Source organism: Hamadaea tsunoensis DSM 44101 (genome assembly GCF_000428945.1).
Taxonomy (GTDB): domain Bacteria; phylum Actinomycetota; class Actinomycetes; order Mycobacteriales; family Micromonosporaceae; genus Hamadaea; species Hamadaea tsunoensis.
On the sequence record NZ_AUAX01000016.1, the window covers coordinates 1 to 56,825 of the forward strand.

Here is a 56,825-nt window from a genome sequence, read left to right on the forward strand (position 1 = left end):
TACGGCAGCCGAAGATCGTTTTTTGTTCGCCCGGTCGATGGTCACGGGTTGGCAAAGTCGGTGTGTGGCAGGGGAAGTAGGCACGGTCGCCGCTAGATCATGTCTGTTGTGGACATACATGAGGTCGCGGCGACCGTTGCCGCCAGGATAGACCCTGCCGGGTGGCGGGAGGAGTTCGACTCGCTGTTCGCGCGCGTGGCGCCGGCGTTCGCCCGGGTCGAGCCCCGCCGTCGAGCCCGGCTGTTCGTCCAGGCCCTGCTCGGCCCGATCGAGGTGCGTACCTGCTGGCAGATCGCGGAGTACGCCGGTGAGAGTGATCCCGGTGGGATGCAACGGCTCCTGGCGTCGGCGTCGTGGGATGACGCGTTCGTGCGGGCGCAGATCCGTGACTACGTGGTGGCCGGGCTCGGCCCCGGCGGGGTGCTGATCGTGGACGAGACCGGCGACGCCAAGAAGGGGATCAAGACCGTCGGCGTGCAGCAGCAATACACCGGCACCCTCGGGAAGGTCGACAACGCGCAGGTCAGTGTGCATCTGGCCTACGCCACCCGCGCCGGCGGCCGGGCCTTGGTCGACTTCCGGCTCTACCTGCCCGCCGGCTGGACCGACGATCCGCAACGGTGCACCGCCGCGAACGTGCCCGACGACATCGGCTTTTCGACCAAGCCACAGCTGGCTTGGCAGATGATCGAAGACGCCCTCGACGCCGGTGTCGAAGCCGGATGGGTGACCGGCGACGAGGTCTACGGCAACGACACGAAGCTGCGCGCCCACCTACGGGCCCGGCAGGTCGGCTACGTCCTGGCGATCCGCTGCGACACCGCCCTGACCCGCTGGGACCATCCGAGCCTGACCATCACCGCCGCCCAGCTGGCCGCCTCACTACCCGCCGAAGTGTGGGGCCGCTACCTGGCCGGCTGGGGCTCGAAAGGACCCCGCTACTACCAGTGGACGTGGGTGAACATCATCGAGACCGAAAGCGACGCAACCCACCACGGCCACCACTGGCTACTGCTGCGCCGCAACGAAACCACCGGCGAAACCGCCTACTACCGGTGCTGGTCACCGACCCCCGTCAGCCTGCCCACCCTGACCTGGACCGCCGGGCTGCGCTGGCCGATCGAGTCCTGCTTCCAGGACACCAAAGGCCAGACCGGCCTGGACCAACATCAGGTCCGCACCTGGCTCTCCTGGCATCGCTACACCACCCTGGTCCTACTCGCCGCGGCGTTCCTGGCCGTGCTCGCCGCCCAACAGCCCCGACCCCAGCCCTCCGCCGTCCCGCCCGCCGACGAGATCGGACCACTGAGCGCGGCCGAGATCCGCCGCCTCCTCACCTTCGTATTCGCCAAGCCCGATATGACGATGCGGCATGCGCTGTCCTGGCTCGCCTGGCGCCTCGTCCACCAAGCCAGAGCCCGCCACTACCACCACAAACGCCGAACCCTCGTCGACATCAGTCGATGATCAGAATCTTCGGCTGCCGTATTAATCCGCGGGTTCGGGGTTCAAGTCTCTGGCGGCGCACAGTGCAATTCCCCATCTGACCTGGTCAGATGGGGAATTTTTTCAATCAAGACCATTGTTTGGTCTCAATTGATGCAATTCGCCGCCATGCTTGGGCTGGCGGCCGTTGGTGCCCGGCACCCGTGGTGGGACAGGCAGTCGTAGCACCCGGTCGGCGCGGATCCGGCCGGTGACTTCGACGGGCAGATCTTGCAGGACCCATGCGAGGCGGGTCACGTCGTAGCTGGCGTCGCACCCGACCCGGATCATCCGGGCTGCTGCTGGCCGCTGTCGATCAGGCGTTGCACGACGTCGCGTAACGGGGTGGCGGTGATCGCGGTGGCGTCGTCCGCCGGGCCCAGCCGCACGTTGTCGAGAATCGCGGTCCACGAGGTACGTCCGGGGTCGAGGGCGGCGACGAACGAGTACGGCCCGCCGGGGATGAGCTACTGCTCGCGCTGCCAGGCGTGGGCGTCGACACCGCCGGCCAACTCCTTGTCACCACGGGCGATAACCCCGACCGACTACGCTCTGAGGCGGCCTTCGCCCGGTTGTGCGGGGCAGCGCCGATCCCGGTCTCGTCCGGCCGCACCGACCGCCATCGACTCCACCGCGGCGGTGACCGACTAGCCAACAACGCGTTATGGCGCATCGCGTTGGTGCGCATGCGCTGCCACCAACCCACCAAGGATTGCGTTGCCCGGCGCACCACCGAGGGCAAGACGAAGCCCGAAATTATGCGCTGCCTCAAACGGTACGTTGCCCGCGAAACGTACCCACTGCCGACAAGCATCGCATAGCACACCAGGGCCTCGACATAGGCGTCGCAGCCAGGCAAGCTGCACCCGTGATCGACTCAAATGGCCGGTTCTGGCGCGGAGAGAACTTCGATGACCTTGTCGAGTACCTACGCGAGTTCCAGCCAGGCGGCTATCCCGTCGAGCACGTCAACGAACTGACCTGCCCGGAATGCGCAGGTGGGACCTTCTACGTCGAAGCCGACGACACCGAAGGCGCTGCTCTCGCACGCTGCGCTGCATGCCAGACCATCCAGTACATTGCGGACAGCGTCGACTACGCCGACGAAGCTGACCTCGTCGAGTGCGCCTGCCCGTGCGCGAACGAAACATTCGCCATCGCAGTCGGCTACGCCTTGCGCCATGATCAGGAAATTCGGTGGATCAGCGTCGGCCTACGCTGCATCCAGGATGGCATCCTCGGTGTCTACGCAGACTGGAAGATCGACTACTCGCCATCTCGACACCTGCTCACTACCGCCGTCTGACCCGCCTTCTTGACAGAAGTAGGAGCGTCAGACCTAATTTCGCGACCCGCGTTGATGATCTTATGCGATCGGACTACCATCAACGATATGACTGCTCCTGATCGATCTCGTCGCCTGAGCATCACCCTGCCCGAGGACGTCGCCAAGGTCCTCGACGATCAGCCCAACGCTTCGGCCTACATAGCGGAGTCGCTGCGTATGCGTACCCGCCGCGAGACCGCTCTGCGGGTCGTCCGGGATGCGGGCTACGAAATCACGCAGGAAGGTGTCGACCGTATGCGCGCCCGCCTCGACGAGATGGCCGTTCGCCGTCGTGACCGGGAACAGCGGCACGCCGCATGACGGTCCGCGTGGTCCTCGACACCAGCGCGCTCCTCGCCTACTCGCGCATGGAAGGTCTCGCCGTCGGCGAACTGGTCAACTCCGTAGCCGAGGATCCCGGAAGCATCGTCGGCATCCCGGCCGCCAGCTACCTCGCCGCACACGCACAACTGTCCGGCGACGAACGTGGCCTCCTCGTTCGCCTCGTGACTGCAATCGACGGCGTCACCGCCATCTTGCCGCTCCTTGGCACCGATACCGTCGAAGTCGCCGACCTCGACGCGAGATCGGCGAAGCACGCCGGCCTCGGGCACGCGATCGTCGAAACCCGCAAACACGGTGCCGCGCTAGCTACCTATCTCGGGCAGCAAGCCCGAGGCGATCTCGACGAAGACGACGTCCTCGATCTCGTCTGACGCTGGGGACGAGCCGGGACGCCTTGACACGACTTGAGCAACGAACCTGTCCGTAGCGGGCCATCTCAGAATCTGCATAGGCTCCCCCACGTGTCGGAACTGGTCCAGCGGGCTTTCGATCTCGCTCAACACGCCTTGGCAGACCGTCTGCCAAGGCGGTGGCGTCATGTACAAGGTGTAGCGGCGAAAGCCCGCGAGATGAACCGCGCTGTCTCCCCCGAGGATCGCGACTTGCTCATTGCAGCGGCATGGCTTCACGACATCGGCTACGCCCCGGGCGTGGCGGACACTGGCCTTCATGCTCTGGACGGTGGCCGTTGGCTCCGCGATCGCGGCCAACCGCTTCGCCTTGCCTCGCTGGTCGCGCACCACTCGTGCGCGCTTTTCGAGGCAGCGGAACGGGGACTCGCCGACATGCTCACACAGGAGTTCGAGCAAGAGCACTCCCTAACCTCCGACGCGCTCTGGTACGCGGATATGACCACGACACCCGATGGCGGGCCGACCGACGTCAAGGCACGGTTGGCAGAGGTCCGCGAACGCTACGGCGCCGACCACCCCGTCACCCGGTTTTGGGCTCGTGCCGAACCAACACTCCTAGAGGCGATTGGCAGGGTCGAGCTGGCCTCTCAGCCGATGTAGGGCTTGGCTCGATTCTCGTACCCGTGGTCGATACACAATTGCATCGATTGATTGATATCAAGCGAGTTCCAATCCTCATGCGGAACCCATCGGACCTGTGACGATTCGGCACGAAAGCAGATCGAGAACTGCTGGCGTACCTCGCCGTCGCTGAACTCGACCACTTGGTGCGGCCACGTCGGTCACCCACCTAGTCACTCAGCTATAAAGAGAGGGCACATCCATCACTGGAATGTGCCCTCTGAGCTGGGTCGGGCTGGCCGGATTTGAACCGACGACCCCTTGACCCCAGGCAAGATCATCTAGCGTTTCTGCACGTCACGTGCAGCTCGTGCGGCGGCGTGCCTGCCGTATGGTCCCCGACGGGTCCCCAAAGCGCCTTCAGCCATCGTGCAGGCCGGAGGCCCACGGATGCCTGCTCGCTCACTCGAATGAAGTCGCGGGATCGCCCTGGCGAGGGACCTTCAACCCGAACGTGACCACCGTCCCTGTGACGTCTCCCGCGTCGGCTGCACCTTTTCGCTGACGGGGTACCAGATCAGACTTGTCCACCTGCCGCCGGCCCAAGTCCGGCTACCCGGTGGCGGCAGTGGGTTCGGCCGTCACCAATGCTGCTGCCGTGTTCGCCAATCCGGCTCGCCGCTGGCCATGGACCCGGGCGTAGAACCGCAGCAAGGTAGCGGCGACGTGCAGGATCATCGCGGCGACCTCGGCAGCTGCCGAAACAACACGCTCTACCGGACCGCGGCCCGACCGTGCCGCCACAAGGCGCGCGTCAAGCGTAGATGAACCAGAGGCCCGCGGAGCCGTTGCCGGTCGAGGTCCAGACGCACTGGAGCGGACCGGTCCAGCCGTAGTTCTGCATGCCGTAGTTGCCGATCCGGATGCACTCCGAGTAGTCGTAGACGACGCCGCGAAGGCTGGGTGTGGCGTGCGCGGGCAGGGCCCCGACGAACAGTGAGGAGCCGACCAGGACCGTTGCCGCGACCGCCATCTTGAGTCTGCGCATGTGACCTCCAGCGAGAGAATTGACGAACGTTAACATGCCGGATCGTCAATGCATAGAATCGCCCGCGTGCGTTCGTCCCACTGCGACACTGACCCGGCCTCCGGGACGCGGAGGCCGGGTCGGCTCTGCCTCGATCGGCCGGCGGCTGGTGCCTACCGGACGCCGGTCGGCCCCTCGACGCGGACGGGCTGCCCGTAGCCGGAAAGTTCCACGATGAACGATGCCGTCGACGTGACCGCCCCGCCCTGTTTGACCCCCTGGTCGGTACGGCCATAGGCGACCTTGGATATCCTGTTGTCGGCGTCGACGGTGATCAGCTTCTTGGGCATGTGCGTGACGCCGAGGAACCGATCCGCCACGTCGGTGCACGCTCGGCCGATGTCGGTCAGCGCAGCGCTATCGGTGGGCAGGTGCGCCGGGCCGGCGACCGCGATGGATCCGGCGTACTCCACGTCGTGCGGACTACCGCAGTCGAGGTCCTCGAGTTCTTTGGAGGACCGCAGGTAGCAGCCCAACCGCAGGCGCTCCCGCACTGTGTTGTTCGCCAGCGATCCGACCTACACCACAGGCACACCTTCCGGAAGCGGATCGACGGTCACCAAATCGCGGCGAAACCAGCGGGCACCGCCCTTCCAGTCCGCGACAGTCGGCACGATCAGCTTCAGATCGATCCTCAGATCGCGCCAATCCGTGATGAGGAAGTCTGCCGCCTTCCTGTCGCAGATCTCGAACGCCGGCGCCGCCTTCTCCGACGACGGAGGCACGGCCGCCTTCGCGTCATCACCAGTGAACCGGCCGACGTACGCCGTCTCACCGAAGTGCTCGTCCGCGCAGTCGATCAGCACGAAAGCCTTGGATCACTCGGTGATATCAGGGTCGACCTCATGGCACGCACTCGGACCTCCCGCCGACGGCGGCACGACGAGCACCACGAACGCGCCCATATTGAGACCAGGTCGCCAGGCCACCGACCCAGTGCGCCAGCAGGAGCCCCAGCGGGATCAACAGCGCGGCGTACGCGATGATGCACAGCCAGTCGACGGCGAAGGCAGCGATCCGGCGTAGAGTCATGCGGCGTTTGTCGCCTTGGAGGCGGTCTTGAAAGAAGTCGCCTGCTCACCATCCGCTCTGCTACAACCTGCCGCGGGCGACGCGGCCGCGCTGTCACGACGGCCGGACCGAGGGCACCAACAACAAGATCAAAATGATCAGCGGCAGCCTTCCGAAGAGTGACTAAATGGACATACGGGACGGCTGTGCATAGGCTCGATACGGCCGAGGGGAACGTCGAAACATCGAGGCCGTAGCGAGGAGTCGTCATGGAAAGCGCTGAACACGCTTGGATCGGCGATCAACTGACGCTGGAGTTCGAAGCCGGCAAGCGGAAGGCCGCCGGTTTCGGCTTGCACATCAGGCTGGGTGAATCGTTCGAGTACGGTCCGAAGATCACGTACGGCCAGGGCATCGCGTTGGGCGGTGATTTCTACGGCGTGGTGGATCAGCCGATCTGCACCGCTGCGGATCCGGTGGGCGTGTTCCGCCAGGGCTGGTTTCAGCTGGCGACGCCGTACATCCCGCACGAGCGCAGTCGCATTCTGGGCATCATGGAGGTGGAGATCAGACGGGTGATGGCGGCGTTCGACGCCGGCGAGGACCCGTCGAAGGTGTACGAGGAGATCGGCGACCGGTACTCGGTCGATTGGGCGTTCGAGACCGTCTTCCGTTATCCGCGGCTGTCCATGACGAACTTCGACCACTTCGGAGCGAACGCGGTGAAGGCGTACTCGGTCGGGCACGGTGTCGCCCTCGACGAGGCGCGGCTGGCCGCGAAGGAGCCCAAGGACTCAGTGATGCGGCTGACTCGACTCGAGCGGGCGTATGCGATGAACGCGTTCGCCGACCACTTCTTGACCGACCTGTTCTCCACCGGGCATCTTCGCGTGCCACGCGTGGAGCTGTACGACACCATCGATGACAAGCTTGTCGCCGGCAAACTGGCCCGGACGATGCACAACGAGGACTCGAAGTTCGGCCTCCAAGTGCGCGATCACAAGGGCGCGCAGTGGGTCGCCTACGGTGACAAACGGTTGCTGGACAAGGTGAGCGAGGTCAACCGGCAGCATGTCACCGCAGCCGCGCAAACGTCAGCCGACGAGGTGTGGAAGGCCTTCAGTGGAGGTTCGGTGTCGGATTACGAGGCACTCAAGCTGACCCCCGATTTCGAATCTCTGCTGCGCAACCCGGGCCAGAACTTCCGTGCGCTCTTCAAGCTGAACGACCCGAAGAGCAAGCGTCCGCAGCGCCGCAAGGAGTTGCACGACCGCAATTGTCAGGACTACATCGACGACTGGAATCCCCGGCGGACGCTGAGCGACCTCGCGAAGGGTGCTCCTTTGGTCTACCAGCCGGTACGCTGCCTCGACTTCGAGTCCGGCAAGTTCCTCGGCTGGATGAGCGTTTCCAGCGCGGTCGATCCCTACGTGGCCATCGTTCCCAAAGAAGCCGACGCGCATCCGTGCTTGTGGTACTTCTACGGTGACGATTTGTATTTGCGGAAGGACACTTCGGGCGGTGATCGCTACCTCGGCCTTTCCGGCGGGGGCCGTGCGGGCTGGGGCCTGTGGACGGGCCAGTGTAATCCGGTCGTCATCAACAAGGACATGACGATCTCGCTGGCGAAGAACCCGGAACGACTGCTATGCGTCGACCGCATGGTCAACGGCAACTGGGGCGGCGCGTGGACCGACGGGACGCCGAACCGGTTCGTGATCCAGATCGACCTGCCGCTGCCGGTACGCATACCTTGACGTGACCGACTCTCGCATCGCGGGCGGGCATCAGAAGGCCAAGGCGAAGGCCTCCGACGAGGCGGCCTCGTCCACGGTACGCGACAAGACTGGCACGGCCAGGCTCAAGTATCGGCCGTCGAGTTCGAGCATGAGGCGGGCGTCGCAGAACCGGGCGAGCATCGAGCGCAGGTCTTCCTCGGCCAGGGCGTTGTCGGTCTGTGCGAAAGGGGAACTCAGCCGACGTTGTTCTATCCCGCCCACGGCCTCACCGAGAGCTGGACCGAGCGCGGTACGCAAGCCAGCGCCGCCCTGACCGCTCTCCTCGGGGAAGGCCGGGCGCGCGTACTGATGTCCCTGAACGGCCGCTGTCCACTTCGGAGACGGCGTCGAGCTGTGGCCTGGCACTGTCGACCGCGTCGCACCATCTCGGTGTACTGCGGGAGGCCGGCCTGATTCACAGCCGGCGCGACGGAGGCGCCGTCCGGCACACTCAAACCGTGCTCGGCGAGGCGCTGACCCAGCGCCGCTGAGGCCGTAGTGGCCGCCGCGGCGAAGAACCCGCCGAAAGCGGTTCATAGCCCTGCTTCACCGGGCTGGGCGGCCGGTGCTCTCGCCTAGCGACTCGGGCGGGGCCTGGCCCAGCGGCTTGATCTTGCTTGTTCGCCGGCCGGGCTCATCGTGAGGTGTGCCCGGCCGGCGGCGCATTCAGTTCGACTCGAGCGGTACCCAGCCGCTCAGCGGTCCCCCGACCGACGTCTGCCAGGCGTGGTACGGCTGCCCATTGCGGTTGGCGAACAGCTCCCAGCGGCCGTCTCCGTTGGCGACGATCGACACGCTGGCGTCGTAACCGGACGCACTTCGCTGGGTGAAGCCGCTCCAGGATCCGTTCGGCGCGGTCTGCTCGATGGTGTACAGGGTGCCGTGGGTGTCGCGGGCGAGTACCACCAACCGGTCGGACGCCTGCGTCCAGGCGAATCCCCCCATCGTGTCCAGGCTTGTTCCACCGAGCTCGGCCCAGCCGCTCCAGCCGCCGGAGAAGGTCGGCCATTGCCATCGGTGGCACAGGCTCGCATTGTTTTCGTTGTAGATCGGCGACATGATGAACAATTCCAGCCGGCCGTCCTGGTTGGGCATCAGGTGGGGGCTCCGGGCGGCGGCGGGCCGGCAGCCACCTCCCATCGATGTCCAGCCACTCCACGCGCCGCCGGATGACAGCTGGTAGATACGCATCACGATGTTGTAGGTGTCCAGGGCGACGAGTTCGAGGCGACCGTCTGAGTTGACTCCGACGCTGATGGCGCCGCTGCCCAGCGTGTGCCCGTCGACGGTCATTCCCAGATTGGCCAGCCCGCTCCAATTGCGCGACAGATCCTGCCATGCGTGCCAGATACCCTGGGCGTTACCGACGAAGACCTCGAGCCGGCCGTCCAGGTTCTTGACGGCAGTCGGGGCGGAGGGGCTCGACAGGTCGGCGATCTTCGCCCAACCGCTCCAGCCGCCGGTGATGTGCGAATCCTGCCACGCGTGGTAGAGGGCGCCCAGGCTGGTCGCGAAGACTTCCAGCCGGCCGTCGGAGTTCTTGGCCACCGAAGGGCCGTTCCACAATCCGCCCGACGGTTGTCCCAGGCTGATCCAGCCGCTCCAGCCGCCGCCGGGCGACGTCTGGAAGTTGTGATACAGCACTGTCCCGCTGGCGGCGAAGACTTCCAGCCGGCCGTCGTCGTTGAGTATCGAGGTCGTGTTCCCCAGAGGTGGCGCGGCCGCGTATGTGGGGGACGCTACGCCAACGACGACGGCCGTGCTGGTGATCGTGATGGCGGCGATGAACAGCAGGTAGAGACTCCTGACGACGCCATGTACGCCTTCTCGGGCCATGTCATGCCGCGATTTCGAACGCATATCGGCTCCCTTCCGGTCGATTACCTCGTCGAGGTGCCGTCACTCAACCTTTTGGACCGGGTGCGGTGGGCCGATGTCCTCAAACACCGGAACGGGAACGGATATGTGCTGCTGGGGCGGCGTAGACAGCGGCTGAGTACCGGACGGCACCGGAAGGCGTCTGCCGATGGGTGGTGCTCAGGACGGTCCGGTCTCCGGCGTCAGTAGGGCGAGCTTGCGGGCAACGTCGTTCGCTGCCGGATGGCCTGCGTCGGAAAGCAATCCGCAGGCGTGGGCCCACCGGTCGCGAGCGGTGGCGTGGTCGCCGAGCGCCTGGAACGCATCGCCAGCGTGGTTGGTCAAATGCGCGTCGAGTACCGGATCGGCGATCTGGCGCGCCAGATCGAGGGCGATGTCGTACTGTTCGAGGGCGGCGGCGTACGCGCCGAGGTCGTGGTGGGCGCGACCGAGGTTGTCGCGGGTGACGGCCTCGTTGGCGTGGTCGTCGGCGAGGTGAAAGTCGGCGAGGGCGCGTTGGAAGAACGGAATCGCGGCCGCCGGGTCTCCGCGTTGGGCGTGGTACCAGCCGACGGCGGTGGCGGCCCGAGCCGTCCAGCGGAGGTCGGACAGGCCGGACCACAGCGCCAGGGAACGCTCGGCGTGGGCCAGGGCCGTGGCATGTCTGCCCTGGAGGAAACTCACATAGGACAGGACGAACTCGGTCTCGGCTTCGCCGGGCTGGTCGCGGGCGGCGCGGCACAGCCGCATCGATTCGCTCATGTGAGCGTAGGCGTCCGCGAAGTTGTCCAGGCGCCCGGCGACCGCGCCGAGGAACCGGTGGGCGTGAGCGGCGGCAGCCCGGTCCATCAACGACGTCGCCGCCCGCAGGGCTATCGACCAGACCGCGCCTTCATCCTTCCAGCGGTGGTGTTCGTAGAGGAAGGTGTCCAGGGCCCAGCCCAGCTGCCAGGCATACCTGTCGAGACCGTCGTTGCAGGCCTTGCGCAGGGTTGCCAGCAGCACTGCGCGTTCGCGCTCCAGCCAGGCCGTCGCGGTCTGGTAGTCCGGCCGCCGGCTACCTTCAGCCGGTGGCAGCGGGATCGGGATTGGCGGCCGTATGGGATTCAGGGTGCGGTCGGCCTCATGGGCGGTACGCGTGTAGTAGTCGAGAAGGCGGGTGAGGGCGGCGCGGCGTTCGTCGTCGGTGTCGACGGCTCGGCTGCGCTCGTCGGCGTAATCGCGCGTCAGATCGTGCATGAGATAGCGGCCGGGACGGTGCTCGACGAGAAGACCCGATTCGATCAAATCATCGAGTTCGGCTCGGGCGTCGTGGACTCCGGCCAGGGCAGCGACCGCCTCCGCGGCGATGTCTGGTCCAGCGGTGAGGCCCAGCAGGCGAAACAGCCGCGCGGTGGGCGGGCTGACCGCTCCATAGGAGCCTGCGAAGACGGTCTGCAACTCCGCATGGGCTCGCGTTCCGGCCCGGCGTAGTTCGGCGGCCACCGTCGCCATGGGGAATCCGGTCTGGCGTACACGGGCAGCTGTCAGCGTCAGCGCGAGCGGCAGACGTCCACACGCTGCTACGGCCTCCGCTATGGAGCTGTCGCTTTCCGAATGGGCGAGGCGCGATCGGAAGAGGTCTTGGGCTTCGGCTTTGGTCGGCAGGTCCACAGCGATCGGCGCGGCGGCGTAGTCGACGACGAGGGGCGTCAGCGGGCCGCGGCTGGTCACCACCACGCGTACACCGGCGCCGCCGACCAGCAGCGGGCGCACCTGGTCGGCATCGCGCGCGTTGTCGAGGACAACGAGTACGCGACGATCAGCGAGCAGGCTGCGAAGTTGAGCTGCTTGAGCGGCCGGGTCCGGCGGGACGTCCCGTGCCGCCACACCCATCGCGTCCAGGAACCCGCGGACGGCCTCGGCAGGATCAAGGGCCTCCCCGTCACGGGCGAACCCCCGAAGATCGGCGTACAGGCGACCGTGGGGAAAGGATTCGGCACGGCCGTACGCCCAGTGCACGACGAGTGCCGTCTTGCCCACGCCGGGCGGCCCGGTCACCACTACGAGCGGTTCGGTGGCCAGGTCCAGTGCGGTCAGCAGCGCGCTACGCCCGACAAAGGGACCGCTGAGGGCCGGCAGCTGGTTGGGCCTCGCCGGTCGAAGAGCCGCTCGATCTTTCAGCCCCTCGTAGACACCAACGACGACCGCGTGCCGGTGGCGCCACTCGGCGAGTTCCGCGCCCGCGGCCCCGCATGCCAGGACGAACGGGCGCACCAGCCGCTCGAAGTCCGGCGGGCGCTTGATTTCTCCGTTCAGAATCGCGTACAGCTGGGTTCGACTGATACTCACCGCCTGGGCGATGCTGTGCAGATCCTTTCCGGAAGCCTGCCAGCGGATCCGCAGCTCGGCGCAGAACTGCGATACCGGAGTCGAAGACGCGCCCACCTCATCTAACCTATCCGATCCAGTCGCGTGCCTGGACTCCCGACCTCCGCTCGACACATCCGGCGGCGGTCGGCTCAGTCGCCGTCGTGGACGACTTCGGCCCTGGGTGACGAGACCGTGCTGGACAGGTTGGAGGAGCTGCGCAGGTACGCCGCGGATGCCCGGATCGGCCGGGTGGACTGAGTGTTGTGGCAGGCTGTCAGGTGTGACGGACTCCGAGGCCCGCAAGGGCGGCGACGAGCTGCCGAGGCTGCATCGGGCGGCTGTGATCGAGGATCGGGTGCATGGCGTCCTGGCGCGGCGGATGCGTCGTCGCGGCTGGCAGGTAGCGGTGGTGCCGTATACCGGCTACGGCGCGCCGGGCTGGGCGCGGGTGATGGCCCGAGTGATCTTGTCGCGGCCAGCGTCGTCGAAGCCGAAGCGTCCGGCGACGGTACGCGGCTGGCGGAGTTTCGTCACGTTGCCGGCCAAGGACATACCGGTGCGGATCGAGGTCGGCGGGACCACGCACGAGGCCCGCACGGATCGGGCGGGCTACATCGATTGCGTCGCTGAGGGCAGCCTGGAGCCCGGCTGGGCGACCGTACGCATCGGGGTCGACGGCGGTGAGCCGGCCGAGGCGCGGATTCGGGTGATCGATCCGACGGCCCGCTTCGGCATCGTATCCGATGTGGACGATACGGTGATGGTGACCGCCCTGCCGCGGCCGCTGCTGGCCGCATGGCACACATTCGTGCTGGACGAGCACGCCCGCATGGCGGTGCCCGGTATGGCGGTGCTGTACGAGCGGCTGGTCAATGCTCATCCGGGCGTGCCGGTGATGTATCTCTCGACCGGGGCGTGGAACGTCGCGCCGGCGCTGACGCGTTTCCTGGCGCGGCATCTGTATCCGGCCGGGCCGCTACTGCTGACCGACTGGGGTCCGACCAGCGACCGGTGGTTTCGCAGCGGGCGTGAGCACAAGCGGGCCACGCTCGTACGCCTGGCGCAGGAGTTCCCGAACATCCGCTGGCTCTTGATCGGCGACGACGGCCAGCACGACCGGGAGATCTATGCGGCCTTCGCGGCCACGCATCCCGACCACGTGGCGGCGATCGCGATCCGGCAGCTGTCGGCGACTCAGGCGCTGCTGGCCGGCACGCTGCCGGCACACGAGGCGGCAAAGTCGGTCGACAAGCAGGGGCACACGTGGCTGTCGGCGCCCGACGGGGCGGGGTTGTGGCGGCTCCTGCACGAGGCAGGTCTGGCGTAGCAGCCAGTGATCTTCCTCGGCCGGCTCGCGTCTGTCGCGTGTGGTCGGTCGATGGTACGGGAATGGGAGGACGCCTTCGCCCGGTGTGATCGCTGCGGGGCCATCGGGCCCCGCGCATCCTCCCGAAGGAGATGGGACTGCCCCGGCGAATGGAATGTCCACCGTTCGGTGGGCGTCACCGGCGCGCAACGCATGCAACCGCAGTGACCTGTGGCCCGATACTGGGCAGCTCGAAGGCCCGCCGTCTGCTCAGAGGCAGCCCCTGTGGAGCTCCCAAGTTGTGTTAAACGCGATCGCGTTCTGGCGATCGGTCGTCGCCAGATCGGGTGGATTTTGCCGTGCAGTAGCGCCGTCTACAAAGTTCGCGGTGCGCTTTTGCGCCACAGATACCGAGTCAAAGGTCGATGGGCTGCTTGATCACACGCGCCAGGTCCTCGACGCCACCAGGGCTCAGTGAGTGTTTGAGAAGTTCTCATGACGGGCTGCGGTGTCGGGGTTGCGTCGTCGGGCCGATCGTCCATAGTGGTCCAATGTCGCGTGAGCGTCGCTACCCCTCGGACCTGACCGACGCCCAGTGGGCGCTGATAGAACCGCTGCTACCCGCGCCCAAGACCGGCGGCCGGCCGGAGAAGCATCCGCGCCGCGACATCGTGAACGCCATCCTGTACGTGGTGCGCACCGGCTGCTCGTGGCGGCAGTTGCCGTTCGACTTCCCACCCTGGCCCACGGTGTACTGGTACTTCGTACGCTGGGAGGAAGACAAGGTCACCGAGCAGATGCTCGCGATACTGCGCCGACGGCTACGCACCGCCGAAGGACGTGCCGAGGAACCATCGGCCGCGATCATCGACTCACAAAGCGTCAAAGGCGCCGACACCGTCCCACGTACAACCCGCGGCTATGACACCGGCAAGAAAATCAACGGCCGCAAGAGTCGTCGAGCGCTCCCTGGCGTGGCTGACCGCGCACCGGTGCCTGGCCCGTGACTACGAACGCCATCCAGCCACCTCCGAAGCGATGATCCGCTGGGCCGCCATCAACGGCATGACACGCCGCCTCACCCGGGGCAAACCCGCCAGCCGCCAACGCGCCTGGAACCTCGACGACCTCAAGATATGACTCGTAGAAGCTCAAAGGCGATCACAGGTCGACCACGCGTTCGAGGCAACGCTGCCGTGCCGAATCCAATGCCGCGTCATCGTCCGCGAACGCCTCACCGGCTCGACACATAGCAATCCAGAATTCTCTGTTCTCCTTCCAGCGTATGCCGCCCAACCACTCCAACTGCAGGAAGGCCTTCACCAAGCGCCCCGTTCGCAGATCCTTGAACAACGTCACCGCGTAGCCGCTCGGGACTCCCTTGACGGTGGTGAGCACCGTGTGCAATAGGGCCACGATCTCCTGCTGGTCATTGCTGAGCGTGGCGTCCGGCTCGAAGTAACCGTGCCTGGCAAGCACGTCCGCTGCGTCGGCTTCCTCGCCGACCTCCATCAGATCCCACAGACCGTCGAACTCCTCCAGGCGCCGTTCGGCGTCCGCTCGGGGCGATCCGGCAGCAACGCAAACGGCGACGGCCGCCTCGGCGGGAGCAACGCCAGCACCGACAAGACACACGAAGGTGTCGGACGCCCCGGCACCTGACGCCAGATACCCGCGGGCTGTCTGCTCCAGCAGTTCATCGCTCGACGACGCCGACATGCCAGACATCATCTCGCACAAAGATGCGCCTCGGGCACGGAGTGCGGTGACAACGACACTTCTCAAATACTCACTTAGTCTATAGCTGTGGCGACGAATCCTGCCAACCGATCCCACGGCGCACTATAACTCGCTTACACACAACGAAGCCTCTATGAATGAGATCTAAGACTTCAAGATTCATGTACCCGCGTTCGTAGCGATCTTGCGCTTGCAAGAAACTATCCATCTCCGACGCGTCGGTCGCAACTGCGACCGTTAGGCCTTTATAACTGGACGAAACCTTCATTCCGATCACAGACGTGAAGATGACGTCCACATATTGATCGTAATCTTCGCCAGGGCGCCCACGCAGGACGAGCGTTCGATGCGACTTGCTGTACGACCACAGCTGGAAAGGGTGCTCGAAGTACAGCGGTAATGATTCATTGCCTTTTGACATCCCTTGAACACCTTCCATCTATTACGACTGCGCGAACGGATTGGTTCCGTTGGCCCATTGAACTCGTCCTTGCACCTCGGGGGGAGCGGCCTCAATCATTGCGAGCTCCCAGGCAGTCAAATCTGATGCATACGGGTTATTCAGGTTTGCAGTTTCGACCCACTGTGCAGGATTCCCGATATCTTCAAGATCAAAGTGTATAATTGTTGTACTGTCAGGTTTCAGCGCGGCTCTTACGACAGATTCGAAGTCTTCCCAATGGTCGTAGTATTGCGCGCCCTTACTCCTCAGGGGTCAGCGACTCCATCCAGCCCTCCACTCCGAACTTGGCGGAGGCATACGCCGTGCAGAACTCCTGGCCCGCGATGCCGGCGGTCGACGAGATCGTGACGACCAGGCCGGAGCGTTGGGCGCGCATGACGGGAAGGACGGCGCGGGTGACGTTGATCGGGCCGAACAGGGTGGTCTCGATCTGCGCCCGGAAGTCCCCGGGGCTGATCTCCTCACCAGGGCCTTACCGACGCGGACTTCGAGGTCATCGACGACTGGGTGACAGCACTATAGTGCGAGGATTCCGTGGCGACGGTGCTCCGCCGGTTGACTGGAATGGTGCCGTACCCGCGTCAGTGCTTTCCGCGCCACATGCTCGGCGGACGGCCAACCGATGAGTCGATGCCGGCGAGGACCGTCTCACCGACTCGCTCATCGGACACATCAACCGGCAGTCGCGTCTGAGCCTCGGGGAGGTCCACCAAACCGGCCCGTGACTCGTTGCGCGTCGGCCGGATCAAATAGCCAGGCTCATCGTCATCGAGATCTATGAAGCACGCTCGCATGCTACGGGCATACCCGTCCCAGGACTTAACTCCCGCGAGCGTCAGGAGCGGGACCATCGGATCCTGCGCCGGATCCCTGAAGTTCACCATCGGTACGCCGGTACGCGATTCGGCCAGCGCCTCGCGGACCAAGGCTCCCAACGCCGGTGCGGAGACGGAACGGCGCTGTTGCGTTATCGGACAGGTGGGCACGTTGAATCGTGGGCTGTGGCTCGGGATCAGATCGCGTGGGCGAGTTCGGTGAACCCGGCGGCGATCCGCCGGGTCAGCGGGGCGTCGATGGCAAGTTCGTAGTGTCTACGGCGGAGGTTCTGCACGAAGGCGTGCCCGGCGATGATGATCTGTGCTGTCTTGTCCGTTCGTAACCCGCGCATCGATCTCAACCGGTGCTTAAGTCGGCCGTGATCGGCTTCGACCGGGTTGTTGGCGTACTGCTCGACGTGGTGCCACGCCGACGGAATCAGCTCGTCGAGCACGCCGGGGTAGACCGCAGCGGCGTCGGTGACCACCTCGGTCGGTGTCACCTTCAGTGTGACCAGAGCCCGTCGGAAGAACCTGCGGGCCGCGGCGGCGTCCCGGCGAGCCGACACGAGCACGTCGATGACCTGCCCGTACTGGTCGATGGCGCGGTACACGTACCGCCACACGCCGTTGACCTTGACGTACGTCTCGTCGACGAACCACCGGTCGCCTGGCGAGTGGCGGGCGAAGCGGGCCGCGTCGGCCAGCAGTGGGATGAATCGCTGTACCCACCGGTAGACGGTGACGTGGTCGACCTCGATACCGCGCTCGACCAGCAGTTCCTCAATGTCGCGGTAGGACAGGTTGAACCGCAGGTACCAGCGGACCGCGACCATGATCACCTCGGCGGGGAACCGGAACCCGGCGAACGCCGACTTCGGTGGCGGACAGATGCGCGACCGGGTCGATGACTTCACAGCTCAAGTCTGCCTCGATCATGCGAACACTCAATGCAACAGAGCCTCTGGGAAGGCCTTCGGAGACCTTCGCGACATTGAGTGTTGTCACTTCGCACCTTGCCTAGTCAAGGGGTCCACCAACGGTGTACTCGACTTCGGCCGGCGTTCCTGGTACACAAAAAGAGGGCCTCCGTGGTCCGTGACCAGCGGAAACCCTCCTTGCTGTCGGGCTGGCCGGATTTGAACCGACGACCCCTTGACCCCCAGTCAAGTGCGCTACCAAACTGCGCTACAGCCCGTTGCCGCCCGGATCTCTCCGCGCGGCAGCCGGTATAGCGTAGCGCACCCTGGCCGACCCGCGCGCACAGGCCCCTCCTGTCCGCTTCGGGCGTTTCACAGACTCCGGTTCGGGCGTTTCACAGACTCCGGTTCGGGCGTTTCATTGGGCACCGGCTCGGGCGTTTCACGGGCACCGGCTCAACCCGGCATGAATGATCGAACGCCGCACGGAGAGCGAACACGGCGGGACTGTCGGTTCTGCGCACATCGGGCGCATTCCCGACACCCGGCCGCTATCTTGGCCTCGTGGCCAGGGTGGAGGTACGCGTACTCGGGCCGGTCGGCGTGTTCGTCGACGGGACCGCGCTCGACCTCGGGCCGCGGAAGCGACGGTATCTTCTGGCGATCTTGGCGTTGGAGGCCGGCCGCGTCGTTCCTGTCGAACGGCTGGTGGATCTGATGTGGCCGTCGGCGCCGCCTCGGACGGCTGTGCACGGCGTACGCGTGTCCGCCTCGGATCTGCGCAGTGCGCTGCGGGAGGTCGCCGAGGTGGAGGCTGCCGGCGGCGGGTACGCCCTGCGTGCCGATCCGATGGTCGTCGACGCGCACCGGTTCCGGGCCTTGACCGCCGAGGCGGCCGGCCGGCCCGACCGGGAGCGGATCGCCGTCCTCGACCGGGCGCTGGCGCTGTGGCAGGGGCCGGCGTTGGCGGGTGTCGTGCCGGCCGAGGTACGCGACCAGTTGTGTCACGGTTGGGAGGAGGCTCGGCTGGCGGCGGCCGAGGATCGGGCCGATGCGCTGCTCCGGCTGGGTCATCATGCTGATCTGCTGCACGAGTTGCGGGTACGCGCGGCCGATCATCCGTTGCGGGAGCGCTCGATCGGGCAGCTGATGATCGCGTTGTACCGGTCGGGGCACGCGGCTGATGCGCTGGAGGTGTTTGCGCAGGCCCGGAAGCTGCTCGCGGAGGAGATCGGGCTGGATCCGGGGCCGGAGTTGTCCGCGCTGCAGGTACGCATCTTGCAACGCGACCCGGGCCTGGACCACGGGACACCGCTTCCGCGGCGGCGTACTCCGGTTCCCGCTCAGCTTCCCCCTGCGATCGCCGGCTTCGTCGGGCGCGCCGAGCATCTCGCGCGGCTGGATGATCTTCTCGACTCCCCTGTGCCGCTCCACCGCGACTCCCCCGCTGCTCCGCCGATCGTGGCGATCGGCGGCATGCCCGGCATCGGCAAGACCGCCCTGGCCGTTCATTGGGCCCACCACGCGAAGCACCGGTTCCCGGACGGGCAGCTCTTCGCCGACCTGCGGGGTTTCGACGCGGCCGGGCCGGTCGATCCGGCCGAGGTCGTGTGCGGTTTCCTCGACGCGCTCGGCGTCACCGAGTTGCCCGCGGCGGCCGGGGCGCAGGTCGCGTTGCTGCGCAGTCTGCTGGCCGGCCGGCGGGTCCTGATGGTGCTCGACAATGCCGCCTCCGCCGAGCAGGTGCGGCCGCTGCTGCCCGGGTCGGCCGGTAGCGCGGTCGTCGTCACCAGCCGGGCGCCGCTGACCAGTCTGGTCGCCGTCGAGTGCGCGGTCGCGGTGACGCTGGAGCTTCCGTCCTGGGAGGACAGTCGACGCCTTTTGGCGTACAGGATGGGTGCTCGGATCGACGCGGAGCCGGCGGCGGCCGATGCGCTGATCACGGCGTGCGCGCGGCTGCCTTTGGCGCTGGCGATCGTGGCGGCGCGGGCGGCGACCGAGCCGGGGACGAGCTTGCGCGACCTGGCGGGCGGGCTCGACGCGTTCGACGGCGGCGACGCGCGGGCGGATGTGCGCGCGGTGCTGTCGTGGTCCTACGCCGCGGTGAGCGAGGACGCGCGGCGCATGTTCCGGGTCTTCGGTGCGCATCCGGGTCCGTCGATGGGTTCGGCGACCGCGAGCGCCGCGTTGGGGCGGCCCGCCGGTCCGCTGCTGGCCGAGCTGGTCGCGGCGCGCCTGCTCACCGGTGGTCCGCGCTACCACGCGCACGATCTTGTCCGTGCCTACGCCACCGAGCTGGCCGCGCCCGAGCTCGCCGCGGTCCGCCGCCGGATCATCGATTACCTTCTCAGCCGGGCGTACGCGAATGCGCGCGGACTGGATGCCTTCCACGATCCGATCCCCGCGGTCGCCGGCGCGTCGGCGGCGCCGGACCCGCTGGCCTGGTTCACGGCCGAGTACGCCACCCTGCTCGCCCTGGTCGAGACGAGCCCGGACGAGGACGCGTGGCGGCTGGCGCTGGCGCTGACCGAGGTGTTCGAGCGGCTGTCGCGGTGGAGCGAGTGGGCGCGGGTGCACGGGCTGGCGCTGGCGGCGGCGCGGCGGCTGGGTGACCGGTGGGCGGAGGCGTACTGCCTGGTCGGCTGCGGGCGGGCGGCGATGTGGCGGCGTGACTTCGCGGCCGCGCGTACGCTGCTCGGCGAGGCGCTCGCCCTGTTCACCGAGCTGGGCGACGACGACGGGTGCGCGCGTACGCACCACCATCTCGGTTATCTGCACGAGCACGAGGGCGGGGATCTGCGCCCGGCGTATGAGCACAGTTCGGCCGCGTTGGAGCTGTTCCGGCGTACGGGCACCAATCCGGCCGGGCTCGCCCGCGCGCTCAACGCCGTCGGCTGGTACGCGAGCCTCCTCGGCCGGCCCGACGAGGCGGTCACGTGCTGCCGGGAGGCGTTGGAGCTGCTGCGGGCGCTGGGCGATCGGCGTACCGAGGCGTGGACGTGGGACAGTCTCGCGCATGCCTATCTCGGCCTGGGCGAGGTCGCCGCCGCCGTCGACAGTTTCGGCCGGGCGCTGACGATGATGGTGGAACTGTCCGACCGGTTCCACGAGGCCGACATCGCTGATCATCTGGGCGACGCGTACGCCCGGCTCGGTGAACCGGTGCGCGCCCACGCGGCGTGGGAGCGGGCCTGGCAGTGCTTCGACGAGCTGGGCCACGCCCGGGCGGACGAGGTACGCGCCAAACTGTAGGCATGACAGCCTTGCCGGAACCCGCGGATCTCGGTAGCCAGCTCGCGTACTGGGACGGCGTCGGCGCGACGAAGACCTTCACCCATCCGGTGGACCACGACTGGCTGGCCGGCGTACGCCGGGACGCCCGCGTCCTGGATTACGGCTGTGGGTACGGCCGGGTCATGGCCGAGCTCGCGGAGCGCGGCTTCACCGATGTGTCCGGTGTGGACCTGTCGCCCGCGCTGATCGAGCGGGGCCGCCGGTCGCGGCCCGATCTGGAGTTCGCGGTCCTGGAGTCGCCGCCGGGGCTGGAGCGCGCGCCGGCGAGCGTCGACCTCGTCCTGCTGTTCGCGGTGCTGACGTGCGTTCCGGACGACGCCGGGCAGCGGGCGCTGGTCGCCGAGCTGCGCCGGGTCCTGGCACCGGGCGGCCTGCTGTACGTCAGCGAGCCGGTCCGGCAGGACGACGAGCGCAACCGCAGCCGTTACGCCGCCCACGCCGAGCGCTTCGGTACGCCCTACGGGGTCTTCACGACCGACGACGGCGCGGTGTGCCGCCACCACGACCTCCCGTCGCTGCGCGGCCTCCTCTCGGATTTCGAGCCCGTGCGCGAGCGGACGATCGACGTCACCACGATGAACGGTCACCGGTCGCAGGCGGTCCAACTGCTCGTCCGCCTGCGACCGGAGGCCGCTTAGTACGCGTACAGGGTGGCGGTGTCGGTGGTGACGGCGATCAGGCGTCGCTGCCCGACCACCATCGCGTGCGGCTTCGACGGCAGGCCGCCCAGGCCGACCACCTTTCCGGTGGCCGGATCGAAGAGCCAGAGTTTCATCGCGCGCGTGGTGTCGTCCGGCTGCCCCTGGGTCTCGTCGAGGGCCAGGACGGCTCGGCCGTCGTCGACGCCGACCGTGGTGGTCGCGCCGACCTCCGCCGGCAGGATCGGCCGCAGGTCCCGGTCGAAGATCGGCCCGTTGTACAGATAGATGGTGTCGCCCACTGGCAGGACGAAGTCGAATGTGGCCATGTCCTGGACGACCGGGGTGGCACCGGCCCGCAGCAGGACCACCTTCAGCCCGGCCCGCAGGCAGATCGCATCACCCGCGCAGGGCAGCACGCTCGGCAGGAGAAGGTTGGCGGTGTGGAACCCCGGGGTGGGTGGCAGGATCGCGTACGCCACCGACGGGCCGTCCCCGCCGAGGTCGAAGGTGCTCAACCGCTCGGTGGACACGAGATAGAGCTTGCCGTGGTAGGCGAACGAATCGTCCGGGATCGCGGCGGGAGCCCCCGTCCACGAGTGCCCGGTCGGCCGCCCGTCGGCGAGGTTGTACTCACGAATGGTGCCGCCGGTTTCGGCCCGATAGAAGTGGCTCGCACCGTGCAGGTAGTCCAGGATGCCGTGGTCGGCGTCGATGCCGCCGCCGGACCGGTCGGCGATCTCGTAGATCAGCTTAGGGCCGGCCGGCAGCCCCCAGCGGACCTCGCCGGTGTTCCAGTCGAACCCGGTGAGCGCGTTGTCCGGGCCTACCGCCAGGTAGACGCCGTCGGTGACGTAGGCGTGGTCCCGCTGGCCGAGATCGTGTCGCCACCGCGTCGCACCGCTCGCCGGATCCAGGACTTCCACGTGTTCGGTCATCCCGCCGGACCCGGTGGTGATGAGATCGTTCAGGATGAGGTGCCCGTCCATCAGGTGCAGGTACGGATGGCCGAGCCGCCGGCCGTCGAGGGCATGTGTCCACAAGCGACGGCCGGTCGCCGCGTCGAGGGCTGTCACCGCCGCCACCTCGTGATCGATCGCCGCCACGAACGCGTAGCCGCCGGTGATCAGGCTCTGCACGAATCCCGTCGCCGGGATCGGTTCGCCGATGCCGTGCAGGTTCGTGTAGCTCGGCGTCGGCACGGGACGCGCCGGCTGTTCGGGCCGTTTCGCCCGGATGAGCGCCACCGCGATGCCGAGGACGAGGATCACCGCCAGGCCCGCGGCGGCCGCGATCCGGCTGGTCGAACCGGGTGCGGCCGCGGACGCGCAGGTGCCGCCACCAGTCCTGGACGAGCCGGTTGACCACCAGGCGCAGCCGGCCCTCGATGTTCTCGTAGCCGCCGACCTGCCCCCAGCGCTGCCACGCCCGCGCGTACGCCTCCTGCGTGACGTCCTGGGCCTGCGGCAGGTCGCCCGTCAGCCCGTACGCGTACCGCAGGGTCCGGTGGGAGGTGGCCTGGTAGAAGTCCTTGAAGTCCATGGGCCCCGTTCCGTTCTCGTCGTGTCATCTTTCAACACGGCCGGAGCGGGCGTTCCAGTGCGGCGAAGGGGGCCGGACTCCACCACAGCCCGGCCCCCCGTTCTCGCTGCCGTCCCCGGCGGAGGGGTCTCAGCAGACCAGGGCGACGGTGACGGCGACGGCGTCCTGGCGAGTGTTGCCGGCGTTGTCGGTCGCCTGGAACGTCAGCGTGTGCCCGAAGTTCCCGCAGCCGCCGCGCAGGTTCACCGTCGCCGTCGTGCCGGTGGCGATCGGCGTGCCGTTGTCGAGCCATCGCGTCGTCAACGGGAAGCCTTCCGGATCGGAGGCGGTCGCCGCGAGGGTGACGGTGGCGTACCAGCCGGATGCGTCCGATCCGGTGACCCAGATGGTGGCTCCGTTGGCGGGGCTGGTGATGTGGACGACCGGCGGCTGGTTGACGGGGTTGGTGACCAGCGCGATCGCGACCGTGGCGGTGGCGCACTGGTTGATGTTGTCGCAGCCCTTCAGCGTGACGAAGTGCGTGCCCACGCCGCCGCCGGTGACGACGGTGGGGTTGTGGCCGGTGGCGAACGGCGTGGTCGCCCCGTCCAGGAACCACTTCATGGCCGCGTCGGGCAGCGGGCCGAGGTCGTCGGTGCTGATGGCGTGGAACGGGATCGGTTCGGAGACGCCGAACGACGGCGACGCCGAGGTCGGGTTGGTGATCGTCACCGTCGGCGGCGAGTTCACCACGTTCACCGTGACCGCGTCGGTCGCCGTGACGCCGTTGAAGTAGACGGCCGTCGCGGTGATGGTCTGCGTACCGACGGGCGGGATCGCGCTGATCGGGTTGCCGACGCCGAGCACGGTCGCGCCGGCCCGCCAGGTGACGGTCGGCGTACCGTTGCCGTCGTCGAAGGTGGTGGCCTGGAACGACGAGGGCGTGAGCGCCGACAGGGTCCAGCCGTTCAGCGGATTCGTGATCTTGATCGAGGCGGGCAGCGCGTCCGTCACCGAGCCCAGTGCGTTGATCACCTTCGTCCCCACGTCCCCGTCCGGACTCGTACGCATGTTGCGGAACAGCACGTTCTCCACGGAGTCCGCCGACAGGCTGGGATGCGCGGCCCAGATGAGGGCGGCCACGCCCATCGCGTACGGGGTGGAGAAACTCGTCCCGGAGACGGCCCAGGTCTTGTTGGGCGTGGAGTGCTGCGGGTCGGCGCCGACGAGGACGGTGAACGGCGCGAAGATGTCGACGTCCTCGTGCCCGAAGTTCGAGTCGTGGTTGCGGTTGAGGGAGTTCTGCGCCAGCCCGCCGACGCAGATGACGTACGGCAGCTCGCACGGCGCGTACAGGTAGGTCTCCCAGCAGCCGAGGAAGCAGGTCTCGCCGTCGACGTCGTGGCCGTCGTTGCCGGCCGCGGCGAACATGAGGATGTCGTCGGTGGCGGCCCCGATCAGGGCGGTCTCCCCGATCAGCGGCAGCATCGTCCAGGCCAGCGACCAGTGCGTCCGGTCGCCGAAACTCATGTTGATCAGCCCCTTGTACGCGGCGGCCGCGTCCAGCGCCGCCATCACGAGGAACTCGTCCATCCCGGTGTAGATCAGGTTCAACGTCCCGGCGACCGGCCCGCCCGTCCCGGCGGTGCCGACGTAGTTCCCCGGTACGGCGGCCGCGGTGTCGGCGACCTGCGTACCGTGCCAGGGCGCAACGGAATCGCCGGGATCGCCGGCGCCGGCGAACGGCACCATGCTGGACATCACCGTGCCGGGCGGCAGGTCGGCGTTGACCGTCGGGGAGAACCCCTGGTCCAGGACGGTCATGTGCACCTTGTTGTTCAGCGCGCCGATCGAGTCCATGATCGTCCACGCCTCGGTGACCCCGATGTCCTGCACGCTCCCCTTGTCCAGATAGGACCATTTGTAGGGGTCGTTGCTGTACGGGTCGGCGGGATTGTCGGTGAAGCCGAGCGGTCCGGTGCCGGCCTCGCCCAGGCTGCGCGTCGCGTACGACGAAGGGGTGTGCACCCAGTTGACGCCGACCGTGAGCGGATTGCCGGGAGTGAGCGCCTCCTGGGCCGCGAGGGCCAGCAGCCGCAGCGCGGCGTCGCTGGAGACGGCGAGCGAGTCGGCCTTGGCGTGGCCGTCGTTCAGCTTGGCCAGGCTGTCCGGGAGGGTGCCCGGATCGGCGAGGTCGGTACGCACCCGCACCACGTACTGCGGCACGCCGTTCTTGACGTGCGGCTGGTACGACGACAGGATCGTGCCCTTCCACCGGGCGGCGAACGCCTTGATCTGCGTGTCGTCCTTGCTGCTGACCAGCACCTCGTCCGCGACGAACATGCTGCTCACCCCGGCCGCGTCGACCAGCCCGGCGACCGGCCGCGGCACCTTCGGATCCCAGCCCGGCAGCGTCGTCCTCCCCTTCGGCGCGGCGGCCGGGTCGACGTAGACGGTGATCGGCCCCTTGCACCCGTCGGTCGCCGGCATCGCGTTCAGCGTCTGCCCGCGCAGCCCCTGGCCGCGCCGCGCGAACCCCGCGTCGACGGCCTTGGCCGCGAAGGTCGCCAGCGCCGCCGCGGAATCGCACCCGTCGGTCGCCGCGGCCTTGTCCAGCAGCGGCGCCAGGCCGGCGTCCGCGGTACCGGCCAGGTCCGCGCGCAGCCGCGCGATCGCGGCGGCCACCGGGGAGGTGGCGGCGTGCGCGCTGACCGGCGCCACGACCGCCGTCAAGATCAAGATCAATGCGGCCGTACGCCGAAAGCTCCTCATGGGACGCATGCTCCCCGAGAGGGTTCACAGCTTTGTCACAGCCGGAAGAGTCGGTGAGGTGCGGTAGCGCCGATGGTTCTTCAGGGCCGATCGGCGGGTGGCCGGACCAAAGTCAAGATCATATTGGCCCGTGTTCGTCGATCTCACTTCCGCTCCTCCCGCGGGAGACCGTTCCGCCCCTATCGCTGCGCTCCGGGGACTGCACTGCCAGGTGGGTGGGGCGAAGCATCGTTCACTGCGGCCCGGTCGCCGCTTCACCCCCACACCCGCCCGCCTTGCGCCGCGAGTCTCCTACCGGGTCGGTTCGACGATCGCCACGCCGGCCTCGATCATGTCGCAGATATATGTCGAAGTAGATCACCAAGCCTTGATCATGTAGCTCATATATGTTGCAGCGACCGGATTTCGACAGATACGAGTGACATGATCAAGGCCGTTACGAGACGGGACCACCCGGGTTGAGATGTAACGGCGACCGGGCGACGGCGGACGATGCCTCGCCCCAGCGACCTGGCAGTGGAGGCCTCGGAGCGCAGCGGAGAGGCCGGAGCGGTCTCCCGCGCGAGGAGCGGAGGCGAGATCGACGAACCCGGGACATAAGTGTGATCTTGATCTTGAAGGGATGATGAGTCGATCACGGGATCGCTGTCAGAGCCGCCCTTGCTTCGCGTCGTCGGCGCTGTTCGGCCGGGTCGGCGACCGGCGCGGCCGCCAGCAGCCGGCGCGTGTACGCCTCCCGCGGCGAGCCCAGCACCGCGTCGGCCGGCCCTTCCTCGACCAGCCGTCCTTCGTGGAGGACCGCGATGCGGTCGGCCAGCTGTTCGATGACCGCCAGGTCGTGGCTGACGAACAGGCAGGCGAAGCCCAGGTCGCGTTGCAGCCCGGCCAGCAGTTCGAGGATGCGGGCCTGCACCGAGACGTCGAGGGCGCTGGTCGGCTCGTCGGCGATCAGCAGCGCCGGATCGAGGGCGATCGCGCGGGCGATCGCGACCCGCTGCCGCTGGCCGCCCGACAGCTCGTGCGGGTAGCGCTCGTGCAGCGACGGCGACAGCTGGACGGCGTCGAGCAGATCGTCCACTCTGGAGTCGAGTGCGGCGCCGCGCAGGTGGCTGTGCAGCAGCAGCGGCTCGGCGACGCAGCCGGCGATGGAGCGCCGCGGGTTCAGCGACGACGCCGGGTCCTGGAAGACGATGCCCAGCCGGGCGCGGACCGCCCGCAACCGGCGCGCGTGTCCGCGGGCGGCGGCGACGTCGGTGCCGGCCACCTCCAGCGCGCCGCCGGTGACCGGGACGAGCCCGGCGATCGCCCGGCCGAGCGTGCTCTTGCCCGAGCCGGACTCGCCGACCAGGCCGACGATCTCGCCCGCGCGCAGGTCGAGGCTCACTCCGTCGACCGCGCGTACCCGCCGGCCCTGCCGTCCGCGGTAGTCGATGGTGACGTGGTCGAGGCGTACCAGGGGCGGGCCGGCCGCCGGTACGGCTCGCGGGGACGAGGTGCGGCCGGGGACCGACGACAGCAGCAGGCGCGTGTAGTCCTCGCCCGGCCGGGCGAACAGCTGCTCGGCGGGGGCCTGCTCGACGACCCGGCCGTCGCGCAGCACCACCACGTCGTCGGCCAGGTCCGCGACCACCCCCATGTCGTGGGTGATCAGCAGGATCGCGGTGCCGAGCTTCGCGCGCAGCTCGCGCAGCAGGTCCAGGATCCCGGCCTGCACGGTGACGTCCAGCGCCGTCGTGGGCTCGTCCGCGATCAGGACCTCGGGGTCGCAGCTCACCGCCATGGCGATCACGGCCCGCTGCAGCTGGCCGCCGGACAGTTCATGCGGGTACGCCCGGGCGATGCGCTCGGGATCGGGCAGTCCCACCAGTTCGAGCAGATCGCGTACGCGCCGCCGCAACGCGTCCCGGCCGGCCGGGCGGTGGGCCGCGACGGCCTCGGCGATCTGGTCGCCGACGGTGAACATCGGGTTGAGGGCGCTCATCGGCTCCTGGAACACGGTGCCGATGCGGCCGCCGCGGACCGTACGCAGCAGCCGCCGGTCGGCCCCGACCAGTTCCTGATCGCCCAGGCGGATGCTGCCGGCGACGGTCGCGGTCGCCGGCAGCAGACCGAGCGCGGCCAGGGCGGTGGCGCTCTTGCCCGAGCCGGACTCGCCGACCAGGGCCAGGACGCGCCCGCGGCGCAACCCGAAGGTCACGCCGCGGACCGCTTCGACCGCACGGCCGTCGACGTCGAACGAGATCCGCAGATCCGTGACGGTGAGCAGGTCGTCGTCGCCCGTCAACGCAGCGACACCTGCAGGTAGTTGGGGTAGGCCGGGAACGCCGCGACGAAGAAGTCCGTGACGCCCGACCCGTGCAGGAACGAGTTGCGGGTGTAGATGAGCGGCACGATCGGGGCGTCGGTGAGGATGCGCTGGTCGATCTGCTGCCACTGCTTCTGCGCGGCGGTCGCGTCGATCTCGGCCCGCGCCTGCTCGATCTGGGCGTCGACGTCGGCGTTGGAGTACCGCGACAGGTTGAACCCGCCGCCGCCGATCTCGCTGGAGGCGAACAGCGGCTGGATGTTGGCGTTCGCGCTCGGGTAGTCCGGCTGCCAGCTGGTCAGGGTCAGGTCGTAGTCGCCCTTGTCGTTGGTGACGAAGTCGAACCACGAGTCCGAGTCCAGGGGCTTCAGCGTGACCTCGATACCCGCCCGGGCCAGGCCCTGCTGGATCGCCTGCGCCTTGGCCAGGCTCTGCGGATCGTTCTCGACCGCGAAGCTGAGCTTCAGACCGGTGGCGTGGCCGGCGTCGGCGAGCAGCGTCTTGGCCTTGGCGACGTCACCCGAAGGGTCCGGCGTCGGGTAGAGGTCGTACTGCGCCCGCCCCGCGATACCCGGCGTGATCAGGGTGGAGGCGTAGTCGCCGCCGAGCGTACCGCCCGCGGCCACGAGGAACGCCTTCTTGTCGACGGCGTAGTTGATCGCCTGGCGGACCTTCACGTCGGTCAGGCCCGGCCGGGTCGTGTTGATCGCCAGGTACGCCAGCGCCCCCGGGTCGGAGGTCACCAGCCGCTGCTTGGCCGACGCGTTGGCCTGGATCTGGGCGAGCTGCGCGGGCGGCACGAAGCTCGCCCCGAACGCGTCGCGGTCGTCGCCGGAGTCGGCGATCAGGCGCTGCGCCACGACCGTGCTCTCCTGGCCGAGCTGGAAGGTGATGTTGTCGGGGCCGCCGGTGCGTACCGGGTCGGTGGCGGCGTCCCAGTTGGTGTTGCGCTTGAGCTTCAGCGCGGTGCCCTGCTGGTAGGACTCCACCTGGTAGGGGCCGGACGCGACCGGGTTCTGGCCGTACTTGGCCACGTCGTCCTTGGCCTTCGGGACCGGGGTGAAGGCCGGCATCGACACGATCCACGGCCAGTCGCCGAACGGCTTGCTCAGCTTGAACACGATGGTCTGCGCGTCGGGGACCTCGATCGAGTCCAGCGTCTTGCCCTGGTACGGGCCCTTGTAGTCGGCGCCGCCGACCAGCAGCGTCTTGTGGTAGCCCAGGCCGCCGGACAGCTCCGGGGCGAACGAGCGCTCCACGCCGTACTTGACGTCCTCGGCGGTGATCGGCGTGCCGTCGGCGTACTTCAGGTTGGGCTTGAGCTTGTAGGTCCAGGTCTTGCCGCCGTCGCTGGGCGTGCCGGCGTCCTGCGCCAGGTCGCCGACGACCTTGCCCTCCTGGCCGGGCTTGATGTCCCAGGTGGTCAGGCGGCGGAAGATCAGGCCGAGGGTGGTGATCGCCAGGTTCTGGCTCTTGGCCGGGTCGAGGTTGACCGAGCTGGAGGAGGTGAGGATCGTCAGCGTGCCGCCCTTGCGGGCCGTGCCGCTGGAGGCCGAACCGGTGGGCGTGGCGTTGGCGTTGCAAGCGGTGAGGGCGAGGGCCGCCGTCACCGCCAGCACGGCGGTGACCGATCTGCGTCGCATGGTGTGTGCCTTTCGTGGGTGGTGGCGGTGCTGCCTGGAGGGAGCGGTCTAGAGGGAGATGCGGGGGTCGAGGACGCCGTAGAGCAGGTCCACGGCGAAGTTCGCGAGGACGATGAGGAACGCGGCGAAGAGCGTGACGCCGACGAGCAGCGGCAGGTCGACGTTGCCGACCGCGTCCATGAGCAGGGCGCCCAGGCCCTGCATGCTGAACACCCGCTCGGTGATGACGGCCCCGCCGAGCAGGCCGCCGAGGTCCATGCCGAAGACGGTCACCACCGGCACGAGGACGTTGCGCAGGGCGTGGCGGCCGATGACCCGCCGCTCGCCGAGGCCCTTGGCGCGGGCGGTGCGGATGTAGTCCTCGCCGAGGATCTCCAGCATCTGCCCGCGGGTGAGCCGGGCGTACAGGGCCGCGGACAGGAACGCCAGGACGCACCAGGGCAGGATCAGGTGCCACGCCCACTGCACCGGGTTCTCGGCCAGCGGCACGTACCCGCCGACCGGGACCATGTCGAGGGTGAAGCCGAACAGGAGGATCCCGAGCAGCCCCACCAGGTACGCCGGTGCCGAGACGCCCGCGATCGAGGCCGTCATCACCGTGCGGTCCAGGAGGCTGCCGCGGCGTACCGCGGAGACGGTTCCGGCGGAGACGCCGAGGACCAGCCACAGCACGGCGGCGCCGGCGGCGAGGGAGAACGTGACGCCGATGTGGCTCGCGATGAGCGTGCTGACCGGCGCGTCGAGCCGGAACGAGTAGCCGAAGCAGGGCGCCGCGCAGCGCACCACGGCCGAGCCCGAGCCGAACGACCGCCCGGCGAAGATCCCGCCGAGGAAGTCCAGGTACTGCCGCCACCAGGGGGCGTCGTAGCCCATGAACGCGCGGGCGTCGGCCAGCCGCTGCGGCGTGCAGGGCTTGCCGCACGACAGCTGCGCCGGGTCGGCCGGCAGCAGGTAGAACACGGCGTAGGTGAGGATGCTGACGATGAGCAGCACCAGGATCATGCCGGCCAGCCGGCCGGCGGCGAAGCGTAGGAGCCTCATCGGGCCACTCCCGCGGTCCGGGGGTCGAGGGCGTCGCGCAGCCCGTCGCCCAGCAGGTTGAACGCCAGCGTGGTCAGGAACAGCGCCGCGCCGGGGAAGACGAGGAACATCGGGTCGGTCTGGACCCAGGCGATCGCGTCGCCGATCGAGCGCCCCCAGGCCGGTGTCGGCGGCGGTACGCCGACGCCGAGGAACGACAGGGCGGCCTCGGCGCCGATCATGCCGGGGATGAGCATCGTGGCGTAGACGATGATCGTCGCGCCGAGGTTGGGCAGGATCTGGCGGACGAGCACGTGCAGCGGCCCCGCTCCCAGCGACACCGAGGCGACGACGAACGTGCGCCCGCGCAGCGCCAGGGTCTGGCCGCGGACCACGCGGGCGATGCCCGGCCAGCCGAACAAGCCGATCACGCCGACGACGAGCGCCGGTTTCGGCAGCGCCGCCGGCGCGATCGCGCCGAGCGCGATCATGAGAATGAGCGTGGGGAACCCGAACAGCACGTCGATGGCCCGCCCCGTGATGCGGTCGTACCATCCGCCGAAGAACCCGGCCGTCATCCCGACCAGTACGCCGAGCAGCACCGACAGCGCCGTGGCGGCGACGCCGACGAGGATGGACGTCCGCGCCCCGTGCACCACGATCGCGAACAGGTCGCGGCCGGTGAGCGGCTCGACGCCGAACCAGTGCCGGGCGCTGATGCCGCCGCCGAACCCGCGCGGCACGCCCGAGTCGTCCAGGGCGTCGAGATGGTAGGTGTAGGGATCCTGCCCTTCGACGGCCGACAGCAGTGGTGCGGCGGCGGCGATGACGAGCAGCCCGACGACGACGGCCGCGCCGGTGACGGCCCACCGGTCGCCGGCGATCCGCCGCCAGCGTGCTCTGCGTCCGGCAGGAAGGGAGGCGGCGGCGGTCATCGGGGGTCCTTAGGTTCGGCGGGTCCGGGGGTGGCGGGCGGGAAGGCGGCGACACATACACAATGGACACAGTTGTGAACGCATTGTTTCGCCGCCTTCCCTTGTCGCCGTTGCCCCGGGATCGTCCGGCAGCCCGCAGATCCTACGAAGATCATCAGGCGCATGCCTAGGAAAACGGGGCCCAAGGAGACCTATAACACACATCAGGTTACTAGGGAATATCATCGATCATCGACAATGGCGTACGCTGCGCCGTCGACATTGGATAGACGAGTCGCCCGGTGCCGTCACCGGCCGCCGGAGCTCAGCGGTCGTCGGCGGCCCCGCCGGTCGCGACGGCCGGCGGGTCGAGCAGGCCGGTGCCGGCGTGCAGGCCGCCGTCGACCGGCAGCACGGTTCCGGTGATGAACGAGGCCGCCGGGGACGCCAGAAACCAGACCGCCTCGGCCTGCTCCGCCGCGGTCGCCCACCGGCCCAGCGGGATCCGGCGCAGCAGCTGCGGCCCGGGATCGCCACCCGTCAGCCGGGTACGCGTCAGGCCGGGCGCGATCGCGTTGATCCGGATGTTCTCGTGCGCGTAGTCCAGTGCCGCGGCGCGTACCAGATTGACGGCGGCCGCCTTGGTCGCGTTGTACGCCCAGGTGCCGGCATCGGCCCGCAGTCCGGCGACCGAGGCGGTGACCACGACCGCCCCACCGCCGGCCGCTCGCAGCGCCGGGACGGCCGCACGCAGTCCCAGCGCGACGCCGCGTACGTTGACCCGCCACATCTCGTCGAACCGGTCGATCGCGTCGTCGGCCTCCAGCGGCCGGGTGCCGCCGATGCCCGCGTTCAGCACGGCCGCGTCCAGCCGGCCGAAGCGCTCGACGGCCGCCGCGACCATCGCCGTCGCGGTGGCCGGTTCGCCGGTGTCCCCGGCCAGCGTCACGATCCCGGCCCGCCCGGCGAGGGCGTCGAGCCCGGCCCGGTCGACGTCGACCGCGACGACCCGGTGGCCCCGCGCGGCAAACAGGTCCACGCAGGCCCGGCCGATCCCGGCCGCGGCGCCGGTGACGACCACGACCGGCCCGCCGGTCACGCGGCGACCCCGTCACACCGTTGGTACGCAAGAGGTCCGGTGGTCACGATGCTCCTCCCGGCGGTACGCCGCCCAGCCATATCCTACGAGACTAGTAGGAATTATGGCCGGTTCAGAGGTCGACGTCCACCCAGACCGGATCGTGGTCGCTGCCGTCCCCGCCGAGGTGCGTACGCCGCCCGATGCCGGCACCGGTCTGCTTCGCGGCGAGCGCGGGCGACAGCCACATCTGGTCCAGCAGCGCGTAGTCGGCGGGCTTGCCGGATTCCTTGTACCGGTCGCTCCACGGTTCGTCGGGAGCGGGCGGCTGGTCCTTCGGCGCCGCCTTGTCCGGCACGGCGTGGGCCAGCCCGTTGACCAGCTTCAGCTCGGGATCGCGGACCAGCGGGGTCAGCGCGGCGGAGCCGGGCCGGTCGTTGAAGTCGCCGCAGACGAGGTAGCGGCTGGTCGGCCGGGTCTGCTCGTTGACGATGCGGGCCGCGGTCGCCGCCTGGCGCGTACGCAGATCGGTGTTGTGCTGCTGGCAGGTCACCGGATCCTCGGTGAAGTCGCAGAACTGGGACTTCAGGTGGGTGTTGAACACGGTCAGCAGCTTGCGGCTGTGGTCGGCGGCCAGGATCTCGACCTGCAGCAGGTCGCGGCTGAACACCGCCTCGGTGTCCGACGGCGCGAAGACGGCGTGCCGCCACGAGGTGACCCCGCCGATCGGCAGCCTCGACAGGACGCCGACGTCGATCAGGCGCGGGTCGTTGCCCTCGACGAGGACGACGTGCGCGTAACCGAGCCCGGCGAGGTCCGTCTGCGCGAACGCGGTCAGCGTCGTGACGTCCTCCACCTCCTGCACGCACAGCACGTCGGCGTTCAGCGCGCCGATCCGGGCGGCCAGCTTCGTACGCTCGGCGGCCGGCTTGCCCTTCACCAGGCGGCCCTTGAAGGTGCGGAACTTCGCGCCGGCCGGATCGCCGGGATCGATCTGCGTCACGATCTCCACCGGCGGATCACCCGCGTGCGGAGCGGCCGGCAACGCCGTGACCTCCCCGAGGAAGTCGTACCGCGAGAACAGGTTGTTCAGGTTGAACGACGCGACACGTACCATTCATTGATTATGGAGGGGCCGAGGTCCGCAAGACCGCATATGCCGGGGTACGGAGTCGCTCCGGCGGGTGACGGATTGCTGACCTGGACGTGGGCGCTGGAGCGGCTGCGCTCCTCGCACGCCTACTGGCTCGCGACGACCCGCCCGGACGGCGGGCCGCACGTCATGCCGGTGTGGGCGATGTGGCACGACGGGGCGCTGTGGTTCAGCTGCTCGCTCGGTTCCCGCAAGACCCGCAACCTGCTCGCGGAGCCGCGCTGCGTACTGACCACCGAGAACCCGCGCGAGCCGGTGGTCGTCGAGGGCCGCGCGGAACAGGTCACCGACCTGGCGACGCTGCGCACGGTGCTCGACGTGGAGAACGCCAAGTACGGGACCGCGTACGGGATGGACATGCTGGACCCGGCCGCCAACGCCTGCTTCCGGGTCCGGCCGGCGACGGCGTTCGGCCTGATCGAGGCGGAGTTCACGACGTCGCCGACCAGGTGGACCTTCGACGCCTGAGCCGCCGGGGCGGAGTGGCCGCCCACCCCGCCCGCGCCGCTCGAATCGGGCCGCTCAGAAGGCGTCGCCGCAGGTCTCCGGCTGGCCCGCGTCCCGGTAGAGGCACAGCTGCGTCTTCACCGTGCCGCCGCTGTCCTTCTTCCAGGACAGCGACGGTCGTCAACCCAGAAGCTGACGACCGGTGGTGTAGTCCGCCCGCCGTCAGACCGGGACGCGCAGGCGGCGGGCCTCGCGCAGCACCTCCGCGGTGAGCGCCTCGTCGTCCAGCCGCCGGCACACCTCCAGCGCCGCCCGCAGCTCCCCCGCCGCGTCGCCGATCCGCCCGGCGGTCGAGAGCACCTCCATGCGGTCCATGCGGATCTCGCGTACCAGTTCGGGGGAGTTCATGCGCTCGGCGGCCGCGAGCGCGGCGTCCAGGTGCGACAGCCCCGCGGCCAGCTCACCGGCCGCGGGCAGCACCTTGCCCAGCTGCATCCGGGTGTACGTCTCGCCGACCTCGTCCTTCGACGACTGCCGGATGTCGAGCGCCTCGCTGAGCAGGGGGATGCTGCGGTCGGGCCGGCCGCGTACGCGGTAGTGCATCCCGAGGCTGTGCAGCAGCAGGGCGATCCAGGGGCGTACGCCGTGCTCGCGGGCCTGGCCGAGGCCGGACAGCAGGGTGGCCTCGGCGTCGTCGTGGTCCCCCCATTCGGTCTGGAAGATGCCGAACGTGTTCATCGTGGTGATCCGCTCGACCGGGTCCTCGATGAGCGGCAGCAGGTCGACGGCGGGCGCGACGGTCGCCCGGGCCTCCGGGTAGCGACGCAGCCGCTGCAGGTTGATCGCGATCAGCCGGTACGCGACCAGCTCCGCCGCCGGGTCGCCGCGCTCGGCGGCCACCTGCGCGACCCGGGGCGCCACCGCGAGGGTGTCGCGGAAGGTGCCGGCGATCCCGTCGAAGCTGACCAGGTGGCGCAGGATCTCGACGCCGACGGCGGTCGGGACGTCCGGCAGCGCCGGCAGGGCGAACACGATCTCGCGCAGCGACGGGGCGGCCTCGGTCAGCCAGCGCAGCGCCGCCTCGCGCGACGGCTGGTCGAGGGCCTGCGCCCGGCGCAGCGGCGAGGGCGGCAGCGGGCGGCCGGCCAGCGGGCGGATGTGCAGCCAGGCCAGGCCGGCCGACTGCGAGTAGAACCAGGCGACCCGGTGCAGCGCCGGTCCGGCCTCCCCCGGCGGCAGCTCCGTCTGCGCCAGTTCGCGGGCGTACAGGCGCAGCAGGTCGTGCAGGCCCAGGCGGCCCCGGTCGCTGGTCACCAGCTGCAGGTCGACCAGGCGCGCCACGCACGCGTCGCCGTGCTCGGGGTCCGCGTCGATCAGGGCGTACGTGCCCTCGACCGCGCACGTCGACATCGGCAGCAGTCCGAGCAGGCAGAACAGCCGAGCGGCGGCCCGGTCGACGGGGTCGGCGCTGTCGGCGAGGGCGACGAAACTGGAGCGGAAGGTTGCGCGTACGCCGGCGTCCTGGCCGAGTTCGGACAGCCGGCGGCGGTCGTCGGCGAGGCGGCGCGCGAAGTCCTCGGGGGCGAGGTCCGCGCGGGCGCCGAGCCGGGCCGCGGCCATCCGCAGGGCGAGCGGGAGGCCGCCGCAGAGTTCGGCGACCCGGCGCAGGCCGTGCTCGTCGCCGGCGGTGTGGGCGCGCAGCACGGCGACCGACGCCTCGATGTCCAGAATGGACAGCGTACGCCGGGCCGACAGATCCAGGACGGTCAGCGGCCGCCGCGAAGTGACGATGACGGTGCAGCCGGACCCGTTGGGCAGCAAGGGCCGCACCTGCTCCGCGTCGAGCGCGTTGTCGAGGACGACGAGCAGGTCGCGGGCATGGGTGAGGCTGCGCCAGCGGGCCGCGAGGCCGTCGAGGTCCTCGTGCGGCGGGGCGGGTTCGCCGCAGGAGCGCAGCAGCCGCAGCAGGAGTTCGGCCGGGGCGACGGCGCGCAGGCCCGACCGTCCGCCTTGGAGGTCGACGTAGACCTCGCCGTCGGCGTGCCGGTCGGCCAGCCGGTACGCGAGTTCGACGGCCAGGGCCGACTTGCCGATCCCGCCGGGGCCGTCGACGGCGAGCACGACCGGACCGCGGCGTTCCCCGGTGGCCGTCGCGGCGAGCTGGTCGACGGTGTCGGTGCGGCCGACGAAGACGGCGGGCCGCGGCGGCAGTTCGTGCGGCACGGACCCGGCCGCGCGCGGCGGGACCGGCGTACGCGCCGGCGCGACGAGCGGATCGCGGCTGAGGATCGAGCGGTGCAGTTCCTCCAGCTCCGCGCCGGGCGTGACGCCAAGCCGGTCGGACAGCTCGGCCCGCGCCCGCTGGTACGCCTCCAGGGCGCCCGCGGTGTCGCCGGTGGCCGCGAGTGCCCGCATCAGCCGGGCCCACAGCCCTTCGCGGGTCGGATGGTCGGCCAGCACCGTACGCAGCTCGGCCGGCAGGTCGGCGTCGGCACCCTGTTCGAGGCGCAGGTCGGCCAGCTCCTCCAGGGCGGCCGCCCGGCGTTCGGTGATGGTGAGCAGCTGGTGATGCAGCGGCGCGTCGGAAGGCAGGTCCTCGCCGCAGGATCCCCGCCACAGGCCCAGCGCCCGCCGGTAGCGCCGCTGCGCGCCGGCGGTGTCGCCGTCCGCGCGGGCCAGCCGGGCCGCGGCCACTTCCGCGGTGAACTCCCCCAGGTCGCCGTCGGTGGCCGGGACGTCGAGCAGGTAGCCGCCGTCGCGCGCGTGCAGTACCGGGCCGAGCACCTTGCGCAGGCCGGACGCGTACGTGCGGGCGTTGGCGGTCGCCGAGCTCGGCGGATCGGCCCACAGCAGGTTCAGCACCCGGCGCAGCGGCAGCACCCGGCCGGGTTCCAGCAGCAGGGCGACCAGCAGCGTCCGTTGCTTGGGGCTGCCCAGGTCCAGGTCGCGGCCGTCGCGGGTGACGCTGGTCGGGCCGAGGATTCGAAAACGCAGCTCCGACATGACCGCCCTTCCGTACGCCGACGGCGTCAACGATGTCGATTCAAGCAAAGATGAGGGACGAACGCTGCCGGCCGTGTCACTCCATCGACGTAAGTCTGTAGATCGTCTGGAGGGATCCTGAAGCGCGGCCGCCGAGAATCACGATCATTGTCGATGTATCGGGCGAGCCGCCGCACGTCGCCACCCGGCGCCGGCGCCCGTCCGCGAAGGAGCGCTCATGGTTCACGGCCGACCGCACGTCCGATTCTCGCTGCGCTGGGTACTCGCCCTGCTCGCCGCGTCGCTGCTCGGGATTCCGTTCGCGACACCGGCGCACGCCGCGATCGCGCACAAGGCGCCGTTCGACTGCGGCAAGACCTTCTACGCCAACAACTGGTCGCCGGGGCACAATCCGGCCGGCTCCATCGACTGGCAGACCTACGGCAGCGACGCGATCAACGGCGAGAACGTCCGCGCCTCCGCCGCCGGTACCGCCCACTTCTACGACGCGGGTTCGGTCAGCTACGGCAAATGGGTCGAGATCGTCCACAGCGACGGTACGCGTACCCGCTACGCGCACATGTCGTCGATGGTGAAGGCGGCCGGCTCGACGATGTCCGTCGCGCAGGGCACCAAGATCGGCGTCGTGGGCTCCACCGGCGACGCCAGCGGGCCGCACCTGCACTACGAGCAGCGCAACTCGTCTGGCGTGGTCGACACCAGCCCCACGGTCGACGGCGTCACCGTGTCGCTGGGCCAGAAGAAGGCGATCACCAGCAGCAACTGCGGCGGCTCCAACCCGTACAGCGCCGAGGAGGTCTGCGGCAGCGGCTTCGACACCATCGACTCGGCCGCGCTCGGCTCGGCCGGCCAGGTCTTCCTGCTCTACAACTCCGGCACCGGCAACAACTGCGTCGTCACCCTGAAGTACACCAACGTCGGCACGGCCAGCGCCGTCTCGGCGTTCCTCGAACCGCAGGGCTCGTCGCGGACGACGGACTCCGGCAGCTACGGGTACTACGCGGGCCCGGTGAAGCGGTCGGCGCCCGGGGTCTGCGTCAAGTGGGGCGGCTCGGTGGGCTCGACCACCTACACCAGCCCGTTCGAGCACTGCGGCTGAGTGCCGGCCGGCTCCTCTTCGTCGTCGGCGGACAGTCTCGGGGGCTGTCCGCCGACGGCCGGTCCGCACACTGCCGTGAGCGCGGCGCGAGCGCGGTCAGCGTGCTCGCCGGGTGTTCGATCGAGTCCATATCCACAGACGACGGCCCCGGACAGCCCGCGAACGCGCCGGCGGCGGTTGCGCCCGTTGCCCCGCCTCGCCGCGGGAGAGCAGCTCGGCCAGCCGGCGGCAGGCCGCATCCTCATCGGCCGCCCGTTGCGCCGACCATGGACTGCGCCGCCGGTATTCGGCGACGTGGCGGCACGTCGCCTCGCGGATCCAGGAGCGTATCGGCGGGCCGCCCGTACGCAGATGGGAAGCGGCCTGCCGCCACAGTTCCAGGTACGCCCCCGCCGTCACGACCTCGGCCGTTCTCCGGTCGATCCGGCTCCTGCCGCCGGCTCCGGCGTCCAGGTCGGCCAGCGCCTCGGTCACGTCGGGGAGCAGGCAGGCGTACAGAGCCGCGAACGCCTCGGTGTCGCCCTGCGCGCACCGGCCGACCAGCGCCCGCAGTACGCCGTCACAGATGATCGCCGGATCCGTCCGGCCGAACCAGGGCAGCCTGGTCCTGTCATATCGATCGACACTCATAATGACCCACTTCGGACAGCCGTCACCGGTCCGCCGGGGTCTGGAGCGGAATGCAGCAACGCGTTGAATAACGAGTTGAAGCGACTGTGGAACTGATTGCCGAACCGACCTGCCGAACCGACTCGCTGAACCGACTCGCGGCGCTGACTCGCCGAGCTGCGGCCAAGCCGCGAGAGGCTCGCCCACATACTAAGCACGCATCGACGGCGTACGCATCCGACATGCGGTGCCAAGTCGCCGTGGCAGGCGTTGCGGCGGTTCACCTCGATGACAATCGTCGATATGCCCATCACCGAATGGTGCCCGGCATGCCTATATCCAATGCGTTGTAGCCACGGTGTGACGCGATTGGCCCGGATGGCCAGCCATTGTCCGCGCATAGGTGGATCCGGACAGCGCGACGCCTACGCGGCGGGCCGGACTCGGAACTGTTACGGTCAGTGTGCGAGTAGTCGCCAGTCGACCCGACCATCGGTACGGGCGGGCCGCGCCTCATCAGAGAAGGGTGCGGACATGGCCGGAAGCATGACGCCCCTCAGGCGGAGTGAACGATCCGGTGGATGACTACGTCACCCGCGTGTACGCGCTGATCGCCGCCGAGCCGGTCGCGGACCGGGGCCCAGCCGGCCTCTCAGCGACGATGCGGCGGCTCTGCACGGCAGTCGGCAGGGCCGTCGACGCTCACGGTGTGGGGATGACCGTGATGGCGCCGGACGGCGTGCGAGGGATGAGCGCCGCGAGCGATCCGGCCACCGAGCGCCTCGAAGATCTTCAGCTGACCCTGGGCGAGGGACCCTGCATCGACGCCTTCGAGCGGCGGGTGCCCGTCCTGGTCCCGAACCTGGCCGACGAGATGGCGCGCTGGCCCGTCTACGCGCCCGAGGTCCACGCCGGCGGCATTCGGGCGGTCTTCGCCTTCCCCTTGCAGACCGGCGGAGCCCGGCTGGGCGTACTGGACGTCTTCCGAGGCGAGCCCGGATCGCTGTCGAACGAGGCCCTGGCGTTGTGCCTGACCTTCGCCGACGCGGCCGTCGCCAGCCTGCTCGACGGCGAGGAGCACCGGCACCCCACCGCGGCGGATGACGGGCTCGGCGACAGCCTGGGCGTCAACACGGTCCTCTTCCAGGCCCAGGGCATGGTCATGGTCCAGCTCAAGGTGCCCCTGGCCGAGGCGATGGCCCGCATACGCGCTCGCGCCTACGCCGAGAACCGGCCGCTGACCGAGATAGCCGCCGACGTCGTCGCCCGCCGGCTGAGTTTCGACCAGGACCGGCAGTGAACGACCTCAGCCGCCAGACAGGAACGATGAAGGAGGCACAGCCATGACCGCCATCTCCGCCGACCGAGTGGCGCGGGTGTTCGTGGAGGTCGCCGACACCCTCGTCGACGAGTTCGATCTCATCGAGTTCTTCCACATGCTGACGGACCGCATCGCCGACATGCTCGACGAGTCCCCGGTCGGCCTCCTGATCGCCGATCAGCGGGGGCGGCTGGCCTTCACCGCCGCCTCCGACGAGTCCGTCGAACTGCTGGAGCTGTTCCAGGCGCAGGCCCAGGAGGGCCCGTGCCTGGACGCGTTCCGCCAGGGCCAGCCGGTCGTCAACGAGGATCTCCGCGCGGCCGCCGGCCGGTGGCCGGTGTTCGCGCCGCGGGCGGTGGCCGCCGGTTTCCGCTCGGTGCACGCCTTCCCCCTCCGCCTGCGCACGGAGCGCATCGGTGTGCTGAACGTCTTCAGCGCCAGCGTCGGCGGCCGCCTGGACGGCGGCGACATCCAGGTGATCCAGGCGCTGGCCGACGTCGCCTCCATCGGGCTCCTGCAGGAAAGGGCGATCCGGCGCGGCGAGATCCTCACCGAGCAGCTGCAGGGCGCCCTCAACAGCCGGATCATCATCGAGCAGGCCAAGGGCGCCGTCGCCCAGGCCCGCGGTATCGGCGTCGACGAAGCGTTCGAGCTGATCCGGCAGTACAGCCGCCGCAACAACGTGGGCCTCGTCGACACCGCCCGCGGCCTCGTCACGGACCCGTCGGTACTGGCCGGCTTCCTCGCTGGGTGACCGCGCCCCTGCGTACGCGGCGTGGCTACCGGCGTACGCCTTCGTCCGCCGCCCAGGCCGCGAGCAGGCGCAGAGCGGTCTCGGACGCCGAACCCGCCTCGACGATGTGCATGACGAGCGCCTGGTCCGGTTCGTCGGGGAAACGCAGCGCTTCGAAGCTCAGCTCCAGCTCGCCGACCACGGGATGGCGGTAGACGTAGCTGCCGTGCGTCTTGTCCTTGAGCCCGTGCTCGGCCCACGCGGCCCGGAACTGCGGGCTGGCCTCGGTCAGTTCCGCCAGTAGGGCCGCGGTGTACGGGTCGTCGGGATGCCGGGCGGCGTCCAGCCGCAGGTACGCCGCGACGTCGGCCACCTTGGCGGGCCAGTCGGCGTAGAGGGCGCGTACGCCCTCGTCCAGCACGACCAGGCGGGCGAGGTTGCGTTCGGCGACCGGCAGGGCCCCGAAATCGGTGATCAGCGAGGCCGCGAGCGGGTTCCAGGCCAGCACGTCGACGTTGCGCCCCACGATGTACGCGGGGACGTCGCCGGCCGAGTCGAGCAGCCGTTGCAGGGCCGGGCGTACGCGCTGGGGTTCGGCGGCCGGGCCGGACCAGGGGCGGGCCAGCCGGTAGAGGTGCTCGCGTTCGGTGCCGTCCAGCCGCAGCACCCGGGCGACCGCGTCCAGGACGGCCTCGGAGAAGTGCAGCGTACGCCCCTGCTCCAGGCGTACGTAGTGGTCGACGCTCACGCCCGCGAGCAGGGCGAGTTCCTCGCGGCGCAGTCCCGGTACGCGACGGCGGCCGCCGTAGTCGGGCAGCCCCGCCTCGTCGGGGTTGATGCGGGCCCGGCGGGAGCGCAGGAACTCGCCGAGTTCGGCGCGTCGGTCCAGGAGCATGCGGCCAGTATGCCCAACGGCCGGCGGCGGTTGCCTGGTCATGCCATGCCCAGGCACGGCTCGGCTCTGGGTGGCCGGTGCCGCGGCGGCCAGAGTGGATCTCGACGGGCCACCGGGCCCGGCGCCGGGAACCCCCGGCGAGAGCGAAGGAGCACAGAGCTGTGACTGCGAACGAGATCCCCACACTGCCCCTGGGATCGACCGGCATGGACATCACCCGGGTCGGTTTCGGCTCCTGGGCGGTGGCCGGCGGCGACTGGCGGTTCGGCTGGGGCGCCACCGACGACACCGATTCCGTCGCCGCGATCCGCCACGCCGTCGAGTCCGGCGTCAACTGGATCGACACCGCCGCCGTGTACGGTCTCGGACACTCCGAGGAGCTGGTCGGCAAGGCGATCGCCGACCTGCCCGCCGCCGACCGCCCGTTCGTCTTCACCAAGGCCGGGCTCGTCTGGGATCCCGAGGACCGGCTGGCCGCGCCCCGGCGTGTCATGGCGCCGGCCAGCGTACGCCGGGAGCTGGAGGATTCCCTGCGGCGGCTGGACGTCGAGCGCATCGATCTCTATCAGGTGCACTGGCCGGACACCGGCGAGTCGCTGGAGTACGCCGGGGACGGTACCGGCGCGGTCTCGCCCCGGGCGACTCCGCTGGAGGAGTACTGGCAGGTGATGGCCGACCTGAAGGCCGAGGGCAAGGTACGCGCCATCGGCCTGTCCAACCACTCCGTCGAGCAGCTGGCGGCCGCGGAACGGATCGCCCACGTGGACGCGATCCAGCCGCCCTTCTCGGCGTTGAACCGGTCGGCGGCGGCGGAGATCGCCTGGGCCCACGGGCACGGCACCGGCGTGATCGCGTACTCGCCGCTGCAGTCGGGGCTGCTGACCGGGGCCTTCTCCGCGCAGCGGGTGGCCGGGCTGCCGGCCGGCGACTGGCGGGCCGCCCACGCCGACTTCACCAGCGGGCTGACGGCGAATCTGCGGGTGGCCGACGCCCTGCGGCCGATCGCCGCGCGGCACGGCGTCAGTGTCGCCGAGGTGGCGATCGCCTGGGTGCTGGCCTGGCCGGGTGTCACCGGTGCCATCGTGGGCGCCCGTCGCCGGGAGCAGGTCGACGGCTGGCTCGGCGCGGGCGCGGTACGCCTGTCCGCGGCCGACGTCGCGGAGGTGGCCGAGGCCGTCACCGCCGCCGGCGCGGGGACCGGCCCGGTGCGGCCGTGAGCGCGCGGCTCGTGGTGGCCGAGTTCGTGGCGCGGCCGGGACGGGAGGACCGGCTGCGCACCGCCCTCGAAGCGATGATCGAACCGACCCTGACCGAACCGGGTTGCCACCGCTTCCGCGTGTACGCCGACCCGAACGACGCCGCCCGGATGGCGCTGGTGGAGCAGTGGGCGAGCGACGACGCCCTGACCCGCCACGCCGGCACCGTCCATTATCGACACACGGCGGCGGTGCTCGCCGCGGTGCTCGACGCGCCCGTCGTCGTGCACCGGTTTCCGCTGGAGATCCCCGACATGCCGGACGGGTGGGCGGCGACCGTCCGGCCCTGAAGGCATTTCTCGGAGAACCTTCTCGGAGAACCCGGCATCGGTTGCGGCGCCAGCGAGTCCTTCACCCGCTGGCGCCGCTCGCGCCTTCTAGTCTTCTTCCGGGCCGTCCTCGGTTTCTTCCCGCCGGGGGCGGCCCGGCTTGCGCATGCGGCCCGCCTCCGCCGGCAGCCGCCCCTCCGCCTGCAGCGCCTTGCGGAGCAGGAACTCGATCTGGGCGTTGGTGCTGCGCAGGTCGGCGGCCGCCCACCGGGCGAGCGCGTCGTGCACGGCGGGGTCCAGGCGCAGCAGGATGCTCTTCCGCTCGGCCATCGGCCCGCTGCTCAGTGGTAGAGGGTGCCGGTGTTGACGACCGGCTGGGTGTCGCGGTCGGCGCACAGGACCACCAGCAGGTTCGACACCATCGCCGCCTTGCGCTCCTCGTCGAGGTCCACGATGGAGTCCTCGGACAGCTTGGTGAGGGCCATGTCCACCATGCCGACCGCGCCCTCGACGATCCGCTGCCGGGCCGCGACGACCGCGTTGGCCTGCTGGCGGCGCAGCATCGCCTGGGCGATCTCCGGCGCGTACGCGAGGTGGGACAGGCGGGCCTCGATGACCGTGACGCCGGCGGCGGCGACCCGCAGGCCGAGTTCCTCGGCGAGCTTCTGGGTGATCTCGTCGGCGCTGTCGCGCAGCGAGGTCTGGCCCGCCTCGTGGGCGTCGTAGGGGTAGGTGTTGGCGATGTGCCGCACGGCCGTCTCGGCCTGGATGGCGACGAACGCCTCGAACTCGTCGACCTCGAAGACCGCCTTGGCGGTGTCGGTCACCTGCCAGACCACGACCGCCGCGAGCTCGATCGGGTTGCCGTCGGCGTCGTTGACCTTGGTGACCGGCGTCTGGTGGTTGCGGATCCGGGTCGAGGTCTGCCGCCGGGTCGTGAACGGGTTCACCCAGCGCAGCCCCGTACGCCGGACGGTGCCCGTGTACCGCCCGAGCAGCTGGATCACCCGGGCCTGGCCGGGCGAGACCGGGGTCAGCCCGACCAGCACGATCACGGTGACGACGATGAGCGCGATGCCTGCGACGACGGCCGCGTCCTTCCCGGTGCTCAGCAGGAAGCCCGCCCCGATCAGCACGGCGATCCCGGCGAACAGCACGGGCAGGCCCGGCAGGCCGTCGGTCCGCCGTTCGGTGTAGGTGGTGGCTTCGGCGTACGCGCCCTCGGTCATGACAGCTCCCTTATCGGCATTGCCCTGAAGTCTATCATAGTGATATCACATTAATCATGACCCGGGAACTGCGCCTCGACCGGCTCGCCAAGCGCTACGGCGACACCGTCGCGCTCGACGACCTCACCCTCTCCGTCCGCGCCGGCGAGATCTTCGGCCTCGTCGGCAGCAACGGCGCCGGGAAGACCACCGCCATGCGGATCGTGCTCGGCGTCCTCGCCGCCGACACGGGCACCGTCACGTGGGACGGCCGCCCCGTCGACCTCGACACCCGCCGCCGGATCGGCTACATGCCCGAGGAACGCGGCCTGTACCCGCGGATGCGGGTCGCCGAACAGCTCACCTACCTCGCGCGGCTGCACGGGATGGGGGTGGCGCAAGCGCGTACGGCGGTGGACACGTGGACCGCGAAACTCGGCGTCGCCGCCCGCCGCGACGACGACGTCATCACCCTCTCGCTGGGCAACCAGCAGCGCGTCCAGCTCGCCGCCGCGCTCGTGCACGACCCCGAGATCCTCGTCCTCGACGAGCCCTTCTCCGGCCTCGACCCGGTCGCGGTCGAGGTCATGAGCGGGGTGCTGCGCGAGAAGGCCGCCGCCGGCGTACCGGTGATCTTCTCCAGCCACCAGCTGGACCTGGTCGAACGCCTCTGCAACCGGGTGGGCATCGTGCGCCGGGGCCGCACCGTCGCCGCCGGCACCGTCGACGAGCTGCGCGCCGGCGGCACCGAGGAACTCGTCGTGCGCGGCGCCGCGCCACCCGGCTGGGCCGCCGGCCTACCCGGCGTCACCGTGCTCGGTCACGAGCACGACCTGACCCGTCTCGCCCTCGCCCCCGGCGCCGACGACCAGGCCGTCCTCGCCGCCGCGCTCGCCGCCGGGCCCGTGCGCGAGTTCGCCCGCCGCCGGCCGTCGCTCACCGACCTATTCCGCCACATCGTCTCGATCCAGGAGACCGAGTCTCCGCAGATCAAGTCCCGTCAGGAGGAAGCGGCATGACCGTCTGGCTCATCACCCGCCGCGAGATCGTCACCCGGTTGCGCTCCAAGGTCCTGCGCATCGCCACCGTCGTCAGCGTCCTCATCCTCGTCGGCATCGCGGTCACCGCGAAGCTCACCGCCGGCGGGCCGTCCGCGCAGGACGTCGGTCTCACCCCGGCCGCCGAGGCGCTGGCTGTCCAGCTGGCCGCTCTCCAGCCGGGAGTACGCGTACACAGCGTGGACGAGTCCGCCGGACGGGCCGAGGTGCTCGACGGGTCGCTCGACGCGCTCGTCACCGCGGCGGGCACCCGCGTCGACGTCGTCGTCAAGACCGACCTGCCCGACGACCTGCGCTCCAGCCTGCGCCTGCTCGCCCAGCGCGCCACCCTCGACCAGCAGGTACGCGCCCTCGGCGGCGATCCCGCCACAGTGGACGGTGCGATCGCGGGCAGCAGCGTGTCCGTGACCGCCCTCGCGCCGCGCCGGCAGACGGACCCGCAGCAACTGGCCCTGGGCATCCTGACCAGCGTCCTGGTCTACATGGCGCTGCTGCTCACCGGGCAGGCCGTGGCCCAGGGCGTCGTCGAGGAGAAGAGCAGCCGCGTCGTCGAGCTGCTGCTGGCCACCGTACGCCCGCGCCAGCTCATGATCGGCAAGGTCCTCGGCCTCGGCACCGTCGGCCTCGCCCAGGTGGCCGTCATCGCCGCCGCGGGCCTGGCCGCCGGCCTCGCGACGGGTTCGCTGACCCTGCCCGCGCACGCCGCCCTCGGCAGCGTCCTGTGGCTCGTCGCCTGGTTCCTGCTCGGCTACGCCGCGTACTCGTTCGTCTTCGCGGGCGCGGCCTCCCTCGTCTCGCGCCAGGAGGACGTCGCCGCGGTCATCACGCCGGTGCTCATGCTCCTCGTCATCGGCTACGTCGTCGGCGTCTCGGTCCTGCCGAGCCACCCCGACTCGGCGCTCGTCGCGGTGATGTCGATGATCCCGCTGTTCTCCCCCACCCTCATGCCGATCCGCCTCGCCCTCGGCGTGGCACCGGCCTGGCAGGTGGGCGTCGCGCTGGCCGGGATCATCGCGGCGATCCCGCTGCTGGTCTGGGTGTCGTCGCGGGTCTACCGCAACGCGATCGTCCGCGGCGGCGCCCGCATCCGGCTCGCCGAGGCCTGGCGGCGCTGACGGCACGGCGCCGGGACGCCGGGCGTTGACAGGTGGCGAGGCTGTCCGTACAACTGGCCGGGAGGGGAGGTCCGATGGCCGCGGACGGATCCCGGCGGGCGCCGGGAGAGCTGGAAGCGGAGATCCTCGCTGCCCTGTGGGCGTCGACGGTCCCCCGCACGCCGGCGGAGATCCACGCCGAACTCGCCGACGACCTCGCGTACAAAACGGTCCACACGATCCTGTCGCGGCTGGCCAAGAAGGGCCGCGTCCGCCGGGTCACCCACGCGGGCCGGCCGGCGTACGCGGCGGTCGACGACGCCGCCCGCGACGCCGCCCAGCGGATGCGCCGGACACTGGAGTCCTCTCAGGACAGACGGTCGGTGCTGCAGAACTTCGTCGAGGTGCTCAGCGCCGCCGACGAACGCGAGCTGCGGGAACTGCTCGCCCAGGAGCCACCGGAATGAGGCTGCTGTACCTGCCCGTGCTGGTCGCCGCGGTCATCCCGGTCCTCGCCCGCTGGCTGGTCCGGCGGGTACCACCACGGCCCGCGCTCTGGTGGATCACCGGATGCTGCGTGGTGGTCGCGGCGACCACGCTGTGGTCGGCGGTCGTGCTCGCCGGCAGCCTCGCCGAGGATCTCGGGGCCGAGCGTCCCGGCGACGCCGAACCGGTCCTGGACGCCGAGGCCATCGCCGGTCTCGTCGCGCTCACCGCCGCCGTCGCGCTGTCCGCCTGGTCGCTGACCGTGTCCGCGCTCCGCCGGCGGCGGGTCGCCCGCGAACTGTCCGGCCGGGCGGGCACCCTCGTGGTCTTCCCGCTTCCCGACGCGTACGCCTTCTGCGTACCGGGCCGGCCGGGCCGGATCGTCGTGACACAGGGAATGCTGCAGGCGTTGTCCGCTCGGCAGCGGCGCGTGCTCCTCGCGCACGAGCGGGCGCACCTGCGGTTCGGGCACCACGCGTTCCGGTTGGCGACCACCGTCGCGGCGGCCGTCAACCCGCTGCTGCGGCCGGTCCGGCCGATCGTGGCGTACCTGTGTGAACGCTGCGCCGACGAGTACGCCTCGACGGCGGTCGGCGACCGGCGGCTGTCGGCGAGTTCGCTCGCGGCGGCGGCGCTGGCCGCGAGTGCGACACCGGCGGGCCTGCCGGGCTTCCACGACCTGGGCGTGGTGGACCGGGTGCGGGCGCTGCTGGCGCCGCTGCCGGCGACGCGACCGCTGCTGCTGACAGCCGCGGCGGTCGGCGGGACGGCGGCGCTGGTGGCGGCCGATGCCCGGGCGACCGCGGCCCTGATCGGCTTCCTGACCGGGTGCGGCTGCTGAGAGGCGGCCGGGCCGGAGGCGCGCCGTATGGCCACACCCCCGGCCGGTGGTGACCGGTCAGGACACGTTCAGCGACGTGTCGTCGACGACGAACGACGTCTGCAGCGAGGCGTCCTCGGCTCCGAGGAACTTCACGGTGATCGTGTGCCCCGCGTACGCGGTGCCGAGGCTGAACGAGCGCAGCGTGTAGCCGCTCGCCTTGTTCAGGTTCGAGTAGGTGGCCAGCGTGGTGGTCGTGGAGCCGTCGATGACCTGCACCTTCAGCGTGTCGAACGCCGTGGTGGTGGTCGTCTCCGCGGTGTCGATGTGCAGATAGAACGCCAGGCTGTAGGTGGTGCAGCCGGCCGGCAGCGCGACCGCCTGGGTCAGCGTGTCGGTGTGCGTGCTCCCGTACCCGTTGAGCCAGGCCTCCCAGGAACCGCCGTGCGCGGGCTCGGAGGTCGAGCTGCTGCTGATCACGCCGGAGGTCGCCGTCCAGGGCGAGGCCGAGCCGGTCTCGAAGCCCGGGTTGCCGAGCTTCTGGCCGGGGCTGCCGCAGGAGCCCGGCGTGGTGATGGTCCACGTGAACGTGGCGCTGCCGGACAGGTGCATCGGCGTGGTGCTGTCGGTGGCGGTGGCCGTGACGGTGTAGGTACCGGTGGTCGTGGGCGTGCCGGAGATGACGCCGCTGGTGGAGTTGATGGTCAGGCCGGGCGGCAGGCCGGTCGCCGACCACGTGTACGGGGTGACGCCGCCGGACGCGGTCAGCGTGAGGCTGGTCGCCGTGCCGGTCTGGCCGGACCGGCTACCGGGGTTGGCCACGGTCACGCTGCCGGTGCCGCCCCCGCCGACGATCGCGTGGCTGATCTCGCACTGGCCGTTGCCGCCGTTGGTGTCGTTGGACCAGGTGCCCTGCTCGGTGTAGGAGCCGTTGCCCATCGCGACGTTGGCCGCGCCGCCCTGCGTACCGGGGTTGCGCCAGGCGCACTTGTCGGCGTTCTCCTCGCCCGAGCTGTCGGTCCAGCCGCCCGCGGGGTTCTGGTCGGTGATGGTCTCGGAGTACTCGTGCCCCTCGACCATCGTGTACCCGTCCAGGGTTCCGGCCGAGCCGGAGTTGACGAAGTTCTGGCCGCAGCTGGTGCCGAGGTCCATCACGTACGGCATGTTGGTGAACGCGATGTCGCCGTAGGGCGAGCTGGCGGCGCCGCCGGTGAGCGTGCTGTCGCCGTTCCAGTCGTGCCAGGCGCACCAGCCCGCCGAGGAGCTCCAGCTGTCGGGGTGGTAGCCGTGGGCGGAGAGGATCACGTACTGGGTGAGGCGGTTGGACGCCGCGGTCGTGTTGCCGAAGTGCCCGGCCGCGTTGACCGCCTCGACGGCGATCTGGTGGCCGGTGGTCGTCGTGGCGACGGAGCTGTTGTCGTACCAGACGCCCGCGAGCGCGCCGCCGGTCGGGTAGCCGACGTGCGGGTTGCCCGCCGAGCAGGTCTGCGATCCGGTGGTGGTGCCGTCGCAGTACTGGGTCATCACCCCGGACCACAGCTCGCCGCCGGTGCCCAGTCCCTTGAACATCTGCTGGAGGCGGGGCGCGCCGCCGGACGCGTCGGCCGAGAAGGTCAGATTGCCGTTGGCGTCGGTACTCGACGTGCCCCAGCCCGAGCCCCAGAAGACCAGGTAGACCTTGGGAGCACCGGTGGTGACGCCGATGCCGTCCACGCCGCCGCCGTAGTTGAGGTTGGCCGCCGAGGCCAGGGCGCTGCCGTTCTGCGCCCGCCACTGGTCCATCCGCGTCTTGTTCTCGCGGGTGGGTACCGCTCCGTGCCGGTAGGGGTGCTGGTAGCCGGGCGCGTACGGGTTCGCCGTTCCGGTGGCGGCGTGCGCGGTCGCGGCGAGCGCCTGCGATCCGGCGAGGGCGAGTACGCCGGCGGCCGCCAGCACGGCGGCGCGACCGACCCAGCCGCGGATGCGCTGTGATTGCCTCATCGTTGTCCCTTCTGGCCGATGGCCGGCCCGGCCGGTACGCGCGGGCCGTCCAGGGGTGAGCCACTCTTGGTGGAATCGGCGGAAGCTTATAAATCTGCATACATTAATGTCAAGACATCGATGCTGCTCAGAGCATTAGATTCCTACACGATGTAAGACAGACAAGACGAACGACGGGGGCGCACGCCGAGCGCGCGCCCCCGCCCCGTCCCCCAGGAAGGGTCTGCGGTGCAGCCGTCAGGACACGATCGCGTGCGAGATCCGGCAGTTGGCCGAGTCGTTGGACCACGTGCCCTGCATGGCGAACGAACCGGTGGAGAAGCTCACGTTCTGCGCGCCGCCGGTGCCGCCCACGCCGTTCCAGGCGCACTTGTCGGCGTTCTCCGAACCCCGGCTGTCGGTCCAGCCGCCCGCGGGGTTCTGGTCGGTGATGGTCTCGGAGTACTCGTGCCCCATCACGATCGTCACACCGTCGAGCGTGCCCGCCGCGCCGGAGTTGACGTAGTTCTGCCCGCAGCTCGTGCCGAGGTCCGTGACGTAGGGCGCGTTGGTGAAGGCGATGTCCCCATAGGACGAAGGCGAGCCGACGTACGGGTCGCCGTTGTAGTCGTGCCACGCGCAGAACTGGCCGGAGGGGCCGAATCCGTCCGGGTGCGTACCGGTCGGCGACACGATCACGTACTGGGCGTTGCGGTTCGCCGCGGCCGTCGTGTTGCCGAAGTGGCCCGCGGCGCGTACGGCCTCGTCACCGAGCTGCCGGGCGGTCGCCGTACCGGGCGACGCGGCCGAGGTGTCCACCCAGACGCCGGCCAGCGCGTTGCTCGTCGGGTACGCGACGTGCGCGGTTCCGCTCGCGCAGGTCTGCGAACCCTTCGCGACGCCCTCGCAGTACTGGGTCATGACACCCGACCACAGCTCGCCGTTCGTGCCCAGCCCCTTGTACATGGCCTGCAACCGCGGTGCCATGCCCTTCGGATCGCCGGACAGCGTCACGTAGCCGTTCGCGTCGGTCCCCGCCGTGCCCCACTGGGAACCGTAGAACACCACGTAGACCCTGGGCGAGCCGGTCGTCACACCGATGCCGTCGACACCGCCGCCATAGGACAGGTTGTTGCGATTGGGCCGAGCGGCCGCGGCCGCGTGCGCGTGCGTCGGGTAGGACCGGCCGCCGAAGGGATGCGGCTTGCCCGCGTACTCGTTCGCCGAGGCGCCGGGGGACGCGAGGAAGGTCAGGGCGGCGGCGAGGGCGAGGCCGGTGACGGCACCAGCGCGGATCGCGCGCCCGGGGGAAAGGTGCATGGGGATCCTCTCGTGAGGGGTCGGCGGCACACGGGCGCCCAGGGGTGCTCGACACCCGCGGCCGGCTGACTCATCCGTGTCGATACGCGGATGAGTGCGCTCACGATACGCCCGACGACGACCGCAGCGGAAGCCCTGGAATCGACTGATTTCCCTGCTGAAAACAATGGAGGTCTTACTTCATGTAGGACAATCGCCGTACGCTCGCCGAGCCCGGGCGGCGGACCCGAAATCCTGTTGGCCCGCAGCACCTCCCTGGCTAACCTGCGTGGCATGAGCACCTACCCCGCCGGCGGCCTGACCTTGGAATTCCTGGCCGATCCGACCGCGTTCCTCGCCGCGGCCGGTGAGCACCTGGCCGCCGAACCGGTTCTCAGCACGGTCGTCACCACCGTCGCCCGGCGCTCGGTCACCCGTGTCGAACAGGGCGTACCGTTGCCGGAGCGCGATTGGTGGCTGGTCGTCCGCGACGCCCGCGGGACGATCGTCGGCGCCGGTATGCGTACCGCGCCGTTCGTGCCCTATCCGATGTTCCTGCTGCCGATGCCCGACGAGGCCGCGGTCGGCCTGGCCCGCGCACTCCACGAGCGCGGCGAGGAGACCCTCGGCGTCAACGGCGCGCTGCCCGCGGTGCGGCTGTGCGCCGCCGAACTGGCCCGCCTCGACGGCGGCAAGGTCGAGGTGCAGGTCCACACACGACTGTTCGAGCTCGGCGACCTGGTCCCGCCCGCGCCCGTCCCCGGCGAGCTGCGCCAGGTACGACCGGACCAGGTCGACCTGGTGCAGAGCTGGCTCGAAGCGTTCCACCACGACGCCGACGAGCAGGCCGGGCGGCCGACCGATGCCGCATCCGACGAAATGCCCGACCGCGACGAGACGGCCCGCCGTATCGAGTCCGGCAACCTGTGGTTCTGGGTCGACGCGGCCGGCGTACCCGTGCACGTCACCGGCGTGACGACACCGGCCTTCGGCGTCGCCCGGATCGGCCCGGTCTACACGCCCCCGGCCCAGCGGGGCAACGGCTGGGCGAGCGCCGCCGTCGCGGAGGCGTCCCGCCGCCTGCAAGCGGACGGGGTCCGGGCCTGCCTGTTCACGGACCAGGCGAACCCGACGTCGAACAAGATCTACACGGCGCTCGGCTACCGTCCCGTCGTCGACATGGCCAACCTGCGCATCGCCTCCTGACCGTCACGTGCGTCGAGGTACTCTCGCGCGACCCGCTCTCCTGACGACGGATCGAGGACGTCATGGGTTATGACCTGCAGGCGGTCATCGCGCCGGCGGCGCTGCTGCGCAGCGTGGCCGACCCGGCGGCGGGCATGCATGTCGTCGACCTCTCCCAGGGCTTCGCGCTGATGCCGATGACGGCGGAGTTCCACGACCGCGTGACGGTCCTGGACGGCGACAGTCTCGGGTTCTGGCTCCTGCCCGGCGACTTCGGCGCCACGCTCGCCGACTGGTCCCGGCAAGGCCCGGTGATCTACGCCGAGGCGGACTACTTCGGCGGCGTCGGTTCGCAGTCCGCCGCCGTCTGGCGGGACGGCACGCTCGGCTTCGGCCCAGTGCACGTCCCCGTCGGTGAAGACTTCCCGCCGGAGGGGTCGCCGATCTCCCGCGCCCTGCGGTACGCGGGCGTGGACGCCACCGGACACCACGACGAGTTCGAGGCCGTCGGCCTCCGCCGGCACCGGGACAACACGGCCTGGCTGGAAGAGGTCGGCGTCCTGCCGCCGGAGGACTGACCTTGCCCCGGATCACGTTTTCACCGGGGGGATGACACGACCCCATACCTAGAACTACTATGTATCGCAGTTCTAGGGTTAGGCGGCTCCCGTGCACATCACGAAAGATCTGGTCGCGGCCTCGGCCACCCCGCTCGTCCTCGGCATCCTCGCCGACGGCGAGAGCTACGGCTACGCGATCCTCAAGCAGGTCAACGAGCTTTCCGGCGGGCACCTGGAGTGGACCGACGGCCTGCTCTACCCGCTCCTGCACCGGCTGGAACGGCTAGGGCACGTCGAGTCCACCTGGCACAGCCCGCCCGGCGAACGCCGGCGCAAGTACTACCGCATCACCGACCAAGGCCAGGCCGAGCTCGCCGAGCACCGCCGCCAGTGGACCGCGGTCGTCGACGCGCTGCGCGGGGTCTGGAGTTCCGGCCCCGCACTGCGACCGATCCCCACACTGGCATGAAAGGCGTGACCCGATGACCGTGGAGAGCGGCAACGATCTGGAGGCCCAGATCGCCGAGTGGCGCGCGTACGTGCACCGGCGGCAGGAGCTGCGGCAGCCGGACGCGGACGAGCTGGAAGACCACCTGCGCGGCCGGATCGACGATCTGGTGGCGGCCGGGCTGCAACCGGACGAAGCCTTCCTCATCGCCGTCAAACGGATGGGCGCGCTCGACGAACTGTCCCGCGAATTCGCCCGCGAACACTCCGACCGGCTCTGGAAGCAGCTCGTCCTCTCCGGCGACACCACCACCCCCAGCGGTACGCGTTCCCGCCGCGACATCGCGATCATGGTGGCCTTCGCCGTGGCGGCCGCGGTGGCGTTCAAGATCCCCGCCCTGTTCGGGCTCGACTGGACCAAGGGCGACGGCGACTTCTACGCCCGCAACCTCGGGCTGTTCGCGTTCGCCCCGCTCACCGCGTACCTGGCGTACCGGCGGCGGGTCAGCACGAAGACGATCGGCGTACTCGCGGCCGTGTTCGTGGTCGGCGCCGTGGCGGTCAACGCGTACCCGATGAAGTCTGATGGACAGACCTTGTGGCTGGCGGCGATCCATCTGCCGATAGTGCTGCTGCTCGCGGCGGGCGTCGCCTATACGGGCGGTGACTGGCGCAACCAGCAGCGGCGGATGGACTTCATCCGGTTCATCGGCGAAGGCTTGATCTACTACGTGCTGCTCGCCCTCGGCGGCGGCGTGCTCGTCGCCTTCACCGGCGGGACCTTCGCGGCGATCGGCCTGGAGGCCGGGCCGGTCCTCTTCACCTGGGTGGTGCCGTGCGGCGCGATGGCGGCGGTCGTGGTCGCCGCCTGGCTGGTCGAGGCCAAGCAGGCGGTGATCGAGAACATGGCGCCGGTCCTGACGAAGGTCTTCACGCCGCTGTTCACCGCGGCGCTGCTGGCGCTGCTCGTCGGGATCATCTGGACCTCCAACGGCCTGCAGGTCGAGCGTGAAGTGCTGATCCTGTTCGACCTGCTCCTCGTCGTGATCCTCGGCCTCCTCCTGTACGCGATCTCCGCCCGCGACAGCCTCGCGCCGCCCGGGATCTTCGACAAGCTGCAACTGGCGCTGGTCGGGACGGCGTTGATCGTCGACCTGGTGGTACTGGTGACGATCATCGGGCGGATCAGCGAGTTCGGGCTGACGGCCAACAAGACGGCGGCGCTCGGGGAGAACCTGGTACTGCTGGCCAACTTGGGATGGGCGGCTTGGCTGCTGCTGAGGTTCATCCGGCGGCGCAACGGGTTCGGGGCGTTGGAGCTGTGGCAGACGCGGTACCTCGGAGTGTTCGGGGTGTGGGCGGCGGTTGTGGTGTTGGCCTTTCCGCCGATCTTCAACTTCGCCTGACGGCTCTCGGGTGGCGCGGTTGGTGTCGCGCCACCCGAGGCCGGCGTTCCACGGCGGCTTCCGCCCGGTCAGGTCGGTACCGAGGGCTCACCCGCGGGACAGGATCCGGTTGATGGCGATCGGCACGGGCCGGTCGAGATCGGCCGAGCGTTCGCGGCACCATTGCCGGCCGCTGGGCGTCATGGATCCCCAGGAGTCGCGAAGATACCGCCGGATCAGCCAAGGCCGGAGAACCGCCGGCAGTTCCTCGGGGTACGGGATGCGGTGGCAGGTGTCGGCGATCATCTCGATGCGCCGCCTCGTCTCCGCGTCGTCGCCCTCGGGTGACCGGCGTCAGTCAAGGGGCGTCAGCAGTCCCTCCAGCACGACGACGCCCGAACCGAAGCGCGTGTCGAAGTCCTGCTGCAGGCTCTCCTTCGCGACGTAGACCCCCACCGTGACGACACCGGAGATGGGCTCGGTGCCGCTGGTGACGACGCCGGGCTCCTTGGTGAGCTCGTCCTGGATCCGGCGCAGTTCCGCCTCGGTGTGCCGGGCCGGCGAGACGCACAGCGCGCCGCCCCAGATCTTGCGGAGGTCCGCTTCGTGCCGGGCGAGATCCTTCGTGTACCGGACGTTGAGCACCATCCGCCGCGGATCGTTGTGCGGTGTCAGGTCGAGGGCCGCGGCGGGCTCGTCGATCCACAGGCCGCCGAAGTCCTTGTCGGCGTTCGCCTTCGCCACGACGTCGTTGAAGGTGGCGTCGGTGGCGCGGGCGGCGTCGACCGGCTTCCAGCCGCCGGCGGGCGCGGGGCACGGCGTCGTGGACTTCACCTGACCGTCCGGAGTGGACGTCGGCTCGTCAGGCGTACGCGGAGGCTGCGTCAGCGTGAAGGTCTTGCCGTCGAACGTGCCGACGAGGACGTAGGAGCCCCACTTCGACTTCACCGCCGACTCGTACTTGACGCCGTCCCAGTGCCAGCCGGCCACGTCCGGGCCGCCGCACTGGGGCGGATAGGAGTCGGCCATCGTCGTGCACAGCTGCGGGCCGTGCTGCGCGTTCTCCAGCACCGCGGCGGTGACCTGGAAACGGCCGGTGTAGCCGTCGGGTACGAGGTGCGCCGGCGACACCGTGGGCGCAGGTGCCGGTACGGCGGTGTCGCCGCCGGCCCGTCCGGCGCAACCGGCCACGAGGAGGACGGCGATCAGAGCAAGACCACGCTTCATGCCCGGTACGACTCCAGGCATGAGCAGACGGTTCCCGGGGTTCCCGGCGCCCGCACTGGATCGACAATCTTGACATTGCCGAGGCCGGGCGGCATCCTCCTGGAAACGTTTCCGACCTGGAGGTGCCATGCAACGCCCCCGTACGCTCCGCACCGCGCTGGCCCTGGCCGCCGCGAGCGCCCTGGTCCTGCTCCCGGCGACACCGGCCGCGGCCTCGACCGAGGTCGTCGTCAACGGCACGTTCGCCAACGGGACCGCCGGCTGGTGGAACTCGGCCAACACCGCCGTGTCCGTCGACACCGGACGGTTGAAGGCGGTCGTCACCGGCGGGACGGCGAACCCGTGGGACGCCCAGGTCGGGCAGAGCAGCGTACCGCTGCAGAGCGGGGTGGCCTACGTGCTCTCGTTCGACGCGTCGGCCTCGGCGGCGGTCACCGCGCGTACGGTCGTGCAGCTCGGCGCGTCCCCCTACACGGGCACGCTCAACCAGGCCATCGCGCTCACCACCACGGCCAAGCACTTCAGTTTCGCGTTCACCTCGACCCTCACCACCACCGCCGGCCAGGTGCTGTTCCAGCTCGGCGGCGGCTCGGGCTACACGTTCTATGTGGACAATGTGTCGCTGCTGGCCGGTCCCAACCCGATCGGCCTCACCAGCGGCTTCTAC

The 56,825-nt window shown here is 69.8% G+C and carries 52 protein-coding genes, 1 tRNA gene and 3 pseudogenes (1 of these 56 running past the window's edge); 28 read left to right on the plus strand and 28 right to left on the minus strand.

The annotated features are described in order from the left end of the window. The first annotated feature begins 108 nt into the window (after nucleotides 1-108). A complete protein-coding gene (locus tag G401_RS0121880; RefSeq protein WP_245601610.1) occupies nucleotides 109-1,467 on the plus strand; it encodes an IS701 family transposase in 1,359 nt (452 codons plus the stop codon). 102 nt (nucleotides 1,468-1,569) lie between these two features. Here the strand turns inward: G401_RS0121880 and G401_RS54910 are convergent, their stop codons facing one another. After that, nucleotides 1,570-1,896, minus strand: coding sequence for a transposase (locus G401_RS54910; protein ID WP_169734232.1), 327 nt, complete (start codon nucleotides 1,894-1,896; stop codon nucleotides 1,570-1,572). Nucleotides 1,897-1,961: 65 nt separating this feature from the next. Between G401_RS54910 and G401_RS54915 the strand changes: the two are divergent. The 5 genes and pseudogenes from G401_RS54915 to G401_RS0121905 form a co-directional block, all read left to right on the plus strand. Beyond that, nucleotides 1,962-2,306: pseudogene (locus tag G401_RS54915) on the plus strand (IS110 family transposase); the annotation flags it as partial. A 47-nt stretch (nucleotides 2,307-2,353) separates the two neighbouring features. Continuing rightward, the gene (locus tag G401_RS56030) at nucleotides 2,354-2,791 is read left to right on the plus strand and encodes a hypothetical protein (protein WP_051366975.1); all 438 of its coding nucleotides are present in this window, start codon (nucleotides 2,354-2,356) and stop codon (nucleotides 2,789-2,791) included. 87 nt (nucleotides 2,792-2,878) lie between these two features. Beyond that, nucleotides 2,879-3,133 (plus strand): hypothetical protein, encoded by a 255-nt coding sequence (locus tag G401_RS47460; protein ID WP_051366976.1) that lies wholly within the window; start codon nucleotides 2,879-2,881, stop codon nucleotides 3,131-3,133. Then, a complete protein-coding gene (locus G401_RS47465) occupies nucleotides 3,130-3,528 on the plus strand; it encodes a hypothetical protein (RefSeq protein ID WP_034592641.1) in 399 nt (132 codons plus the stop codon). The genes G401_RS47460 and G401_RS47465 overlap by 4 nt, the downstream gene beginning before the upstream one ends. Before the next feature lie 90 nt (nucleotides 3,529-3,618). Beyond that, a complete protein-coding gene (locus G401_RS0121905; protein WP_027344184.1) occupies nucleotides 3,619-4,170 on the plus strand; it encodes an HD domain-containing protein in 552 nt (183 codons plus the stop codon). 775 nt (nucleotides 4,171-4,945) lie between these two features. On the opposite strand, the gene G401_RS0121910 is transcribed toward G401_RS0121905, so the two are convergent. The 3 genes from G401_RS0121910 to G401_RS0121920 all read right to left on the minus strand — a co-directional run bounded on the left by G401_RS0121910 (nucleotide 4,946) and on the right by G401_RS0121920 (nucleotide 6,024). Beyond that, entirely contained in the window at nucleotides 4,946-5,179 is a 234-nt protein-coding gene (locus G401_RS0121910; RefSeq protein ID WP_027344185.1) for a hypothetical protein, read from the minus strand. Nucleotides 5,180-5,331: 152 nt separating this feature from the next. Continuing rightward, nucleotides 5,332-5,712, minus strand: coding sequence for a hypothetical protein (locus G401_RS0121915; RefSeq protein ID WP_027344186.1), 381 nt, complete (start codon nucleotides 5,710-5,712; stop codon nucleotides 5,332-5,334). Between the two features lie 24 nt (nucleotides 5,713-5,736). Further along, a complete protein-coding gene (locus G401_RS0121920) occupies nucleotides 5,737-6,024 on the minus strand; it encodes a septum formation family protein (protein ID WP_027344187.1) in 288 nt (95 codons plus the stop codon). Nucleotides 6,025-6,498: 474 nt separating this feature from the next. On the opposite strand from G401_RS0121920, the gene G401_RS53120 reads away from it, so the two are divergent. Further along, nucleotides 6,499-7,986, plus strand: a complete 1,488-nt coding sequence (locus G401_RS53120) for a hypothetical protein (protein WP_051366977.1) — start codon at nucleotides 6,499-6,501, stop codon at nucleotides 7,984-7,986. Between the two features lie 30 nt (nucleotides 7,987-8,016). Here G401_RS53120 and G401_RS56035 read toward each other — a convergent pair whose 3' ends face one another. Beyond that, nucleotides 8,017-8,229 (minus strand): hypothetical protein, encoded by a 213-nt coding sequence (locus G401_RS56035; protein WP_157546101.1) that lies wholly within the window; start codon nucleotides 8,227-8,229, stop codon nucleotides 8,017-8,019. Here G401_RS56035 and G401_RS54925 point away from each other — a divergent pair. After that, the gene (locus tag G401_RS54925) at nucleotides 8,187-8,498 is read left to right on the plus strand and encodes a helix-turn-helix domain-containing protein (protein WP_211240802.1); all 312 of its coding nucleotides are present in this window, start codon (nucleotides 8,187-8,189) and stop codon (nucleotides 8,496-8,498) included. The genes G401_RS56035 and G401_RS54925 overlap by 43 nt on opposite strands. A gap of 175 nt (nucleotides 8,499-8,673) precedes the next feature. Here the strand turns inward: G401_RS54925 and G401_RS47475 are convergent, their stop codons facing one another. Both G401_RS47475 and G401_RS54930 read right to left on the minus strand, forming a co-directional pair. Next, entirely contained in the window at nucleotides 8,674-9,867 is a 1,194-nt protein-coding gene (locus tag G401_RS47475) for a hypothetical protein (protein WP_157546104.1), read from the minus strand. Between the two features lie 177 nt (nucleotides 9,868-10,044). Continuing rightward, a complete protein-coding gene (locus G401_RS54930) occupies nucleotides 10,045-12,291 on the minus strand; it encodes a tetratricopeptide repeat protein (protein WP_084557472.1) in 2,247 nt (748 codons plus the stop codon). Between the two features lie 27 nt (nucleotides 12,292-12,318). Here G401_RS54930 and G401_RS56805 point away from each other — a divergent pair, with 27 nt between their 5' ends. From G401_RS56805 to G401_RS47485, 3 genes and pseudogenes are all read left to right on the plus strand, one after another. Next, a complete protein-coding gene (locus G401_RS56805) occupies nucleotides 12,319-12,474 on the plus strand; it encodes a hypothetical protein (RefSeq protein WP_169734230.1) in 156 nt (51 codons plus the stop codon). After that, a complete protein-coding gene (locus G401_RS0121945; RefSeq protein ID WP_084557474.1) occupies nucleotides 12,449-13,543 on the plus strand; it encodes an App1 family protein in 1,095 nt (364 codons plus the stop codon). Before G401_RS56805 ends, G401_RS0121945 begins: the two co-directional genes overlap by 26 nt. A 530-nt stretch (nucleotides 13,544-14,073) precedes the next feature. Then, nucleotides 14,074-14,617: pseudogene (locus G401_RS47485) on the plus strand (IS5 family transposase); the annotation flags it as partial. A 66-nt stretch (nucleotides 14,618-14,683) separates the two neighbouring features. Here G401_RS47485 and G401_RS0121955 read toward each other — a convergent pair. The 4 genes from G401_RS0121955 to G401_RS0121975 form a co-directional block, all read right to left on the minus strand. Beyond that, nucleotides 14,684-15,241: a hypothetical protein gene (locus G401_RS0121955; protein WP_027344189.1), complete on the minus strand. Its 558-nt coding sequence runs from the start codon at nucleotides 15,239-15,241 to the stop codon at nucleotides 14,684-14,686. Nucleotides 15,242-15,963: 722 nt separating this feature from the next. Beyond that, nucleotides 15,964-16,182: an SDR family NAD(P)-dependent oxidoreductase gene (locus G401_RS54935; RefSeq protein ID WP_084557476.1), complete on the minus strand. Its 219-nt coding sequence runs from the start codon at nucleotides 16,180-16,182 to the stop codon at nucleotides 15,964-15,966. 555 nt (nucleotides 16,183-16,737) lie between these two features. After that, complete coding sequence (locus G401_RS0121970; RefSeq protein ID WP_027344191.1) at nucleotides 16,738-17,433, minus strand: IS6 family transposase; 696 nt, start codon at nucleotides 17,431-17,433, stop codon at nucleotides 16,738-16,740. 231 nt (nucleotides 17,434-17,664) lie between these two features. After that, nucleotides 17,665-17,738, minus strand: a tRNA-Pro gene (locus G401_RS0121975). Nucleotides 17,739-18,024: 286 nt separating this feature from the next. Here G401_RS0121975 and G401_RS0121980 point away from each other — a divergent pair. Beyond that, nucleotides 18,025-20,712, plus strand: a complete 2,688-nt coding sequence (locus G401_RS0121980) for an AfsR/SARP family transcriptional regulator (protein ID WP_027344192.1) — start codon at nucleotides 18,025-18,027, stop codon at nucleotides 20,710-20,712. Between the two features lie 2 nt (nucleotides 20,713-20,714). Continuing rightward, nucleotides 20,715-21,392 carry a class I SAM-dependent methyltransferase gene (locus tag G401_RS0121985; RefSeq protein WP_027344193.1) on the plus strand — a complete coding sequence of 226 codons (678 nt, stop codon included), beginning with the start codon at nucleotides 20,715-20,717 and terminating at the stop codon, nucleotides 21,390-21,392. On the opposite strand, the gene G401_RS0121990 is transcribed toward G401_RS0121985, so the two are convergent. The 9 genes and pseudogenes from G401_RS0121990 to G401_RS0122025 all read right to left on the minus strand — a co-directional run bounded on the left by G401_RS0121990 (nucleotide 21,389) and on the right by G401_RS0122025 (nucleotide 33,762). Further along, entirely contained in the window at nucleotides 21,389-22,663 is a 1,275-nt protein-coding gene (locus G401_RS0121990; protein ID WP_027344194.1) for an outer membrane protein assembly factor BamB family protein, read from the minus strand. The two genes, G401_RS0121985 and G401_RS0121990, sit on opposite strands and share 4 nt — an antisense overlap. Nucleotides 22,664-22,736: 73 nt before the next feature. Further along, nucleotides 22,737-22,934 (minus strand): annotated as a pseudogene (locus tag G401_RS58630) (sigma factor); the annotation flags it as partial. A 129-nt stretch (nucleotides 22,935-23,063) separates the two neighbouring features. Beyond that, nucleotides 23,064-25,685 carry a S8 family serine peptidase gene (locus G401_RS0121995; protein WP_169734233.1) on the minus strand — a complete coding sequence of 874 codons (2,622 nt, stop codon included), beginning with the start codon at nucleotides 25,683-25,685 and terminating at the stop codon, nucleotides 23,064-23,066. Nucleotides 25,686-26,319: 634 nt separating this feature from the next. Then, nucleotides 26,320-27,969, minus strand: a complete 1,650-nt coding sequence (locus G401_RS0122000) for a dipeptide ABC transporter ATP-binding protein (RefSeq protein ID WP_027344196.1) — start codon at nucleotides 27,967-27,969, stop codon at nucleotides 26,320-26,322. After that, nucleotides 27,966-29,633 (minus strand): ABC transporter substrate-binding protein, encoded by a 1,668-nt coding sequence (locus G401_RS0122005; RefSeq protein WP_027344197.1) that lies wholly within the window; start codon nucleotides 29,631-29,633, stop codon nucleotides 27,966-27,968. The genes G401_RS0122000 and G401_RS0122005 overlap by 4 nt, the downstream gene beginning before the upstream one ends. A gap of 48 nt (nucleotides 29,634-29,681) precedes the next feature. Beyond that, entirely contained in the window at nucleotides 29,682-30,674 is a 993-nt protein-coding gene (locus G401_RS0122010; RefSeq protein ID WP_027344198.1) for an ABC transporter permease, read from the minus strand. After that, a complete protein-coding gene (locus G401_RS0122015) occupies nucleotides 30,671-31,588 on the minus strand; it encodes an ABC transporter permease (protein WP_027344199.1) in 918 nt (305 codons plus the stop codon). Before G401_RS0122015 ends, G401_RS0122010 begins: the two co-directional genes overlap by 4 nt. Nucleotides 31,589-31,892: 304 nt before the next feature. Further along, complete coding sequence (locus G401_RS0122020) at nucleotides 31,893-32,666, minus strand: SDR family NAD(P)-dependent oxidoreductase (RefSeq protein ID WP_027344200.1); 774 nt, start codon at nucleotides 32,664-32,666, stop codon at nucleotides 31,893-31,895. Nucleotides 32,667-32,778: 112 nt separating this feature from the next. Next, on the minus strand, nucleotides 32,779-33,762 hold the full coding sequence (locus tag G401_RS0122025) for an endonuclease/exonuclease/phosphatase family protein (protein WP_027344201.1): 984 nt from the start codon (nucleotides 33,760-33,762) through the stop codon (nucleotides 32,779-32,781). A 75-nt stretch (nucleotides 33,763-33,837) separates the two neighbouring features. Between G401_RS0122025 and G401_RS0122030 the strand changes: the two genes are divergently transcribed. Continuing rightward, nucleotides 33,838-34,266, plus strand: a complete 429-nt coding sequence (locus G401_RS0122030; protein WP_211240803.1) for a pyridoxamine 5'-phosphate oxidase family protein — start codon at nucleotides 33,838-33,840, stop codon at nucleotides 34,264-34,266. Nucleotides 34,267-34,467: 201 nt separating this feature from the next. Here the strand turns inward: G401_RS0122030 and G401_RS0122035 are convergent, their stop codons facing one another. Further along, the gene (locus tag G401_RS0122035) at nucleotides 34,468-37,248 is read right to left on the minus strand and encodes an AfsR/SARP family transcriptional regulator (RefSeq protein ID WP_027344203.1); all 2,781 of its coding nucleotides are present in this window, start codon (nucleotides 37,246-37,248) and stop codon (nucleotides 34,468-34,470) included. A gap of 217 nt (nucleotides 37,249-37,465) precedes the next feature. Here G401_RS0122035 and G401_RS0122040 point away from each other — a divergent pair, with 217 nt between their 5' ends. Further along, complete coding sequence (locus tag G401_RS0122040; RefSeq protein WP_034592643.1) at nucleotides 37,466-38,347, plus strand: M23 family metallopeptidase; 882 nt, start codon at nucleotides 37,466-37,468, stop codon at nucleotides 38,345-38,347. A 96-nt stretch (nucleotides 38,348-38,443) separates the two neighbouring features. Here G401_RS0122040 and G401_RS0122045 read toward each other — a convergent pair whose 3' ends face one another. After that, nucleotides 38,444-38,977, minus strand: coding sequence for a hypothetical protein (locus G401_RS0122045; protein WP_027344205.1), 534 nt, complete (start codon nucleotides 38,975-38,977; stop codon nucleotides 38,444-38,446). A gap of 556 nt (nucleotides 38,978-39,533) precedes the next feature. Between G401_RS0122045 and G401_RS0122050 the strand changes: the two genes are divergently transcribed. Further along, on the plus strand, nucleotides 39,534-40,256 hold the full coding sequence (locus tag G401_RS0122050) for a GAF and ANTAR domain-containing protein (RefSeq protein ID WP_034592706.1): 723 nt from the start codon (nucleotides 39,534-39,536) through the stop codon (nucleotides 40,254-40,256). A gap of 43 nt (nucleotides 40,257-40,299) precedes the next feature. Beyond that, a complete protein-coding gene (locus G401_RS0122055; RefSeq protein ID WP_027344207.1) occupies nucleotides 40,300-41,031 on the plus strand; it encodes a GAF and ANTAR domain-containing protein in 732 nt (243 codons plus the stop codon). 25 nt (nucleotides 41,032-41,056) lie between these two features. Here G401_RS0122055 and G401_RS0122060 read toward each other — a convergent pair whose 3' ends face one another. After that, the gene (locus G401_RS0122060) at nucleotides 41,057-41,905 is read right to left on the minus strand and encodes a helix-turn-helix transcriptional regulator (protein WP_034592645.1); all 849 of its coding nucleotides are present in this window, start codon (nucleotides 41,903-41,905) and stop codon (nucleotides 41,057-41,059) included. A 161-nt stretch (nucleotides 41,906-42,066) separates the two neighbouring features. Between G401_RS0122060 and G401_RS0122065 the strand changes: the two genes are divergently transcribed. Continuing rightward, nucleotides 42,067-43,122, plus strand: coding sequence for an aldo/keto reductase (locus tag G401_RS0122065; protein ID WP_034592647.1), 1,056 nt, complete (start codon nucleotides 42,067-42,069; stop codon nucleotides 43,120-43,122). Then, nucleotides 43,119-43,451, plus strand: coding sequence for a putative quinol monooxygenase (locus G401_RS47490; protein ID WP_034592650.1), 333 nt, complete (start codon nucleotides 43,119-43,121; stop codon nucleotides 43,449-43,451). The genes G401_RS0122065 and G401_RS47490 overlap by 4 nt, the downstream gene beginning before the upstream one ends. A gap of 87 nt (nucleotides 43,452-43,538) precedes the next feature. On the opposite strand, the gene G401_RS0122075 is transcribed toward G401_RS47490, so the two are convergent. After that, nucleotides 43,539-43,760 carry a hypothetical protein gene (locus G401_RS0122075; protein WP_027344210.1) on the minus strand — a complete coding sequence of 74 codons (222 nt, stop codon included), beginning with the start codon at nucleotides 43,758-43,760 and terminating at the stop codon, nucleotides 43,539-43,541. A gap of 11 nt (nucleotides 43,761-43,771) precedes the next feature. Further along, nucleotides 43,772-44,659, minus strand: coding sequence for an SPFH domain-containing protein (locus tag G401_RS47495; protein ID WP_051366981.1), 888 nt, complete (start codon nucleotides 44,657-44,659; stop codon nucleotides 43,772-43,774). 56 nt (nucleotides 44,660-44,715) lie between these two features. Here G401_RS47495 and G401_RS47500 point away from each other — a divergent pair, with 56 nt between their 5' ends. The 4 genes from G401_RS47500 to G401_RS47505 all read left to right on the plus strand — a co-directional run bounded on the left by G401_RS47500 (nucleotide 44,716) and on the right by G401_RS47505 (nucleotide 48,117). Next, nucleotides 44,716-45,657 carry an ABC transporter ATP-binding protein gene (locus G401_RS47500; protein ID WP_051366982.1) on the plus strand — a complete coding sequence of 314 codons (942 nt, stop codon included), beginning with the start codon at nucleotides 44,716-44,718 and terminating at the stop codon, nucleotides 45,655-45,657. After that, nucleotides 45,654-46,811 carry an ABC transporter permease gene (locus tag G401_RS0122090; protein WP_027344211.1) on the plus strand — a complete coding sequence of 386 codons (1,158 nt, stop codon included), beginning with the start codon at nucleotides 45,654-45,656 and terminating at the stop codon, nucleotides 46,809-46,811. Before G401_RS47500 ends, G401_RS0122090 begins: the two co-directional genes overlap by 4 nt. A gap of 74 nt (nucleotides 46,812-46,885) precedes the next feature. Then, nucleotides 46,886-47,257: a BlaI/MecI/CopY family transcriptional regulator gene (locus tag G401_RS0122095; RefSeq protein ID WP_027344212.1), complete on the plus strand. Its 372-nt coding sequence runs from the start codon at nucleotides 46,886-46,888 to the stop codon at nucleotides 47,255-47,257. Further along, nucleotides 47,254-48,117, plus strand: coding sequence for a M48 family metalloprotease (locus G401_RS47505; RefSeq protein ID WP_034592652.1), 864 nt, complete (start codon nucleotides 47,254-47,256; stop codon nucleotides 48,115-48,117). The genes G401_RS0122095 and G401_RS47505 overlap by 4 nt, the downstream gene beginning before the upstream one ends. A gap of 57 nt (nucleotides 48,118-48,174) precedes the next feature. Here G401_RS47505 and G401_RS54160 read toward each other — a convergent pair whose 3' ends face one another. Further along, complete coding sequence (locus tag G401_RS54160) at nucleotides 48,175-50,076, minus strand: putative Ig domain-containing protein (RefSeq protein WP_064741828.1); 1,902 nt, start codon at nucleotides 50,074-50,076, stop codon at nucleotides 48,175-48,177. A gap of 237 nt (nucleotides 50,077-50,313) precedes the next feature. Then, nucleotides 50,314-51,375 carry a hypothetical protein gene (locus G401_RS47520; RefSeq protein ID WP_051366983.1) on the minus strand — a complete coding sequence of 354 codons (1,062 nt, stop codon included), beginning with the start codon at nucleotides 51,373-51,375 and terminating at the stop codon, nucleotides 50,314-50,316. A 273-nt stretch (nucleotides 51,376-51,648) separates the two neighbouring features. Between G401_RS47520 and G401_RS0122115 the strand changes: the two genes are divergently transcribed. From G401_RS0122115 to G401_RS0122130, 4 genes are all read left to right on the plus strand, one after another. Then, nucleotides 51,649-52,560 (plus strand): GNAT family N-acetyltransferase, encoded by a 912-nt coding sequence (locus tag G401_RS0122115; RefSeq protein ID WP_027344213.1) that lies wholly within the window; start codon nucleotides 51,649-51,651, stop codon nucleotides 52,558-52,560. A 62-nt stretch (nucleotides 52,561-52,622) separates the two neighbouring features. Next, the gene (locus tag G401_RS47525; protein WP_034592654.1) at nucleotides 52,623-53,117 is read left to right on the plus strand and encodes a hypothetical protein; all 495 of its coding nucleotides are present in this window, start codon (nucleotides 52,623-52,625) and stop codon (nucleotides 53,115-53,117) included. 91 nt (nucleotides 53,118-53,208) lie between these two features. Then, nucleotides 53,209-53,568: a PadR family transcriptional regulator gene (locus tag G401_RS0122125; RefSeq protein ID WP_027344214.1), complete on the plus strand. Its 360-nt coding sequence runs from the start codon at nucleotides 53,209-53,211 to the stop codon at nucleotides 53,566-53,568. A gap of 13 nt (nucleotides 53,569-53,581) precedes the next feature. Continuing rightward, a complete protein-coding gene (locus G401_RS0122130; RefSeq protein ID WP_027344215.1) occupies nucleotides 53,582-54,952 on the plus strand; it encodes a permease prefix domain 1-containing protein in 1,371 nt (456 codons plus the stop codon). A gap of 333 nt (nucleotides 54,953-55,285) precedes the next feature. Here G401_RS0122130 and G401_RS53135 read toward each other — a convergent pair whose 3' ends face one another. Further along, on the minus strand, nucleotides 55,286-56,179 hold the full coding sequence (locus G401_RS53135; RefSeq protein ID WP_157546107.1) for a hypothetical protein: 894 nt from the start codon (nucleotides 56,177-56,179) through the stop codon (nucleotides 55,286-55,288). Between the two features lie 106 nt (nucleotides 56,180-56,285). On the opposite strand from G401_RS53135, the gene G401_RS0122145 reads away from it, so the two are divergent. After that, on the plus strand, nucleotides 56,286-56,825 hold the start of the coding sequence (locus G401_RS0122145; RefSeq protein ID WP_027344217.1) for a glycoside hydrolase family 6 protein. The gene runs 852 nt beyond the window's last position; only the first 540 of its 1,392 coding nucleotides appear in the window; it begins with the start codon at nucleotides 56,286-56,288; the stop codon falls past the right edge of the window.

Bases quoted from the DNA above. Each gene is read 5' to 3' on its own strand.
- G401_RS47460 (WP_051366976.1), top strand. From the start codon at position 2,879: ATGACTGCTCCTGATCGATCTCGTCGCCTGAGCATCACCCTGCCCGAG.
- G401_RS47465 (WP_034592641.1), top strand. From the start codon at position 3,130: ATGACGGTCCGCGTGGTCCTCGACACCAGCGCGCTCCTCGCCTACTCG.
- G401_RS0121910 (WP_027344185.1), bottom strand. From the start codon at position 5,179: ATGCGCAGACTCAAGATGGCGGTCGCGGCAACGGTCCTGGTCGGCTCC.
- G401_RS53120 (WP_051366977.1), top strand. From the start codon at position 6,499: ATGGAAAGCGCTGAACACGCTTGGATCGGCGATCAACTGACGCTGGAG.
- G401_RS47475 (WP_157546104.1), bottom strand. From the start codon at position 9,867: ATGCGTTCGAAATCGCGGCATGACATGGCCCGAGAAGGCGTACATGGC.
- G401_RS0121945 (WP_084557474.1), top strand. From the start codon at position 12,449: ATGCCCGGATCGGCCGGGTGGACTGAGTGTTGTGGCAGGCTGTCAGGT.
- G401_RS0121955 (WP_027344189.1), bottom strand. From the start codon at position 15,241: ATGTCGGCGTCGTCGAGCGATGAACTGCTGGAGCAGACAGCCCGCGGG.
- G401_RS0121985 (WP_027344193.1), top strand. From the start codon at position 20,715: ATGACAGCCTTGCCGGAACCCGCGGATCTCGGTAGCCAGCTCGCGTAC.
- G401_RS0121995 (WP_169734233.1), bottom strand. From the start codon at position 25,685: ATGAGGAGCTTTCGGCGTACGGCCGCATTGATCTTGATCTTGACGGCG.
- G401_RS0122005 (WP_027344197.1), bottom strand. From the start codon at position 29,633: ATGCGACGCAGATCGGTCACCGCCGTGCTGGCGGTGACGGCGGCCCTC.
- G401_RS0122010 (WP_027344198.1), bottom strand. From the start codon at position 30,674: ATGAGGCTCCTACGCTTCGCCGCCGGCCGGCTGGCCGGCATGATCCTG.
- G401_RS0122015 (WP_027344199.1), bottom strand. From the start codon at position 31,588: ATGACCGCCGCCGCCTCCCTTCCTGCCGGACGCAGAGCACGCTGGCGG.
- G401_RS0122025 (WP_027344201.1), bottom strand. From the start codon at position 33,762: ATGGTACGTGTCGCGTCGTTCAACCTGAACAACCTGTTCTCGCGGTAC.
- G401_RS0122035 (WP_027344203.1), bottom strand. From the start codon at position 37,248: ATGTCGGAGCTGCGTTTTCGAATCCTCGGCCCGACCAGCGTCACCCGC.
- G401_RS0122040 (WP_034592643.1), top strand. From the start codon at position 37,466: ATGGTTCACGGCCGACCGCACGTCCGATTCTCGCTGCGCTGGGTACTC.
- G401_RS0122045 (WP_027344205.1), bottom strand. From the start codon at position 38,977: ATGAGTGTCGATCGATATGACAGGACCAGGCTGCCCTGGTTCGGCCGG.
- G401_RS0122055 (WP_027344207.1), top strand. From the start codon at position 40,300: ATGACCGCCATCTCCGCCGACCGAGTGGCGCGGGTGTTCGTGGAGGTC.
- G401_RS0122060 (WP_034592645.1), bottom strand. From the start codon at position 41,905: ATGCTCCTGGACCGACGCGCCGAACTCGGCGAGTTCCTGCGCTCCCGC.
- G401_RS0122075 (WP_027344210.1), bottom strand. From the start codon at position 43,760: ATGGCCGAGCGGAAGAGCATCCTGCTGCGCCTGGACCCCGCCGTGCAC.
- G401_RS47495 (WP_051366981.1), bottom strand. From the start codon at position 44,659: ATGACCGAGGGCGCGTACGCCGAAGCCACCACCTACACCGAACGGCGG.
- G401_RS47500 (WP_051366982.1), top strand. From the start codon at position 44,716: ATGACCCGGGAACTGCGCCTCGACCGGCTCGCCAAGCGCTACGGCGAC.
- G401_RS0122090 (WP_027344211.1), top strand. From the start codon at position 45,654: ATGACCGTCTGGCTCATCACCCGCCGCGAGATCGTCACCCGGTTGCGC.
- G401_RS0122095 (WP_027344212.1), top strand. From the start codon at position 46,886: ATGGCCGCGGACGGATCCCGGCGGGCGCCGGGAGAGCTGGAAGCGGAG.
- G401_RS47505 (WP_034592652.1), top strand. From the start codon at position 47,254: ATGAGGCTGCTGTACCTGCCCGTGCTGGTCGCCGCGGTCATCCCGGTC.
- G401_RS54160 (WP_064741828.1), bottom strand. From the start codon at position 50,076: ATGAGGCAATCACAGCGCATCCGCGGCTGGGTCGGTCGCGCCGCCGTG.
- G401_RS47520 (WP_051366983.1), bottom strand. From the start codon at position 51,375: ATGCACCTTTCCCCCGGGCGCGCGATCCGCGCTGGTGCCGTCACCGGC.
- G401_RS0122115 (WP_027344213.1), top strand. From the start codon at position 51,649: ATGAGCACCTACCCCGCCGGCGGCCTGACCTTGGAATTCCTGGCCGAT.
- G401_RS47525 (WP_034592654.1), top strand. From the start codon at position 52,623: ATGGGTTATGACCTGCAGGCGGTCATCGCGCCGGCGGCGCTGCTGCGC.
- G401_RS0122130 (WP_027344215.1), top strand. From the start codon at position 53,582: ATGACCGTGGAGAGCGGCAACGATCTGGAGGCCCAGATCGCCGAGTGG.
- G401_RS53135 (WP_157546107.1), bottom strand. From the start codon at position 56,179: ATGCCTGGAGTCGTACCGGGCATGAAGCGTGGTCTTGCTCTGATCGCC.